A 47,451-nucleotide genomic window follows, 5' to 3' on the forward strand; every position below is an offset into this window, starting at 1 on the left:
AAAATAAATGCCCCTGAAATCAGAGGCAAAATATTCTATCAGAGATTAATCTCAAGCATTAGCAAGCCTGTAAAATACATTAATAGACTAAAATTCAATTATTGCGAAGATGTAATTTCAAAAAACACTAAAGCCTTTATTTAATAAAACTGTTAAAAGTATCGTTTGATTAATATCTTATAGATGTAATAGCCAAGAATACATCCTACAGCATCCGCTACAATATCAAGTGTTTCCATTGATCGGCCTAGATGCATTCCGTCCTGCAGAATTTCTGTCAGGAATGCATAAATAAGGATAATCTGAAAAAAATAGGAAAAACTGATTCTTGGGAACGCTGCCTTGAATGAAAATCCCAGCATTGCAAATATCCCAAGGTGTAAAACCTTGTCAATACCATCAAACATAAAAAAGTATTCATGGTTTTCTACACCGGGACGAAGGAGCATATAAGTAAGAAATGCCCAATAAATGGGCAGTATCTTTATAAATATGTTTGAAATCTTATCCAATGATGGCTTGGTATTCTTCTGCAGAAAGCAATTCTGACTGGTCTGCACCCTCAGCAATTTCTAATTTGATGATCCAACCGTTTCCATAAGGCTCTGTATTCAATAATTCAGGCTGATCCTCCAAAGCAGCATTGAACTCAATCACTTTCCCAGAGATAGGCAAGAATAAATCTGAAACTGTCTTTACAGCTTCTACACTTCCGAAAACATCGCCTCCATTGATATCATCTTCCAGAGTGTCAACATCTACATAAACGATATCTCCCAACTCTCCCTGTGCAAAGTCTGTAATCCCAATAGTAGCGACATTACCTTCGATCTTTACCCATTCGTGATCTTTAGTGTACTTTAATTCTGATGGTGTGTTCATTTTATTTTTTTATTTAATACTTACAAATTTATTCAAAATAGGGATATGCTCAAAGAAAATAGATAATTATTTGATAAGATATACACATCGGAAAAATAAGAGGCACAGGATGACTCATTTCATTCATTTAGGTTTCGATGTTCTGAATAAGGAGCATATTAAATTTATTTGTTTTTTCTTCCACAACATCAGTGCTTAGATGAGATCTGCTTTCAGTATATAATGCCAGACTTGATATTCGGATTCTCATCATCAATATTGATGAATTTTATTTAAAAACTTCTATATTCGTTTATGAATTTTCTTGCACACTCCTATCTTACTTTTAATGACGGACAAATTGTCGGGCAGTTTCTTGAAGATTATATACGGAATAAAGACCGATATTCGTATCCTAAAGATATTCAGGACGGAATTACCTTACATCGCGCGATTGATACCTATACAGATTCTCATCCGGCAATCCATGAAGCGAAAAAAGTTTTCAGTCCGTTGGTAAGACTCTATGCCGGCGCATTTATTGATGTTTCTATGGATTATTTTCTGGCCACAGACCTGAGTATATATTCTCCGAAAGAATGGAAAGAGCATTCGAGAAAAGTGTATCGGGTACTGAACGAACATGAAAGATTCCTCTCTGTCAATTTTAAAAGAATGCTCATCAGAATGGAACATGATGACTGGCTGTACAATTACCGTAACGACCAGGGAATTAAATTCAGTATTCAGAATGTATTGCATAAAGCAAAATATCTGGATCAGGGCATTCCTGTTTTCCAGGCTTTCCTTGATAATAAGAATGTTCTGCAAAAATGTTATGATGATTTTTTTCCGGATCTTTTAGCTCACATAAAATCAGAAAACAAATTGCTGCAGCTCAAAAAATAAACAGTTTAAAACTGCTGATACAGATATCGGTCAGGATATGTTAATTTTTCACTTTTTCTGTTTCCGTTGACAATGATATGAACAAGATTAATCTGATCATCAAATAAATTATAAAGAAAACTTACTGCAGCTTCCACTTTTTTGGGATTGGCTACTTTTTCAGATTCCAGATAGATATTCACTGACTCACTGTCTTCTTCATAACCGACATAATTAATCTTTAAAAATTGATTATCGGTTTTGAGCTTTAAATATTCCGAACTGTAATTTTTCAAAGCTTCATTAAGCTGCCCTTTGTATTTTGCATCATTAAAGTGATAGGACTTTCCATATTTCTTTGCAAGGCCATTTTCCAGGTCATCAAGAAAAAAACGTCCGGTAATTTCAAATGTTTTAGACTTCTCATTATAGTTGATCTCGACAGATCCTACATGATAAGGATGAAATTCTTTAATTTCAGAAAAATTTTGAATTCCGAATAGAGGAAATAGAAAAAACAGAGCGTACAAAAAGTTGAGCTTGAAAAACATGAGACTGGATTAGATGACAAATATAAGAAAAGCGGCAGTTATTCACTGCCGCTTTTCTTATAGTAATTACAACGAGATTATTCTTTAATAATCTTTTTTACGATTTTTGAATTATTATCCAATGTAATTATAAAAAGATAACTTCCAGCTGTAAGATCAGAAATATCTATTTTAGAATCAGCAGAACTGATCTCAACATTTCTGATAAATTTTCCCGAAATATCCTGTATCGTAACTACAGCTTTAGAAGTTTTACCCAAAGAAAAGTAAACAGTACTTTTTGCTGGGTTAGGGTATACAGTGATCCCTTCATTTTTTGCAGTATCATTTACTCCTAAAGTAACCGAATTCGTTTTTACGAAATACCCACCAAATCCTGTAGTCAGGAAACTTACTTCCCAATATTGATAGGTATCGTTCCAAAAGATATCAGACACATTTGGAATAATGACAGAAGGAGCACTTCCGAATGATGCTACAGTACCTGTATTGCCTGCACTTGTTCCTGTATATTTTTCTACAATAAGATTCGTTTTATTTGCCTGATCAGTTCCTGATGTCGGCAGTTTAACTGCGTTCGACATATTGTATGCATCAAACTCCGCTTGTGTAAAGTAAAGCGTTACTCTTCCCGTAGCATTTCCCGCGCTGCTTTCAGGATTTATTTCAAATCTTCTTGATACGTAATTTGACTGGGCGTTATCCACCCAAACTTTAGAGGTTACATTTCCTGATACCGTACCTGACGTCTCTTTTTCTATTCTTGAGATCAGCTGACAGTTGTTCACAAAATAATTATATCCTGCTGTAACCGGAGCCTGTTTTGTTTGATTTGCTGTTGCTAAAGCTTTCACTTCTGCCACATTTTCATAAACTGTTGCTCTCATTTTAAGATCAAATGCAGCCGCAGTCCAATTTATCCCATTTGTCGAAATTTTTGATCTGTTATCTACCGCTATAGATTCATTTTTAATAGAAACCATTCCCCCTACACCATTGATGACAATGTAAAAATCTTTACCTGTTAGAGTCTGAACATTTAAATCTGATAAATTGATATAGTTCCATGTTAATCTCTGAACATCATTCTCCCATGAAGATACTGTTTTGGCAGCAATAATATCTCCGGGATTTCCATTGGCGTCTACCTTTCTCACCTGAATATCAACTGATAGATCATTAGGAATATCAGCAATCCCTGTATGGAAAGAAAAGCCTCCCAATTTACCTGTCAGTGTCGGGGTATAAAGAACAGCTAAGGCCGCATTGTTAAAAGCAGTATTATTTTCTGTATTTGAAATGACATATGGTTCATCATAAGTGACAATCTCAAAATCAGACTTTAAACAATTAACCTCATCCGTAACTGTTTTATAAATATCCAGTTTGCCAAAACCCCATCTTGAATTTGGAATATTTCCTGTTGCTCCGTCTTTTCTTGCGTTTTGGGTTAATTTGCTTTTCACAGCAGAAGCAGTCAGACCAGGGTTTGCCTGCAGCAATAATGCAGCGGCTCCGGCAACTCCCGGTGCCGCCATACTTGTTCCCGCATTTCTTACATAGTAAGGAGTTCCAAAAATAATGCTCGTTGCTGCAGATGCCGCATTTATTGATCTTGAAGAAATAACATTCTGTCCTGATGCGGTTATATCAGGCTTCTGAAAGCCATCAACCCTGGGTCCCTGAGAACTAAACGCTGAAATTGATTCCTGAGGCGTACCAGTAGTTAATGTCTGATTACTAGAACTATACCAACTTGCTCTTCCCATATAGGAGGCTACTGTAATAGCGCTCGATGCATTTCCGGGGGAACCAACAATATATTCATTATTTCCACCAGTCAAAGCAGTTGCGACATCCCTGTTATAAATCCATCCATGAGTAGTTATCTGCTGCACTCCGTCATTGGTGATCTCTAAGGTGTATATCCCCTGAGCATCGATTACAGAACTTGCACTACGGCTCAAAAGCAAAGCAACAAATCTTTTATTATTATCAGAATCTGTATAATTAAACATTCTGGCAGATAATCCGCCCCCAAGAATACTGTGGGTGGTGTTCGAACTAATGTTTTGGGTGAATACCTGACCATCGGGCGCTGTTAATCTTGCTGTAACAGGACTGCTGTTATCCGTATACATGACAAATGAAAAAACGTTTTGAGCAGAAGTATCACTACTTACGGTAAATGTATAAGACTGCGTTTCAGCAGGAGCAATATCAACCGTTCTATGAAGATTAAATTGATAATCGTTACCAGCAGAAATAACTGCCACTCTACCCGGTCCTGAAGCTGTAAAATTATCCACTGCAACCTCATGGCTTGCGGTACCGTCATGTGCAGAAAGCTGCCCGCCAATACTCATATTGACCACAATAGGTTTATTCAAAGCCTCAGCCACATTTTGGAAATATGTCAGGGCATTGATGGTGTTTGTTGTTGAAAAAGATCCGTTTCCACCTTTTACTACTATGATATCAGCTTCAGGTGCAAATCCTTTATGCCTCAGGTCTGAAAATCCAGTTCCGTTCCCTGCTGCCGTTCCGGCAACGTGCGTTCCATGGCCATTGATATCATTTTCGCGGACAAAATTGGCCGGCGAACCATCCAGTTCATCTTCAATCTGTGCTCTTGTATATTCCACTCCCATATTAAATCCGGCAGGTGATGTTTCTGATCCCTGCGGTGTAATGGTCTGATCCCAGATTGAGTAAATCCTGCTCTTTGTCTGATCAGCAGCATCTCTGAAATCCGGATGGCTCCAATCTATACCTGTGTCATAAATTCCAACTAAAACTCCTGTTCCTGAGTAGAAAGTATTGTTAAAGGCACCATCCTGTAAAAGATTCGCTCCTGACTGTGCTCTGCTTACATCATTATGCAACTGATCAAAGTTCGGAGACTTTACGGAAGTTACATAAGGGAGCTGCAGAATTTTTTCAATATTTTCTATCCCTACCAGTGCAGTTGCGAAGTTTGGCAATACGCTCTGGACAAGTATACCATCTGATTTTAATTTTTCTGGTGTTTTCGTATAAATAATACAGGAATACATTACTTCTGGACCCTTTGAAGTAACCACCAGATGCTTATCAAGCTGCATTTCAGGATTGTCAAAATCTTTAATCCTGATGCCTTTTGAGATTTTGTCTTTGTTTTTAATCAGCATTTCAAACCTGTAGTCTAATTTCTGAACCTGTCCTGACATACTGTAGGAAAACAACCCGAGAAAAACAACAGCGAAATTTCGCAAGAAAGCGTTCGCAGCAAAAGGATTACGTACTTTTGCTAAAAAAAGTTTTTTTAAATTCATCTTGTGTAATTTTATAACAGTACAATTATACGATTTTTATTTATTTTAACACTTATTATTACCCTAAAAATAATTTAACCGTAAATAATTCATTAATTTAACATTTTTCATGAACGATTTTATATTTTATCTGAAACTGGGATGGGAACATATTATATCCCTGGATGCTCTTGATCATCAGCTTTTTGTTTTAGCTCTGATCGCCGCATATACTGTAAAAGACTGGAAAAGAATTCTCATTTTAGTCACAGCTTTTACGGTTGGTCATTCGGTTACTTTAGCATTAAGTATCCTGAATGTTGTACGCCTACCTTCAGATTGGGTAGAATTCCTGATACCCCTGACTATAGTTCTGACAGCTGCCGGAAACATATTAATGAAAAACAAAAAGCAGACTCAGAATAAAACCAATTACTATTTAGCCTTATTTTTCGGATTAATTCATGGATTAGGTTTTGCGAATACCGCAAGGATTATGATTGCAAAAAGTCAAAACATAGCTGTTCCTTTACTGGGTTTTAATATTGGTCTGGAAATCGGGCAAGTCGTGATCGTAGCCGGAATACTGGTCTTTCTGTCTGTTTTGCTCAATCTTTTTAAAATCAACAAAAAGGATTGGGTTTTATTTGTTTCATCAGGCGTTTTTGCACTGGCCTTGAAAATGACATTGGAAAGAATGCCTTTTTAAGACCAAAACATTTTTAAATTTTCAACAACTTATCATTATATTTGATCATTCTTAAATTATTCATCCATGCAACTAAAAGTAACAGTACTATCTGTATTTTTATATATAGGTGTCTCTGCCCAGAATATTCAAAACAACCCCGGGAGTAATCACGGAAACCGGTTTGAACAGTTGGGAACCATCCTTCCGACTCCGAATGTTTACCGAACTGCTTCGGGAGCACCCGGAAGTTCTTACTGGCAAAACAGAGCAGATTATGATATCACCGCCTATCTTGATGAGGATAAAAGAAATCTGAAGGGGTCGGAAAAGATTACCTATTACAATCAGTCTCCCGATGATTTAGATTATATCTGGCTTCAATTGGACGAAAATCAGCAGTCAACGGTTAAAAAAGCAGATTATCAATCATCTTCCACATTACCAAAATCTTTAAATGACCAACAGGTAAAGACCAGTGATCTTCCTGCTAAAGACAATGGATATGGCGTTAACCTTGAGAAGGTTACTGATGCAACTGGCAATCCTTTAAAATATACGGTCAATAAAACAATGATGCGTATCGATCTTCCGAAAACTCTGAAAAAGGGAGATCAGATTACTTTTAAGATCGACTGGAACTACAATATCCCCAACCGGATAAAAATGGGTGGCCGCGGCGGCTACGAAAATTTCGCAGAGGATGGAAATGATCTTTACACGATTACCCAATGGTTTCCAAGAATGTGTGTCTACAGTGATTTTCACGGATGGCAGAATCATCAGTTCACAGGAAGGGGTGAATTTGCCCTGGTTTTCGGAAATTATAAAGTTTCGATGAATGTCCCCGCAGATCATGTAGTGGGCGGAACCGGGGAATGTAAAAACTATGAACAGGTTTTATCATCTGAACAATTTTCTAGATATAAAAAATCACAAACTTCAGATGAGCCTGTAGAAATCGTAACGCTTGACGAGGCTAAAAAAGCAGAGAAAAATCACTCAAAACAGAGAAAAACATGGATTTTCGAAGCGAAAGATGTCAGAGATTTTGCATGGACTTCTTCAAGAAAATTTGTCTGGGACGGAATGGGGGTAACAATTCCTGAAAACAGCAATAAAGTAATGGCAATGAGTTTTTATCCTAAAGAAGCTTATGGCCTGTACAGAAAATATTCAACCAAAGCGGTTGCCCATACCATTAAAACCTACTCGGAATTTACAATCCCATATCCCTATCCTGTAGCACAGTCAGTGGAGGCAGCGAATGGAATGGAATATCCGATGATCTGTTTCAACTTCGGAAGAACAGAAAAAGACGGAACATATTCTGAAGGCACTAAAAATGGGATGATCGGTGTGATTATCCATGAAGTCGGGCATAATTTCTTTCCGATGATTATTAATTCAGATGAAAGACAGTGGAGCTGGATGGATGAAGGACTGAATACGTTTACAGAATATCTTACAGAGGAGAAATGGGACAATAAATTCCCTTCAAAGCGTGGACCTGCATGGACGATCGTAGATTACATGAAACTTCCGAAGGATCAACTGGAGCCAATCATGAGTAATTCTGAAAATATTATTCAGTTTGGTCCCAATGCCTATTCAAAGCCAGCAACAGGGCTGAATATTCTGCGTGAAATGATTATGGGAAGAGAACTTTTTGATAAAGCTTTTAAAACCTATTCAAAAAGATGGGCATTCAAACATCCTGAACCGGCAGATTTTTTCAGAACAATGGAAGATGCAAGCGGCGAAGACCTCGATTGGTTCTGGAGAGGATGGTTTTACGGAACAGATCCTGTAGATATCTCCATCGATAAAGTTACCGTGGCAACTCCTGATTTCACATCGGTAAAACCATCTGAAGAAACGAAATATAAAGTTGAAAAGCCTTTACAGAATGAATTTACGGATATCTCAAAAATAAGAAACAGGGAAGATAAAAACATTACTTTCCAGGTAGAAAAAGATAAAAATTTACAGGATTTTTACTACCGTTATGACAGAGGACAGGAAAAAGTGGATGCTAATAAAGAGTATACTTTCAAAACACAAGGGAGCAATGCTGTAGATAAAAAAGATCAGGATCAACTGAAGAATATTACTGCCTATCAAATTGATTTTGTCAACAAAGGCGGTCTGGTCATGCCGATCATACTTGAATTTACATTTGAAGACGGGACGACCCTAAAAGATAAATCTTCTGCTCAGATCTGGAGACTTAATGAAAAAAAGGCTTCAAAAACTTTCTACTTTGATAAAAAATTAAGATCCGTGCAGCTCGATCCAATGCGGGAAACAGCAGATATTGACACTTCCAACAATTTCTGGAGTAATGACGGAACAGCTTCTGAAGTTTCAAAATTCCAGGTATTTAAACAGAAACAGGATGGTCCTGTAAGAGGGGGAGCCAATGGAAAAGTTAATCCAATGCAGGCTGCAGGAAAGAAAAATTAGAATTTAAACAGTAATTGATACAGAAAAGTTTATTGAACGCCGTTTCAATAAACTTTTTTTTAAAATCTAAAGGTTCCTATCCCTAAATATTCTCATGATCTGTAAACAGGCTCTTAATAATCGTAACGTTAAGTAGCAAATTTTAATAAATTCTTTTTAATTGAGATGCGCTTTCAATAAACTCTTATACGTTCTGCCCAGCGGAAGCTTTTCTCCATCTTTAAGGTATACATTCCCGGTATCGTAAGAACTGATATGGTAAGACAATACGATATATGATTTATGAATACGTATAAATCCCAGGTCTTTAAATTTTTCTTCAAAATTGGACATCCGGTCAAGAATCATGTACTTTTTAAACGAGGTTACGAGAATAATATATTCTCCAAAACCCTGAATCCATTTGATATCTTCGAGCAAAACCTTATTCATGATATAATTGGATTTAAACATAATAAAATCCTCCTGCTTTTTATCGTCCGCTGATTTTTTAAACTGTAAAAAGTCTCTTGCCTTGCTGACAGCCTTTTTAAATGTATCAAAATCAACCGGTTTTACAAGATAATGGACAACATCCAGTTCAAAAGCTTTTACCGCATGTTGTGTCTCCAGGGTAAGAAATATACACAAAGGTTTGTAAGGCAGCTGTTGCAGAAGTTCAATACCGCTCATATACGGCATATTAATATCAAGAATAACGAGGTCGACTTTATTTTCACCGAGATACTTCAATGCTTCTTCCGGATTCTGAAATCCTTTTAAGAGATTAACACCTTCAATCTGATCACAGTACTGCTTTATAAGCTGCAGAGCAGGATATTCGTCATCTACACTTACTATTTTCAACTCGGTCATGCTAATTTAATTTTTAAAACGGTTTGGTATTCATCCTTCCCCTGCGCTTCAGAGAGAAAAGCAAATTTTCCCGAGTAGTTTTTTTCTAATATACTCGTTACGGCTTCATTTCCCAATCCTCCGTTATCTCCCTCATCCATAACAGTCTTCTTTCTGGCAACGGTATTAATAATTTCAAAAAGCACCTCCTGCTTTTGTATTTTATACCTGACGTTTATAAAACTTTCAGATTCTATTCCAATTGCAGAATGCTTCAGTGCATTCTCAAAAAGCGTCAGAAAAACAGAGGGCGGAATTTCAATCAGATCCCATGTTTCTTCATCCTGAATATCAAAAGATATGTCGAGCAGATTATTGTATTTCAGCTGATAGAGTCCGGCAAGGGATCTAATGGAGGCAAACTCCTGAGCAATGGTGATCTTTTCTTTATTGGTATCATAAATGACATACTGAAGCAGTTTACTGAGCTGCAATATGGATTCTGATGTATTTTCTGAAGCATGAAAACTTTTTGAATAGATATTGTTCAGGGTGTTCAGTAAAAAGTGAGGATTCAGTTTAGATTTAAGAAGATCCAGATGCAGCTGATCCTTTTCTTCTCCCAGATCTATAAAATCTTTTTCGATCAGAAATTTATCTTTTGTAATCCCAAGAAATGACGAGACCAAAATCACGATCCCCTGTGCAGTATAAACATTGTATAAAAATTTTGTGTTGGAAAGTGTTTCATTAAAATTCATTCTGAAAACAGCGGGTTCCAGTAAAATCCTGAACAGACTTGACAGCAGAAAACAGATCAGTGCATACAAAATAAACTGCGGATACTTATTGGACAGATAAAACTGCGGAACCAGATAATAATATACAAGATAATACAGCCCAATATTGAAAATAACAACAGACGATACACAAAAAATCAGTTCCGGGGTATTAAGAAAGTAGTTTTCGGTGAAAAAAGTGATCAGAATGAAAACAAAAAAGAATAAACCGTGCTGAAACTTCAATAAAAAGCCCCAGCGGTATTTCATCAGCATTCTGAGAATCCTGTCATTAAACAAAACCCTAAAAACCAACAGTATAACAACAATATTAACCAGTAAGAACATGCAAAAACAAAGATTTTCAGTCCTTCAAATATAACATCTTTTTTTTCCTGTCGTGCAGTTCACTGATAAAATCTGCCATTGATTGAAAAATCAGCCGGCGGTTTCTTGTTCTGGATATATTTGAGATAACAGATATTAATCAAATATTACATGAAGATTAAATTAAGCTTAATGATGATTTTACTGCTCGGTTTCTGCACTTCAGCAACTGCACAAAGCCGTGATAATTACAATATGTGGTTCCAGTATCTTATGTCTGCACGATTAACAGACAAAAGTACTTTAACAGCACTTACGCAGTACCGTTCTTTTGATATTGTTTATGATACAAGACTTTTTCTGGTTTCTGCTTATGTAGACTATGAAATAGCCAATGATGTAAAACCCGCAGCAGGATTTATGTTTCTGGTTTTAGATTCTTACAGAGCTGACAATACCAAAAAGGAAAGATATGAGAAACGCCCTTTTCAGCAGGTCAGCTTAGGGGGTAACATCGGCAGGACTGTCGTCTCGCACCGATTCCGTGTAGAAGAACGGTTCATAAGTAATCCTGATGAATTTATTGTAAGGCTCCGCTACCTTATTTCCCTGAGAATTCCTTTTAACAGGAAGGGAGAAAAAGAAAAATTCTACGGGATCCTGAAAAATGAAATCAGAATGAATGTGGTTAAAGAAGATCCTTTCGACAGCAACCGTCTGACCGCAGGATTAGGAATAAAAACAGGGAAGAATTCTGCTTTAGAGGTCGCTTTTATCAATCAGCTTGAAACAGGATCTACCAGCAATTACGGATACATAGGATTCAGAAATACCTTTGACTGGCGAAAAAAAGAACAAAACAGATAACCTAAAATACACTCACTTATGCTTACATTCCTTGGATTTTTAATGATCATCATTTTTATGGTGCTCATTATGAATAAAAAAATGACCCCGCTCACTGCACTGGTTATCGTTCCCGTAGTGATTGCCCTGTTTGCGGGTTTTGGCCCTGAACTCGGAAATATGATGAAAAACGGGGTTAAAGAAATAGCACTTACGGGCGTCATGCTGATTTTTGCCATTCTTTATTTCAGTCTGATGATCGATACCGGACTGTTTGAACCTTTGGTTAAAATCATTTTAAAAGCAGTAGGAGACAATCCTGTTAAAACAACCATTGGTTCCGCCCTTCTTACTACCCTTGTCTCATTAGACGGCGACGGATCATCTACTTACATTATTGTCGTTGCAGCGATGCTGCCACTTTATAAAAAGCAAGGGCTTAATCCTTTAATATTGACCTGCATCATTATGCTTGCGGGCGGAATCATGAACATTCTTCCCTGGGGTGGCCCCACCGCAAGAGTTATGAGTTCTCTGAAATTAAGCCACACTGAAATTTTTGTTCCCATGATCCCGATTATGGTTTTAGGAATTCTGTGGGTGATTTTTGTTGCTTATATATTAGGAATAAAAGAGAAAAAACGTATTGCGAAATACGGTAAATACACTAAATACAGTAATAATGATATTGCCGGTGAATCTGATCCGAAACTTCTCCGCCCGAAACTGATCTGGATCAATCTTGCCCTCACCCTGATCCTTTTAACGGTCATGATCCTTGATATTGTTCCATTGGGTATTGCATTTATGATTGCCTTCTGTATTGCTTCTGTAATTAACTATCCGAAACTGAAAGACCAGCAGAAAATCATGTCGAAACATGCAGGAAATGCTTTATCAGTTGCAGGGATGATCTTCGGAGCAGGAATTTTCACAGGAATCCTTAACGGATCCGGGATTATGCAGGCAATGGGAAACAGCATGATCGATGTAATCCCGAAAAGCTGGGGCAGTTCCCTGAATATCATCACAGCAGTATTCAGTGTTCCCCTGACATTCTTCCTTACCAATGATGCTTATTATTTCGGAATCCTGCCTATTATTACAGCGACAGGACAGCAGCTTGGCATTCCGCCGGACTTATTGGGAAGAGCGAGTCTTGTCGGGCAGGCTTCCCACCTTTTAAGTCCGCTTGTTCCCTCAACTTATTTACTGGTTTCTCTCGCAGGAGTAGAATTTTCAGATCATTTAAAATATACTTTAAAGTGGGCTGTCGGATCATCAATCGTAATGCTGCTGGGAGCACTGTTGCTTGGAGTCATATAGGATCAGGTAACCTGAATATCGATTGACATTTTTTCGAGATTCAAGATTTCCAAATCTGATAAAAGGATATTGAACTGTGAGAAATTTATTCTTTAATACCTTTCTGTTTCTGTAACCTTAATTTTTTTAATGGGTTTCATGTTAAATTAATACCTTTATTCCGATGAAGAAAAAATTGTTTTTGAGATGAATCTATTCCATACAAGAAAGACTTTTACTGGCAGATATTTAAGAAATCTTACGCTGTATGTTTTTGCTGCTATTATCGGCGGGGTACTTTCAGGTTATTATTTCCCTGAGCTGAGCATCAGACTCGGGGTAGTGAGCCGTTATTTTTTCATTGTTCTGGAAACCCTGATCCTTCCTGTAATTTTCATGGCAGTAATCTACGGAATAAGTCACCTGGCAGATATTAAAAATGCAGACCGGATTATCTGGCAGACCGGCCTGTATTTTATCCTGACCACTTCAGCCGCCATTTTACTAGGTTTCGTTTTTGGTTTTGCTGTACAGCCGGGTGCTGATACTGGCATTGACACCAGCACCATAACTACCCCACTCCCGAAAAGCTTTCAGGTTAATGAAGATTCTATCACATCGGTTCTCTACCTCAACCGCTATGGGATTTTTCTTCTTTTATCAATTGTAACAGGGGTTTCCATCAGTCTGTCAAAGAAAAGGAAACGTTTTCTTCAGGTACTGGAAAATGGCATCGGCAGTTTCTATACCGTTATCAGATATGTATATATTTTACTTCCTGTGATTATCTTCTGCAATATTGCTTTTGGCATTTCAGTCTACGGGATCAATACACTTTTACCGCTCAGTAAAGTCATTGCTACGGTTTATCTTGCAGATCTGTTTTTTATTTTTGGTATTCTGGGGCTTGTTTCCTATCTGTTTAAATTTAATCTCTGGAAATTTCTGGTCAATATAAAAGAAGAAATCATTCTGGTAATCACAACATCTTCGTCAAAAACCGCCTTTCCTATTATTTTTGAAAAAATGGAGAATGAAGGATACAACAGAAAAATCTTAAGGTTTATTATTCCGCTAGGGTACAATTTTAACCTGGCAGGAGCCTGTATTTACCTTTCAGTATCATGCTGTTTTCTGATCCAGTTCTACCAGATTTCTTTAAGCATCAATGATTACATCTGGCTATTTATTATTATTTCCATAACGTCCAAAACGGCTTCCGGAGTTCCAGGCTCAGGATTTCTTGCACTTGTATTTACCTTAAACCGTTTCGGAAAAATCCCATTAACAGATATTGCATTACTGTACAGCGTTGACCGTTTTATGAATGAAGCCAGATCTGTAACGAATTTTATCAGCATTGCTGTCTCAGGTGCCGTTATTTCAAAACTCAATCAGCATCACACAAATAACCGTCACTAGCAATATGACCTGCTGACAATTTTATTTTTTGACTATTCGGCTGCTACAGTTTTTTTGCTTAAAAACTATTTTTCTGCCAAAATTTCACATCTTTAAAAAAAATCTGCCAAAAATCTATTAACGGTCTGTTGGCACAGATTTAGAGAATTACAACACAGAAATAATTAAAAATTAAAATATTATGTCAGTAAACTTTAAACCCTTAGCAGACAGAGTGCTTATCGAGCCCATCGCTGCAGAAACCAAAACAGCTTCAGGTATTATCATCCCAGACACTGCAAAAGAAAAACCACAGGAAGGTACAGTAGTCGCAGTAGGTCCGGGTAAAGTAGACGAGCCTACAACTGTGAAAGTAGGTGATAAAGTTCTTTATGGAAAATATTCAGGTTCTGAATTAAAATTAGACGGAAAAGACTTCTTAATTATAAAAGAAGGAGATCTGCTTGGAGTAATCGGATAAGATTCACGATACAACATATCAGATTTCAGATTATTCAAATTAAAAATCAAATTAAAAACACGTGTTACATGTCTAACTTCTGACATCTAACATCCAATATCTAATCAAAATGGCAAAAGAAATAAAATTCGATATCGAGTCAAGAGACGCTTTAAAAAGAGGTGTTGATGCATTGGCAAATGCAGTAAAAGTAACTTTAGGACCAAAAGGAAGAAACGTAGTAATCGAAAAATCTTTCGGTGCACCTCACGTAACCAAAGATGGTGTTACTGTAGCTAAAGAGATCGAACTTGAAGACAGAGTAGAAAATATGGGAGCGCAAATGGTAAAAGAAGTTGCTTCCAAAACCAATGATATCGCAGGAGACGGTACCACTACCGCTACTGTATTGGCACAGGCTATCGTAAGAGAAGGTCTTAAAAATGTAGCTGCAGGTGCTAACCCGATGGATCTGAAAAGAGGGATCGACAAAGCAGTTACTGCTGTTGTTGCCAACCTTAAATCTCAGTCTAAAGAAGTTGGGGATTCTAAAGAAATGGTGAAGCAGGTTGCTTCAGTTTCTGCCAATAATGACGAAACCATCGGATCTCTGATCGCTGAAGCTTTCGGAAAAGTTGGTAAAGAAGGAGTAATCACTGTGGAAGAAGCTAAGGGTATCGATACAACAGTTGATGTTGTAGAAGGTATGCAGTTTGACAGAGGATACCAGTCTCCTTATTTCGTAACCAATCCTGAAAAAATGGTGGCTGAAGTGGAAAGCCCATACATCCTTTTGGTAGAGAAAAAAATCTCTTCAATGAAAGAATTGCTTCCTGTTCTTGAACCTATCGCACAAAGCGGAAAATCTTTACTTATCATTTCTGAAGAAGTTGAAGGTGAAGCTTTAGCTACTTTAGTGGTAAACAAATTGAGAGGTTCTCTTAAAATTGCTGCTGTGAAAGCTCCGGGATTTGGTGACAGAAGAAAAGCAATGTTAGAAGATATTGCTATCTTAACCGGTGGTCAGGTAATTTCTGAAGAACAGGGTTTCACAATGGAAAACGTATCTTTAGATATGTTGGGAACCGCTGAAAAGGTAACGATCGATAAAGACAACACAACTATCGTAAACGGTGGTGGTGACGAAAGCAAAATCAAAGGAAGAGTTGCTCAGATCAAAGCTCAGATGGAAACTACAACTTCTGACTACGACAGAGAAAAATTACAGGAGAGATTGGCTAAACTGGCCGGTGGTGTTGCCGTACTTTATGTAGGTGCAGCTTCTGAAGTTGAAATGAAAGAGAAAAAAGACAGAGTTGACGATGCATTGAACGCTACAAGAGCAGCTGTTGAAGAAGGTATCGTTGCAGGAGGTGGTGTTGCTTTGGTAAGAGCGATCTCAGCTTTAACTGACCTTACAGGAATCAATGCTGACGAAACTACAGGAATCAGAATTGTAAAAAGAGCAATCGAAGAACCATTAAGACAAATCGTTGCCAATGCAGGAGGTGAGGGTTCTGTGATCGTTGCTAAAGTTGCTGAAGGCAGCGGAGACTTCGGATACAATGCTAAAACTGACGAGTATGTTAACATGCTTGAAGCAGGAATCATCGATCCTACAAAAGTAACAAGAGTTGCTTTAGAAAACGCAGCTTCTGTTTCCGGAATGCTTTTAACAACTGAATGTGTAATCACTGAAGTGAAAAAAGACGAGCCAGCTATGCCAATGGGTGGCGGAATGCCGGGAATGATGTAGTAGTCATCACCGATTTAAAAATAGTAACCGTCCTGCTTTTGGCAGGGCGGTTTTTTTATGACACATGGCTTCATATAAGACTTTATGATATAAATTTTAGATTAAGGCTAATTGTCTCACCACCAAAGCAATAAAGTATTGAGTTCTAAAAATTAATTGATCAATAATTATTTTTTAAAATATGTTCTGAATTTCAAGTAAATCTTTTATTTAAATTAAATATACAATCCGCTCCGCAAAGTCGACTTTGTGGCAATGTAAAAAGATCCCATCTCATAACTAAACAAACTCTTTTAGCTCGCACCCACTCCCAGCTCCGCAAAGTCTGCCGACTTTGCGGCAATGTAAAAAGATCCCATCTCATAACGAAACAAACTCTTTTAACTCGCACCCAGTCCACAAAGTCTCCCGACTTTGCGGCAATGTAAAAAGATCCCATCTCATAACTAAACAAACTCTTTTAACTCGCACCCAATCCATAAAGTATCCGACTTTGCGCAATAATCTTTAAATCACACAACAGCAATCTGTGATTTTTTTTGCTTGGAAATTAAGTAAGAAAAAATTTATCTTTGATAAAAAGCACATTATGAAAGAAGGTTACATTATAAGAGATCAGGAAAAAATACATTTCATTACCTGTACAGTTGTAGATTGGATAGACGTATTCTCAAGAAAAAACTATCGTGATATTGTGATAGACTGCTTGAAATACTGCATTCAAAACAAAGGCATGACGGTATACGGATATGTAATAATGAGTAATCACATTCATCTTATCTTACAGTCAAAAGACGGTAAACTTTCAGATTTGATTAGAGATTTTAAAAAGTTTACTTCTAAAAACATCTTAGAATGTATCAGAAACAATCCTGAGAGCCGTAGGGAATGGATGTTGGAAAGATTTGTCAAAGCAACGGAATCACATTCAAGAAATAAAAATTATCAATTTTGGCAATATGGTAATCATGCTGAAGAAATTTATACACTGCACTTTCTTTGGGATAAATTAAACTATATACACCTTAACCCTGTAAGAGCAGGAATTGTAGAAAAAGCCCAGGATTACATCTATTCATCAGCAAGTAATTATGTGAATGGTCAAGGATTAATTGAAATTGAACTGGCACACAACCCCGTCGTTAATGTAACCAAAGCAAATGAATTTTGGAAGTATCGTAATTACGATAAAGATTGATGTTTTACGCAAAGTTTTACAGTTTTACGCAAAGTCGGGAGACTTTGCGTAGCTTGATTTTATATTGAGAAAACCGTGCATGTAATTACAAAATTTCTTCAGTTTTCAGAAAATTCTCCTGCTGCGCAAAGTCTGCGACTTTGAGCAATAACTAAAAAGCACATTATTAATCATGCTGAAGAAATTTATACACTCCCCTTTCTCTGGATTAAGTTAAGCTATATACACCTCAATCCTGTAAGAGCCGGAATTGTAGAAAAAGCTCAGGATTACATCTATTCATCAGCAAGTAATTATGTGAACGGTCAGGGATTAATTGAAATTGAACTGGCAGACAACCCCGTCGTTAATGCAACCAAAGCAAATGAATTTTGGAAGTATCGTAATTACGATAAAGATTGATGTTTTACTACAGTTTTACGCAAAGAATTTACGCAAAGTCAGGAGACTTTGCGTAGCGAACTTTGCGTAGCATACGTTTTTTAAAACCTATTCGAATTGACATACAGAATCCTTGCATTTAAGTGAAAACAAATTCCTAAGTTTACAGGTTATTCCAAAATCAAAAATACTTTCGCAATGGAAAACAAAAAAGACGGGCAAAGTCTGGATAATGGTCCATTTTATCATGGTACAAAAGCTGATCTGAAAATCGGTGACTTTCTCAACGCAGGATTCAAATCGAATTACTATTCTGAAATCATCATGAATCATATCTACTTTACCGCACTTCCCAACGGAGCGGGATTGGCAGCGGCACTGGCAGGAGGAGATGGTCGTGAACGTATTTACATTGTAGAACCCACCGGCAAATTTGAAAATGATCCCAACGTCACGGATAAAAAATTCCCGGGAAATCCTACGCGGTCGTACCGCAGTAAAGAACCCCTGAAAATTGTCGGTGAACTGACAGACTGGATCAGACTTACCGATGATGAACTCCAAAACTGGAAAGAACGAATAGCCAGAATAAAAGAAAATCCCGACGCTGAAATCATCAATTGATTGTATTTAGACATTATATTTAATGGCGCGGACATACTGCCCGTGCCGTTTTTAATCTTAATCCTTTATTTCAAGCCTATACCCTTTACCCCTGATCACCACAATATTGAGATCCTGATCAAATTCCAGTTTTTTTCTGAGTTTTGAGATGAACATATCCAGGCTGCGCCCTACAATCACACCATCATCTTCCCAGATCTCTTTTTGCAGTCGGCTTCTCTCGATGATCTCGTTGGGAGACAGCGCAAAAATGATCAATACACGGCTTTCCGTTGCTGTAAGTTCTACAGTCTTTTCACCAATGATGAGTTTCCTGTTTTTTGTATCAAACAAGACCGAGCCTAAAGTAAGCATATCCGTCTTTTGAGTTTCGGGTACCACCTTTCCCGACTTTACAGATTTAGATCTAAAAAAAATAAAACCGACAAATGCTAAAAACGACAGTCCACCCAAAAGGTATCCACTTTTTGCTGTGCTTAGTGCCGCCGGTTTGAATTTGATATCAATAATGTAACACGCTTTAGGCTGTTGCCTTCCTAAACAGGCTACGATATCATCTTTTTTCTCTTGAGATACCGAATATCCATACGCTACACTGGAGTTGCCACAATTCAGAACATTCACAATATAATCACTTGCAAGCGGATCTTTTGCGAGCACCCGCTTCGTAAGATTTACCAGCGAGTCCGGCTGAAAACTAAGATTATTTTCAAAGCTGATCTGGTATTCATTCTCCGAAATCTTTTTTACAGGAAGCACCCTTGATGTACGGTCGCCCGACTGTAAAAGTAATTCATGCCCTATCTTGCGAAGCAGCACTTCTCTTTTGGCAAAATCAAAATCGTTATTATCTTCCGTACTGAACGCTGCACAAATGATAAAAACGAATGAAAGCAAGATGAATCCAAAAAAGCAGTTGTGTGCTCCTGATAGGAAATTTCGGCTAAGAAACATAGTGTCAAGTTATTATTTACAAAGTTTACAATTTTATTTACAATCCGAATCATAAAAGCAGAAAAATAACAAGGTATTTTCGCTGAGTCAAGTTTGATCACCTTTAACAATAAAAGGTCTCATCAGATTTAGCGCATCAACAGAATCTTAATTTAATTTAAATCCAGAAAACTATGAAAAAAGTAATTTTTGCACTCATGCTACCACTGATTGTAGTGAGCGGACTTGTACTCGCCAATCGTGAAATCAAGAATGGAACAACTAAAAAGCAATTCCAAAAGGTATTGTCTCCTGCTGAAAAAACAGCCGAAATGAAAAAATGGGAAGCAACTCCTGACGGCATCAAATTCAAAGAATGGGAAGTTTCTACCAGAGGTAAAAAAGTGTATGCCGCTGAAGAAAAAATCTGGAAGCACCTTACCGATTACAGTAATATGGAAGGAGTTGTAACTTCTCTTACACTTCCATCTGGCTCTAAATTAGGTTTTGGAGTGATGGTCAAAATTAATGGTGAAGATTACATTGTAAAATTTGATGGGGAAAAGGATCAACTTGAAAAGTTGCGCAGCCTGAAAGTGAATGATAAAATAATCATAAAAAGCCATTACGTATCGCATGCGCCGAAGTATTCATATCCAATAATAGGATGCGAATATCTAGAACGCGACAGTGAAGTAATTTTCAAACGTGTTCCCCGTAAAGATGGCTGTTGATTAAGCCCTATATTTTCAGTAGTTAAATTCTGCTCTGCAAAGTCGCTTTACGCAAAGTCAGGAGACTTTGCGTAGCGGTTTTTTAAAGACTTCAGTATAAAACTACTCTTCCTAACTTATTCTAAAACAAAAATTAACTCTGCCCACAGGATTTCTCTTGCTCTTTTTATCGGATGTATGTATTATTGTAAAAAAAATAATCATGCACATTCAGGTTTCTCAGGATTTCAGAAAAAAGACCAAAGAGGCAGTTTCTTCTATTGTGATCTTCATTTTTGTATACCTGCTTATTTTTCTTTTCACTATTGCACTGGCACTTGCATGTATCGGTGCAGGGATCTGGCTCATTGCAGTAAAACCTATGTTTATTACGCTGATGCTGGGTATCGGCCTGGCAGGAACAGGAATTTTTGTTTTCTTTTTTATCATTAAATTTTTATTCAAAAAACACATCAATGACAGAAGTTACCTTACTGAGATCAGACGGTCAGATGAGCCTGAACTCTTTAAGATGATCGACGGTATCGTACAGGAAGCAGGAACCAATTTTCCGAAGAAAGTCTACTTATCGTATGATGTGAATGCAAGCGTTTTTTACGATTCCAGTTTCTGGAGTATGTTTTTTCCGATCCAGAAAAACCTGACGATCGGAGTCGGACTGATCAATACCTCAACAAAACAGGAACTCAAAGCTGTGCTTTCACATGAATTCGGTCATTTTTCACAACGCTCCATGAAAGTTGGAAGCTATGTGTATAATGTGAATCAGATCATTTTTAATCTGGTGAATGATGATGCCTCTTACAGGAATTCTATTGAAAAGTTTGCCAGCTTCAGCGGATATTTTTCAATTTTTGCCATGCTTGCTTTTTTCTTTACTTCAAAAATACAGTGGGTTCTTGCCAAGATGTATTCTTATGTCAACATCCGTCACATGGCACTCTCCCGGGAGATGGAGTTTCATGCAGATGAGGTTGCCGCCAATATTGCAGGTTCACTTTCACTGGAAGAATCTCTGTTAAGAATGGAACTCGCCAACAATTCATATCATCAGGTTCTTGATTTCTATGATGCAAGAATCTCAAAAAACCAGTCGAGTAAAAATATCTACCGGGAGCAGTTTTTTGTGATGAATTTCCTTGCGCAGCAAAGCGAACTGGATACCAAATACGGCCTTCCCCATGTGAAGATTTCAGAATCCGGGCTGTTTAACAAATCCAAACTGGTGATCGAAAATCAATGGGCATCGCACCCTTCTACAGAAGACCGTATTGCAAAACTCAGACAGCTGAATATCCTAAAGGACAATGATGATCAGCCCGCTAAAAACCTCTTTAAAGATTTTGAAAAAACAGAAGAAAAACTGACTTCCAAACTTTTTTCAACCGTCAAGTACAAAAACGAAAGAAAAGATTTAGAATTTGAGTCATTCAGAAACGAATTTGAAACCCAGTACCGAAAAGATTCGTTCGATACAATGTTTAATAATTATTATGACAATAAAAATCCTGAACCGGGCGTTCAGGAAAATCCGCAATCTGAAGAGATTCAGTTTGAAAATCTTTTTAACAAAGAAAAAACAGAACTCGTCTATACCTTAATTGCTTTTGAAAGTGATAAAAAAACGATTGAAGCCATTGCAAATAAAGAATTTATCTTAAAAACATTCGATTACGACGGAAGAAAATATAAAGCTGCAGATGCGCAGAGACTCATCCCGGAAATTGAAAAATCAATCACAGAGATCAAGGATCAGATTACTGAAAACGATGCTAAGATCTATACTTATTTTCTCAGGATTGCAGAAAATCTGGGAAAAAAATCAAATTTCACCAGTACATACCAGTCTTTTTCCGACTATGACGGGCAATACGAAGAAAAATACAAACTATACCTGGATCTTACTGCAGCAACTGCCTTTATCAGCACGCAGACTCCCTTTGAGCAGATCACGCAAAATTTTATTACCCTCAAACCTCTTGAAGAAAAATTAAAACAGGAACTGACTTTTCACCTTCAGAATTCTTTGCTTACAGAGGAATTGAGTGAGGAAGATATAAAAGATTTTAATTATTATATCAGAGAAGAGCACATCTATTTCAGCAATAAAGAATATTTTGAAATCAATCTACAGATGATGATGAAAGCCATCAACAGTTTACCATATTTCCTCAACAGAAAGTATTTTTTAAAGAAAAAAGAAATACTTTCCCTGATGAAAGATCTGGAAAACAGCCATCGCATGGAGAAAGTTTTTTAAGTTCAGTTTACAAAGTTTTACGCAAAGTTTTACGCAAAGTCTCCTGACTTTGCGTAGCTTCAGTTAAAAATTGATGTTGAGATTCTTTCAGAATAACAAACGTTGTGGTTATTTTATTCTTATTGACAGTGTTACTACAATATCGCCCCGCTATGCAAAGTCTCCCGACTTTGCATAATTACTCGACTTTGCATAATAATCCTTAAAACACAGAACAGCAATCTGTGATTTTTTTTTGCATGGAAATCTTACCTGTAAGATTTAATTGAAATATTAAGTCTGTACTGTTTTTCACAGAGCGGTTTTTTCCCTATTTTTACTCATGAAAAAGAACTTACAATGAAGAAAATAGAGATGAAAATTGATGAAGCATTCAGAAATACTTTTCTGCTTCCGAGAGAGAAAGCGGTGACGGATTTTCTGGCGGATGTTTTAAGTTCAAAATACAGATTCAGGGAAGATGACCTCAAAATTGAAGTACTGAGCGTATTTTACGACTCCTCAAGTCCTCTGAGAGCTTTAATTGTTCTTCCCGGTTATGAATTTTATTCTACAGAGAAAAATACTCAGATGGCAGAACTCCATCTGAAAGATCATTCTTTTGAAGATTATTCATCGTATGATGTACAGGAATTGTGTAAAAAGATCCTTGACGAGAATGACATCGACTACTCTTCTTACCTCAACGCACATAATCAGCTCGATTACAGTCATTACTGGGAAAACCAGTTTGGTCTCGAAAGTGATTTCATCATGCAGTGCTGGAGAAATGCGAAAGAAAAAACACAGTCAAAAATTCATGGGTTTTTAGAATCATCAGACTCAGCCGGTGGACTTATTGACCTGGACAGTGGTTACGATCTTCCCTTTGAGATCGATGCTGCCGAATACCTGCAGTCTCACGGTTTTATAATCAGGAAAGAGATTTAACTGATGAGCAGAGATCTGCCTTTTTTATGATCATGTGGCAAAATTTAAACCTTAGAAGTTGAGTACCGAAATAATCGGTGATTCACCCAGTACACTATTTCTTTTTCAAAAACCTTCATTTTTAATCCCTAAGTTTTAATTATATTTGTTTTTATAATTCACAAATATGCAGAACAAGAAAATACATCAAGGCAAAAACATTAAACGTTTCCGCGAAATGTTGGGCATTAAGCAGGAAGCTTTAGCATTTGACCTTGGTGATGACTGGAACCAAAAGAAAGTTTCGCTGCTTGAGCAGAAAGAAATTGTTGACGAAAATATATTAGAAAAGATTTCCGAAATTTTAAACGTTCCTAGAGAAGCGCTCGAAAATATGAATGAAGAACAGGCAGTCAATATTATTGCTAATACTTTTAATAACAGCGCATTTTTGAATGGTATGAACATTAACAGCACCATCCATCCTGTAGATAAACTTTTTCAATTGCACGAAGAAAAAATTGCATTATATGAAAGAATGCTGAAGGAAAAAGATGAGATGATGGCGGAATTAAAAAGAATCAGCGGACTTTCAAAAGAATAAAGAAACTTTATTGGGTGTTCCGTATCCGTAAGCATAAAGACCACAAGAATACTCAGTTATTTTATCTCTTTGCGGAACTGTAAAAAGTTTAAATCAAAATAATATTTTTAAAAATCTATATCGGCACGAGCATTCTGTTCGTGCCTTTTAATTTTAGAAGTTTGCGGAGCTTTTATCAGATGAATCTTCCTCAGTATCGCATCCTTTCGTACAAAGACATCAATCATTTCCGGTTTTACTTATCGAATAAATAATATAACCGATTTACTTTTTGATTATCTTTATCACAAAAAAGTAAAATATGAAAACAACTTTATTCTTTTTAATGGCTTCATCAGCCTTGTTTTATGCTCAAACTACGATTACGAAAGCATTTAATGATCCGATAGCCGGTGAAAATGTCAACAATGTGAATGTTAACGGAACCGTTGACAACTCTGCAACCGGAAACAATGTGGTCTTCTCCAACGGAAGTCTGACCCAAGGCACGGCTTCAGCAGCAGTCTACTCTACACCCAGCGCAAACGAAATAAGCACATTTCCCGGCACCACCATCAAAATGGTTAACGGGAGCAACACCGTTTATTACAAAGCGACAGCTGCCAAACTCGAAATCACAGGACTGGTCACTCCGGATGCTACGCTTAATTTTTCCACAAACAACGGAACTTTTATCACTTATCCTGCAGCCTACGGATATTCACACAACGATACAGCATCAGGAACATTCACATCCACAGCAGTATCCGGAACTTTCAGTGGAGACATCGTGATCAGCGGAGATGCATACGGTACGCTTATCATCGGTTCAAAAACCTATACGAATGTTCTTCGCATTAAATCTGTACAGACTTTCAATTTAATCGCCGGTTTCTTTCCAATCGGAACAATTACCAATACAGCGTATACCTATTACAACAGCACCAATAAGTTTCCCTTATTGAGTACGACCAATGCCACCATCAATGCATTGGGCAATACACAGACCACCACCGGAGCACAGGCACTCAACACCGCATTTTTAGCAGTATCTGATCTTGTCAGAAAAGAAACTCTTAAAATCTATCCTAATCCTGCACAGGACTTTATAGAGATGAAAGGTGATCTGTCAGATTACTCCAAAGCAAGTATCTACAGCCTTGACGGAAAACTGATCAAAAACTCAGATTTAAAATCAGGAAAAATTCAGGTTTCTGACTTACCACCTTCGGCTTACTTTATTGAATTTTCAGGAAACAAATCCCAACCTGAGAGTATAAAATTCATCAAAAAGTAATTATTAATAATTATTTTATAATAAATTCAACCGTTCTAAGATTCCAGAACGGTTTTTGATTTAAAAAAACCGTAATTTTATCTTCATTTAAAGTTCATCTTTAAAGATTATTTTTATCATCACCTAAATCAAAATAATATACTATGAAAAAAATTTTTATTCTTGCATCATCCTTTGTAATTTCAAGCCTTACTGCACAGGAGGTAATGATAACCGAAGTCAGTACCGTTCCGGAAGATAAAATGAATATTATCAAAACCAATATCACCGGCTATGCATTCAGGAACATCAACCTTTCCTATGAGAGGTCAATCAACCGCTGGTTTGCGGTGAATGTAGGTTTCGGAACTGTAGCAGAAGGAAAAGTTCCTTTTATGAATGCTTTTCTAAGCGACGAGGATGAAAAAGATTTTCAGAATCTGAGAATCAAAGCGACCAATTTCACCATTGAACCCCGATTTTATATCGGTGAAGGATACGGGAAAGGATTTTATTTTGCGCCTTATTACCGGTACTCAAAAGTTTCTACAAATACTTTTGACTATACCTATGATTACAACGGATTAGGAACTACGATCCCAATTCCCCTTAAGGGTTTAGGGGATGCTAAGGGCAACAGCGGTGGATTAATGGTCGGAGCACAGTTTTTTCTCAATAAACAGCACAGTTTTGTCCTTGATTTTTGGATCGCAGGAGCCCATTACGGTTCAGGAAAGGGTGATTTTACCTTATCAAGCGACTTTATCCTGACCCCTGAAATGCAGGCACAGCTAAAACAGGAAATTGAAAATCTGGACATTCCTTTTGTAGATTACACCGTAGAAACCAACGCCAACGGAGCGAGAATAAAAGTCGATGGACCATGGGCAGGTTTCCGCAGTGGTTTTTCACTCGGATACAGATTTTAGCAACCTTTATAAAACCGTTCATTACAATTGAACGGTTTTTTTTATCTTTAATCCGGATAACAAATGTATTGGATTAAAAATTTTATATGAAGATTCTCATCATCGAAGACCATCATGATCTTGCCGTCAATATAACGGATTACCTTAAAAAAGAAGATTTCATTTGTGAAGCCGCATCCACCGCAAAGGAAGCCTTAGATAAAATTGAGCTTTTCGAATACGACTGCATCCTTCTGGATCTTATGCTTCCTGACGGAAACGGTCTTGATATCCTGAGACATATCAAAAATTATTCTCCGTTTGCCAGTGTGATTATTGTTTCTGCAAAAAATTCCCTGGATACTAAACTTACAGGATTAGATGACGGGGCAGATGATTATATTACTAAACCTTTTTCCCTTCCGGAACTTCATTCAAGAATAAAAGCCGTCATCCGCAGAAAAACCCCGGAAACCAATCATATCCTGAGTTTTAATGAGATCACCATCAATCTGGATTCTAAAGAATGCAGAATAAACGACCAAATACTGAATCTCACCAGGAAAGAACTGAATTTACTGATCTACTTCATCAGCAATCAAAACAGAATGCTGTCTAAGCAGGCAATCGCCAGCCATCTTTGGGGAGACTATACTTACAGCATTGATAATATAGATTTTGTTTATCAGCATCTGAAAAACCTCAGAAAGAAAATAGTGGATTCCGGAGGGAAAGATTATCTTCAGACTGTTTACGGATTGGGTTACAAATGGATAGACCGGTAGACCTATGAATTTAAGTTTTCGTTTTGCCAGGGCATTTACCGTGATCATATTTTTTGTTCTTATCACGGGATTCACCATTTTGTATATTGCTTTTGAAAGAGCAACCGTACGTTCTGCCATTCTCAAACTTGAGGATCTCAATACCTACATCACCCGTCAGATCGGGAAAAATCCTGATTACGATTATCAGACCTCCCTTCACCGTCAGACACAGATCAGAATTCTTCCGCCCGGAACCATAATCGGGAAAGAAAAAATTATTGAAGAAAACTATATCTGGAACAGAAGCATACAGTCTTACATCAACAGAATTTCCGTTACCACCTATCCCGTGATTCACGGTAAGAATTATTCTGTTACAAGTGTAAGATACATCACCATCATCGAAAACCGTTTCCTAGTCAGTATTATCATGGTGGTTGCCTGGATCATGGTATTCCTTATCATTCTTACCATTATCGTCAGTGTTCTTGTATCAAAGAAAATTCTCGATCCTTTTTATCACGCCATGGATGAGATCAAAAAATTCAGCCTAAAGGACAACAGCCCCATGAACCTGATGAAAACAAAAACTGAAGAATTCAGATCACTGAACAGGTTCCTTATAAAAATGTCTGAAAGTTCTAAAAAAGACTATAATATCCTGGAAGAGCTTTCGGAAAATACCTCACATGAACTGCAAACGCCTTTGGCTTCTATTAAATTAAAAATAGAACTGTTAATGGACAGCGAACTTTCAGAGGAACAGCTTGTCACGCTTTCTTCCATGAATGATGAACTGGACAGGCTTTCATCGATCAATCAATCCCTGATCATTCTTGCAAAACTCGAACATTTCGAAAAGAATGATTCCCTGCTGATCAATTTTTCAGAACTGCTGGAAGAGAGGCTTTACTATTTTGAAGATCTCTTTGAAATTCAGAAACTTGCCCTGGTCAAAGAAATCCAGAAAGATGTCTATGTGCATCTTGATGAAAATCTTGCCGTTATTGTAATCAATAACCTCATCAACAATTCTAAAAGGCACAATATTGAAAACGGAAAAATTTTTGTAAAACTCACGGAAACTTATTTTCAGATTTCAAATACCGGAAATCAACCCAGTATTTCTACAGAGGAATTGTTCAAAAGATTCCGGCGCGGAAATCCCAATCAGAATTCCATCGGGATCGGTCTGGCACTCGTAAAGAAAATTCTGGAGATTTTTGACCATACAATTTCCTACCAATTTGAGCAGAATTTACACATTGTAAGAGTTGATTTTAAAAAATAAATAACTGAAATTCAAAAACATAGCAACAAAAACTCAAATCCTTTAAAAACTTCAGAATTTCTTCAGAATTTATCTCTTGTTTAGGCACAAATAAAAACGCCTATGAGAAAATTACTATCAATTTTATGTATAACAGTCGTACAGTTGGCTTATTGTCAGGACACTGTGATGACAGATAAAAAAATCAAAGAAACCCCTGAAGAAAAAAAGTCTATGGCAATCGGTGAACTTAAAATCAACCTTAATCAGACAGGAGACCAATGGATTAAATTTGGGATTTCAAGCCAAATCTGGCTTCGCAGCATAGACCACAATCCCGGAACGGCCGTTAATGGTATTCCGCAGCATCAGACCTATGACGCAGGAATCCGAAGAATGAGGCTGGTAATCCAAAGTCAGGTTACTCCTTTTTATTCTGTTTTCCTGCAGATGGGAGTCAATAATCAAAATTTTATTTCTGGGGGAGGGTCCGGAACCGGCAGTAATGGCGCAGGAAAAAAAGCTCCCTTCTTTTTTCATGATGCCTACAATGAGCTGACCATTATTCCCAGAAATGATTCCGAGACAGGAAAGCCCAATAAAAACAATGTCTATATCGGGGCAGGACTTCACTCATGGAATGGGGTAAGCCGTATGACTAACACCAGTACAACAAAAATGCTTGCCGGGGATATTCCTGTCTTTAATTTTCCGATGATTGAAATTGCCGACCAGTTTTCAAGACAGTTTGGTGTTTTCGTTCATGGTGAGTTTGACAGATTAAATTACCGGTTCAGCGTTAACAAACCTTTTGCAACCAGTTTAAAACCAATAGTTGGAGGACCTGCTGTTGATAATAACCAGGAAGGTAAATTATCCTACGCAGGATACGCTTACTACCAGTTTTTCACCAAGGAAACTACAGTCACTTCCTTTTTGGCAGGAAACAACCTTGCCTCCAAAAAAGTACTGAACGTGGGAGCCGGTTTTTACAGTAACGGATCTGCCACCCAGTCTCAGCCTTCAGAAAATGTTTTTGAATCTCATGATGCTCATATTTTCGGAGCAGATGTCTTTTCCGAGATCCCTTTGGGTAACAAAACCAAAGAGATGGGACTTACCCTTTATTCTGTTTTTTACAATTATAACTACGGGCCCGATTATTTAAGAATAAGCGGAATAATGAATCCAGGAACTCCCGATTCTGGTTTTACCGGACAAAAAGCTTTAGAAGGAGCAGGAAACAACAGGGTTTTGATGGGAACAGGGAATATCTGGTTTTCCCAGATTGGCTTTGTACTTCCGAAGTTCAGCAGTAAATTTAAAGTACAGCCTTTTTTTAATTATGCGCTCAAAGATATGAAAGCACTGAATCAAAACGGAAGTTATTATGATATCGGAACCAATCTTTATCTATACGGTAAAAATGCAAAAATTGTTGCTCAATATAGTAGCAGACCTCTGTATAACGTTGCCTCTAAAAGAATTTTTGACAGAAAAAGAGAATTTTTACTGTCTTTACAAATTGCACTTTAAAAAATTTAATATATTGTTCATATGAATGCTAACACTACTCAAATTACCACTGCCCAAAGAATAAAAGCTATTGTAGGCGGCTCAATAGGAAATCTTGTAGAATGGTATGACTGGTATGCCTATGCTGCCTTTGCCATTTATTTTTCCAATTCGTTTTTTCCCGAATCTGATCTGAATGCCCAGCTGATGAATACAGCAGGAATATTTTTCGTAGGATTTCTGATGCGCCCCATCGGAGGCTGGATGTTCGGAAGTATTGCCGATAAAATCGGAAGGAAAAAAGCGATGACACTTTCTGTACTGCTGATGTCATTCGGATCATTATTAATCGCACTGACCCCTACTTATGACACCATCGGAATTTTAGCACCCGCACTTCTTCTTGTCGCAAGATTATTACAGGGGTTGAGTGTGGGCGGAGAATACGGTGTATCTGCAACCTACCTCAGCGAAATGGCAACTGAAGACCGGAGGGGTTTTTATTCGAGTTTCCAGTATGTAACCTTAATTGGCGGACAACTGATCGCTTTAGGTATTCAGCTTATTCTGCAAAAACTGATATTAACGGAAACACAGTTAGAAAACTGGGGCTGGAGAATTCCTTTCGTGATCGGAGCCATTCTTTCGGTAATTGCCCTCTACCTGAGATCAAATCTTCATGAAACAGAAGCTTTTGAAAATAAAAAAGATATCACTGACAAGAAAAAAGGTACCATAAAAGAGCTTCTGAAGCATCCTAAAGCTCTTCTAACCGTTGTCGGACTTACCTTGGGCGGAACATTAGCATTTTACACATATACCACCTATATGCAGAAATTTCTGATCAATACGGTACACCTTACTAAGGAGCAGTCGACCCTGATTTCATTTCTCTCTTTATTTATATTTGCCTGTCTGCAACCGGTTTTCGGAGGACTTTCTGACAAGATAGGAAGACGCCCGCTGCTTTTGGGTTTTGGAATATTAGGAACAGTCTGTACCGTTCCGCTGCTTACTGCATTAAGTCACACAACTTCAATGTGGACCGCTTTTTTCCTGATTATGGCTGCATTGATCATTGTAAGTGGATACACTTCTATCAACGCCATTGTAAAAGCAGAACTTTTCCCGTCTGAAGTACGTGCATTAGGAGTAGGTTTACCTTATGGTCTGACAGTGGCCATATTCGGAGGAAGTGCTGAATACGTAGCTTTGTGGCTTAAAAAAATGGGATCTGAACACTACTTCTACTGGTACATTACAGGATGTATCCTCTTCTCTCTGCTGGTATACGTACAAATGAAAGATACCAAAGAAAATTCTACCTTAGATAAAGATTAAATAATCTGGTCATACAAATATGCGGCTCAACAAATTGAGTCGCATATATTATTTCTCAGCTGTAAGCCTGTCTGAATTTTTCAATAAGATGATCAAGCGTATGACGCTGTACGTATACGGTTCTCACATCATCATATCGTGGAGAGGTATAAAAGACCTCGTGGAAATCCATACTTCCGTTTCCTACTTTCACGACTTTCTGTACATCAATGTTCAATTTTTTCAATTCATCTTTTAAGACCTGAAATTCGTCTTGAATATTATTCATCTTTATATTTTGGTTTTAAGTTAAAAATTACTAACAATTAATAGAGTAACCCCCATTAATTTCAATGGATTTACAAATTTTTAATAAATTTAGGAATTTACTTTGACTTAGCCATAGGGTTGTCTCTATTTTTTATGTTTATGTTAAATAACAAAAACTATACCTAAGTGTGTAGTTATTAAATTAAAGTGAATCAAATATGAACGCAATGTTAACAAAAAGTATTGAGTTAGCAGAATATCTATTGATTTTCTGAATAGCTATGGGTAAAGCAATTTTCAGAGAATTACGTTTCCTGTATAAGATTATATGAGATCAATTTAAATATTACCATTCAACAACAGATAAATTATTAATGCAATATGTAATTTAACTCTCAACCAAAATCTGTATCAAAGAAACAAATATCATCATGAAAACAACACATTTCCTCCTGACAATCTCTTTGCTTAGCTGTTCAGCTTTAGTTTCTGCCCAAAAGACTGCACATCATAATCCAAAGAATACTGCTGACTGCAATATGGATGGAAAGAAATTTTACAAAGAAAATTTACCGCAGTTTATACAGTTTGGGATCATGTCAAAAAATCATGAAGTCTTTAAAAAAAAGTATGGAGCCACTGTCGTTTATCAGAACTGCGTGATCAGTAAATACCTTTCTGAAAAAGCCAGGGAAAACAACAGACTGGTAGCAAAAAACCTTACAGAAAAATATGGCAATGAATGGAGAAAAGATCTTGGATTTATTCCTTACGGATTATAATTTTTCTTCTACCTCAATTTCATGTCTCAACTGTGCTTTATATAAGGTAGAATAATATCCGTTTTTATCTAAAAGTTCCAGGTGTTTTCCTTCTTCAACGATCTTGCCATGTTCCATGACAATAATTTTATCTGCTTTCTCAATCGTTGAAAGCCTGTGGGCAATGATAATTGAAGTCCGGTTTTTAGTTATTTTTTCAGTAGCTCTCTGGATGAGTTTTTCGCTCTCATGATCAATTGACGACGTCGCTTCATCCAGAATAAGAATTTTAGGATCCGATAAATACGCCCGAAGGAAAGACAACAGCTGTCTCTGTCCCAATGAAATTGACGAACCTCTTTCACTTACCACATACTCATAGCCGCCTGGAAGACTTTCAATGAAGTCATCAACCTCAATTTCTTTTGCACCTGCTTTTATTTTTTCTATAGTAATACTTTCGTCTCCGAATGCAAGATTTTCATAGATGCTTCCGTGAAAAAGAAAAACGTCCTGCAACACCACTCCGATATGACTTCTCAGGTTATAGAGTTCATATTGTTTCAGTTCCACATCATCAATAAAAATTTCTCCCGAATTGATATCATACAATCTTGTGATCAGGCTGATGATCGTAGATTTTCCGGCTCCTGTTGCACCAACAATCGCCACAGTTTCTCCCGGATTTACCTTAAAGTCAATTCCTTTTAAGACTTCCTGTTTTTCATCATAGGCAAAATGAACATTTTTAAACTCAATCTTTCCGTCAAACTGCTCTTTTGCCACCTTACCGTCATTCGGCATTGCATAATCTTCATCCATAATCCCCAAAACTCTCTCGGCACCTACGATACCACGCTGAATATTATTAAAACGGTCTGCAATCTGCCGTAAAGGACGGATCAGCATCGAGATAAACTGGATAAATGCGATAACAACACCTGCACTGATTGTAATATAACCGCCATAAAACAACACGAAGCCAATAAAAAGTGAAGAAATAAGTTCAACGACCGGAAAAAAGAGTGAGAAAATAAAGACTGTTCTTAGCAGAGCACTTTTCAGGGTAATATTGATATCATCAAACTTTTTAAATTCAGCCTGCTGCCTGTTAAAAACCTGAATGATCGGCATTCCCGCCAGCCTTTCCTGTACAAATGAGTTCTGATTGGAAGTCCATGTCCTTTCATCCCCAAAAGCTTTTTTTAATCTTTTCTGGAAGAATCTTGTGATCACCACCATTAAAGGTAGAATTGCCAGTGAAATGTAACTCAGGTGTACATCAACCTGAAACATCATAAATAAGACAAATACAATTCTCAGCACATCACCGAAAACCATCAGGAAACCATCAGTATAGACCGTTGCGATGGTTTCAACATCACCCACTGCCCGTGTGACCAACTGTCCGATAGGAGTTTTGTCGAAAAAAGCAGTCATGAAATAAATAAGCTTGTTGTAAAGGCGTTCCCTGATATCCCTGATGACATTCTGTGAAATATAATTGGAGAAATACACCAGGAAAAAGTTTAAAACCGTTTCTGCAAAAACCAGCCCGACCAAAGCATAAATATGCTTCATCATTAAAGCTTTATCTTTCAGTTTTGTGATATCGTTATCTACGATCTGCATCGTAAGATAAGGTCTGTAGGTGGAAACGATAGACAGTATGATAGAAATAATCAGGGTAAAAATAAACCAGGAACGAAACTTCATACCGATGAAGAAAAGTCTCTTTACTATTGCCCAGGTATCTTGTTTTTTCATTATAGAAATCGAAGTAAAGAATTAATTTGAAAAATTCTATGCAAAAATAAGACTTTAAAATTTTACAGCCTTCAGAACTCCATCAAATAGTCATATAAAATATATTATTCCTCTTATATACAGAATAAATAGATTAGGTACTGCTTACTTACAAAAAATAAATCACTTTTCTTTCACCCCGATTTCATCAATTTCAACTGATGGTTTTTGTATATTTTCTTTGATAAATTTATTCTCCAGAAGTTTATACACTGCGTATACTCCGGCAATGGCAAATAACCAGCTCACCACATTAACCATGGAAAAACCTGTATAATTACTGGTATTCAAAGATCCCCGGTTGGTAATCCCTTCATACATTCCATAAGAGAAAAGAAATATAATCTGTAATCCTATATATATTGCAACAGCCAGAAGCCCTAACTGCCATTTGACTTTACCAAATCTTTCAGCTAATCCGGCGTAGTACCGATAAGCACCTATTACAATAAAAATTGACATCATATAATTAGTGATCAGTTTTACATTTTTTATTCAAATTCATATCCTACATCCACCAGAAAAAGTCCGTGAGCAGGTGCAGAAGTCCCTGCAGAATTCCGGTTCTTTTCTTCTATGACCCTTCGCATCTCTTCAGGCTGCATTTTTCCTGACCCCACATCCACCATTGTGCCTACGATTGCACGAACCATATTTCTCAGGAAACGGTTGGCAGAAACAGTAAATTTCAGCTCTGTTCCGGTCTGCTCCCATTCCGCTCTGTAGATTTTGCAGATATTGGTTTTATTATCCGTATGCAGTTTTGAAAAACTGGTAAAGTCTTCATATTCAAAAAGAATTTTGCATGCCTCGTTCATTTTACTGACATCGATTTTTCTCCGCCACAACTGCCACGCTGAGTCCTGCGTAAAAGGATTTTTCTCCATGGAAATATAATATTCATAGGTTCTGAAAGTGGCATCAAAACGGGCATGAAAATCATCTTTCACACTGAAGATCCTCTTAATGGAAATATCTGCAGAAAGAAAACTGTTAAGCTGATGGACCAGGTGATCAGTAATTATTTTTCCGGTCTCAAAATGGGCAAACATTTTCTGTGCGTGTACACCGGTATCTGTTCTTCCTGCTCCTACGGTTTTTATTTTTTCCCTTAAAATAACAGACAGCGCCTTTTCAATATCTTCCTGCACAGAAATATCATGAGGCTGTACCTGATAGCCGTAATAATTTTTACCGTTATATGAAAATTCTATAAAATATCTCAATGCAGAATAATTAGATCGTTTATATTAACCAAAAAAAATCTGTTCCCGATTCTTAAATAAAGTAAAGGCACCGGCAAATTTTATGCAGCGGAAACAATTTTGCAAAAATAATTTAATTTAACAATAGCAGCGGTTTTATTTTTAAAATAAATGTTGATAAATGTTGATAAATCATTGATCTATTCTATAAAGTGGTCTGTAAAATTCTTATTTTTGCAAAGTATGAAAAGATGGTATCTCTATCCTTTTTCCTTAGGTTATCATATGGTTACGGGCATCCGGAATACCTTTTATGATCTGGGAATATTAAAATCTACGAAATTCAAAACTCCGATCATCAATGTCGGCAATCTGTCCGTGGGCGGAAGCGGAAAATCACCGATGGTGATGTACCTTGCTAAATCCTTATCCAAATATTACCGCACAGGGGTGCTCTCACGAGGTTACGGAAGACTGACGAAAGGATATGAAGTGACAAATTACGACAGCAACTACAAAACAGTGGGCGATGAAGCGATGCAGTTATTTGAGCGTTTCAAAAACCGTTTTGTCATTGCCGTTTCTGAAGACCGTGTTCCCGGAGCCAGAAAAGTAATTGATGATATGGACCTTGATGTTCTGATTCTTGATGATGCCATGCAGCACAGAGCTATCAAAGCAGGATTCAATATCCTCATGACCGATTTTAACGATCCTTACTTTAAGGATCATCTTTTACCGGCAGGAGACCTGAGAGAATCAAGAGCCGGATCTGCCAGGGCAGATATCATTATGGTCAGCAAATGCCCTGATGAACTCACTGAGGAAAAAAAACAGTATTATATCTCAAGAATAAAACCTTCACAACATCAGAAAGTATTTTTCTCTTCCATCGGATATGATGAAAACGTCTATGCAAGGGATAAAATGCTGCCCGATAACAATCTGAATTATTATGACATTCTTCTGATCACCGGAATTGCGAATCCCAAACCACTGCTTAACCATCTTTCTAAATTTTCTCAGAAAGTGAAACACCTTAAATTTAGGGATCATCACAATTTTTCTGAAGCAGATATTAAAAATATTATGGCAGAATATAAAAAACTGGGCGAGTACAAACTGATTCTCACCACAGAAAAAGATTATGTACGGCTCAAAACCTTTGATTATCTGCGTGATTATGTCTACTACTGGCCGATCAATGTTGTGATAGATAAGAAAGAAGAATTTCAGCAGATGATCCTTAACTACGTGAATCAAAAAAAATAAAAAAATCCCTTAAAATCCGCAGCAACCGTTGCGGATTTTTTTGAAAATAGAATTTCTCAATCTCTCAAATTTGTGTTAAAATCACCTGATTCCACCATAAGATTATGTTTCAATGTTTAGATTTGTAAAAAAATTTAGAATGAAGCAGCTCATGACTTTTTTGATGTTAGGTATTTTTACCTTCGGATGTTCTCAGAAAACACCTGAAGTTTTAAAAACAAAATTTTCAAAAGAAGCGTTACAGCAGAAACTGGAAGATGAAAACGGTAAAAACATCAGTGTTCAGGAAATCCTGAATCAGCATAAAGGAAAAATTTTGGTGATCGATTTTTGGGCAGGATGGTGCAGAGACTGTCTCAAAGCACTTCCTAAAGCTGAAGAACTTGAAAAAAACAATCCTGATATTGATTTTGTCTTCTTTTCACTGGAAAGGTCAAAAGATAAATTTGACAGCAGCCTGGAAAGGTTCAATATGAAGGACAAAGAAAACTATTGGTTTTCGTCAGGATGGAAAAATGATTTCAACAATTATGTTGACCTCAACTGGATTCCGAGATATATGGTAATTGACCAAAAATCTAAAATTGCAAAGTATTATGCAATTTCACCTGAAGATCCTGAAATCCAGGCGACGATTGATAAGCTTTCAAAGTAATCTTTTCCGGATGCAGAATTATTATTGGACTGGATTTACATTTATAGCATGATAGTAATACATTTCGATCAGTCAGTTACCTACGCTTAAAGTGGTATAGCATAAAAGTGCCGGGCGTTTAAAACTTTAGAGCCCGGAACTTAATCAGAATTAATTGAATCCATATCTTTGTGATATGGATTTCTCTTTTCCCCAACGCAAAATTATTCATGTGGATATGGACGCATTCTATGCTTCCGTAGAACAGCATGATGATCCATCCCTGCGAGGAAAAGCAATTGCGGTCGGTGGCGGACACCGCGGTGTCGTATCAGCAGCAAGCTATGAAGCAAGAAAATTCGGTGTGCGTTCTGCAATGCCGAGTAAAACGGCAAAAGAGAAATGCCCTCATCTGATTTTTGTCCCTCCGCGATTTCCACGTTACAAAGAAATTTCAAAAATGATCAGGGAAATTTTCTATGAATATACCGATCTGGTCGAACCCCTATCATTAGATGAAGCCTATCTTGATGTAACCGAAAATAAAAAAGGAATAGAATCTGCCAATCAGATTGCGAAGGAAATCCGGCAGAAAATATTAGAAAAAACTGGACTGACCGCATCGGCAGGAATTTCCGTCAATAAGTTTCTGGCCAAAGTCGCATCCGATATCAATAAGCCTAACGGTCAGAAAACCATTCATCCTGAAAAAATCGAACAATTTCTTGAAGACCTTCCGGTAGAGAAATTTTACGGCGTCGGAAAAGTAACCGCCAACAAAATGTTTACGTTAGGTATTTTTAAAGGTAAAGATCTCAAAAAAAGATCACAGGAAGATTTAACGAGGCTTTTCGGTAAGTCAGGGAAATATTATTACGATGTTGTTCGGGGCATTCATCATTCTGAGGTAAAACCTCACAGAATTCAGAAAAGCGTTGCTGTAGAAAGAACGTTTTTTGAAGATCTTTCAGACGAACAGCAGATTGACGAAAAACTGCAGAGCCTGAGCGAGGAACTTGATCAGAGGTTAAAGAAAAACAATATCATGGGAAAATCCCTGACCTTAAAAATCAAATACAACGATTTTTCATTATTTACAAGAAGCATCACCAAAGAAGAATATTTCAATTCACCCGAGCAATATTTTAAAATTTCAAAAAAACTCTGGGAGCTCCGTCCTTATGATAAAGCGGTACGATTATTGGGTCTGTCGTTATCACATCTCAACACCGAAGAAAAAAAGCAGGTTTCTGTCCAGCTTAAAATACGGTTTGAGGAATTCGAAGATTAGCCGATAATTTTCATTAAATTGATACTACCAAATACAATAGACTATGAACCAGACAATGATTCAATTTTTCCACTGGTACAGTGACGGAGACGGAGTGCTGTGGAAACATGCCGAAAAAGAGGCAAAACATTTATCAGAACTAGGAATTACTTCAGTGTGGTTTCCACCGGCCTATAAAGGAACTAACGGAGGAAATTCCGTAGGATACGATGCCTACGATCTTTATGACCTTGGTGAATTTGACCAGAAAAACTCCAAAAAGACCAAATACGGCTCGAAAGACGAATATCTGAATTCTATCAAAGCCCTGAAACAGGAAAATATCCAGGTGATTGTAGACATCGTATTGGGCCACAAGGCAGGCGGTGATGAACTTGAAACTTTTAAAGCTGCAAAAGTTGACGAGAACAACCGTGAAAAGATCATCTCAGATTTTGCAGACATTCAGTCTTATACAAAGTTTACATTTCCCGGAAGAGGAAAAAAATATTCAGATTTTGAATGGAATTTCACGTGTTTCAGCGGTGTTGATTATGCAGAAGGGAAAGATTCACACATCTATAAAATCCAGTCTGAATACGGAAATGACTGGGAAGAAATGATCGATGACGAAAAAGGAAATTATGACTACCTCATGTTCAATGATGTAGAACACAGAAATCCTCACGTGCGTGAAGAGCTCAACAACTGGGCAAAATGGTACTTTGACGAAACCGATTTTGATGGCGTTCGATTGGATGCCTTAAAGCATATTTCATTTGATTTTTATAAAGAGTGGCTGACCATGCTGCGCTCCAATTCCGGTAAAAACATTTTTGCCGTAGGAGAATACTGGGCACCGGGACAGCTCAATCTGCTGCAGAAATACATCGACGCAACCGAAGGATGCATGAGCCTGTTTGACAGTTCGCTTCATAATAATTTTCACACCGCATCTAACGAAGGAGATTCTTATGACCTGCGGAGAATTTTTGACCAGACCCTGACTGAAGTTGATCCTCTGCATTCTGTAAGTCTTGTGGATAATCATGACACCCAACCGCTGCAGGATCTTGAAGCTCCGGTTGAAACATGGTTCAAACCCCTGGCATATGCACTGATCCTGCTTCGTGAAAAAGGATATCCCTGTGTATTTTACCCTGACTTGTATGGCGCCAGTTACAAAGATACCGATGGTGAAGGTAATGAGCATGAAATATTCTTAGATAAGGTAGACGGGATCGAAGAACTTCTGAAAGCCAGAAAAGAAAATGCTTATGGTGTTCAGAGAGATTATTTTGAAGATGCCAACTGTCTTGGCTGGATCCGTGAAGGCGATGACGAACATACAGGTTGCGCAGTGGTTTTGAGCAATAAAGACGCTTATGAAAAACCGATGGAAATGGGTGAACGATATATTGGTCAGACTTTCTACGACTCATTGGGGAGATTTGAAGAAAAAGTGACCATTGATGAAAACGGCTGGGGAAATTTCCCTGTACCGGCAGGAAATGTGAGTGTTTGGCTTCCCGAATAATGTAATGAATACATACACATAACAATTTTTTACACGATACCTGTTAACTGTGTCGTATTCGTACAAAAAATCATTTATTTTTATTTCAATAAAAACTAAATCTTTCTGAGAACTAAAATATCAGGTCTTTCAGAACCATCAGATATAATTCCGCTTTGGGCAAATTCTGCCCAAAGCTTTCTTAATTTTTTCCCATTTTCTTCTATATAGCTCCACGGAATATCTTTTAATATCCCTGCACTTTTCCATGCAGATTCATTTCCAAAGATGAATGGAAGATCAATCGCATGCGCCCCCATGAAATGATTGTCGTTTAAACGGGGATGAATTCTGAAAAGATACACATTACCACCCGCCTCTGCATAATTTCCGGCAAATTCGGCGGCCGGTTTTCCATAAATGATTTCCGTTGTCGTTCTTATCGCTTTATTAATAATTTTTCCGGGCAGATATTTATTTAACCCATCAGAAGCTTTCAGGTAGAAAGAGGTTTCTTCATCGTTCAGTCCGATTAAAACATCGATATTCCCGGCATTCTGTTTCCATTTTTGTTCTGCTTCCTCCTCCGTGCACAAAGGCGGGAATCCATATTGGGTTCCAAAAGGCATCGCTGCTTTTAAACCATATTTTATAAAGGACGGAAGATATTTTTTATAATTTTCAACAATTTCCAACATCTCGGATTGTTTGCTGAAATACCGGGTATTGAATAAAAATTCGGCGGACATTTTCCTTCTGTTTTTTCTTAGCCCCAAAGGAGCACTGTGAATGATCAATCTCCTGAATAAATTTTCAACACCGTCAGAAACCATCAGATGAGCGATTGCATCGCCGCCGGAAGACTGACCGAAAAGCGTAATATTTTCTTCATCTCCACCGAAAGCGGAGATATTTGTTTTTATCCATTTAAGAGCTTCAATGATATCAAACAGCCCAAGGTTAGCCGGCCTCTCCTCATTTCCTCCCAAAAAACCGAAAATTCCCAGGCGATAGGAAACAGTGACTACAATCACCTGCTGTTCTTTTACCCAATCCGAAGGGTTTGCCGTAGGAAGGTCTCCGCAACCAATCTCATAAGATCCTCCATGAATCCAGACGATAACCGACAGTTTTTCATTTTCCCGAACATTTCCAGGACGAAAAACAGAAAGAAACTGAGGAGATTCATCGACCTCAAAATCATCAAGACGGGTCTTTCCTATCATTCTTTCCAGAAGCGGACTGATATTCTGAGGACATACCGGAGTTTTTTCAGGAAAAATAATTTCAGAAGCTGAGGGATCAACTGCAACAGGCTTTCTGAATCTTTCCGAATATGCATAACGGATGTTTTTTGCTTTGAGCAATCCATCCTTTCTGAATGCTAAGATTTGTCCAAAAGGCGTCTGAAAAGTATGCGTTTCAAAATTCTGCTTTGATTTCATCGGTGAAAATGAATTTAATAATTAAACAATCTGAATAGATAAAGTAGAGACTTTTATGATGACGAATAACAGCGATAATTACTTTATTATTTAAGATTTTATTCAATTATAATTCCATACAAATAAAACAGATTAACTTTTGGCAGGTTTTATACTTTACAGTTAAGAGCAGTCAGTGCGTGTAGGTTTTTGAAAAAAAAACCGTATCAAGAACTTTTTGAATTAATTAAGAAGTTTTGTTTTAAGTTCACTGGTTCTCGATACAAATTCTTTCAGAATTTTACTCGAACTGACGGAGTTGTTATAGTAGTACAACTTCTGTTCTATTAGAAAAATTAAACCGTAAACTTATTTACGAATTATAGAGGGTTCTGAACTTCTACTTTACAGTTAAGAAATGTCAGTTCGAGTAGGTTTTTGAAGAAAACCGTATCGAGAACTTTTTGAATTTTTAAAGAAATTTTGTTTTAAGTTCATTGGTTCTCAATATAAATTCTTTCAGAATTTTACTCGAACTGACGGATTTGTTATTATAGAACAACTTCAGTCCTATTAGAAAAACTAAGCCGTAAACTTATTGATGAAATAAAAAAATTTTAAACTTACTGTACCGCTAAGATCAACCGATTTGAAATATACAATTGAAGTTTCTCTGCTGTTTAACCACCCCCGTCTCCATCTCCTGAAAGAATCCATCCCGCCGATAGAGGGAAATTAGATTACAGTAAAGTTCTCTACCTGTAATTTTGGTAACTGAATCCGTAATTGATATAAGCAGTATTTTTGAAAAAGTCCCGATTTTTGCATAGAGAAGAGTAATTTAAAATTAAAAAAATGGACACCTATACAGTAAAAGCGTACGGCACCGAATCGAAAGAAGCCGACTTGCAGGAAATGAGTATTGAAAGAAGAGAAGCAACACCACAAGATGTCGAAATAGAGATTCTTTTTTGCGGCGTTTGTCACTCAGATCTTCACACAGCAAGAAATGATTGGGGAGGAACAAAATATCCTGCAGTGCCTGGACACGAAATTGTAGGAAGAATTACAAAAGTTGGTAGTGATGTTTCCAAATTCAAAGTAGGCGATCTAGCCGGTGTAGGATGTATCGTCGATTCTTGCGGAACCTGTGAAAGCTGCAAACAGGATCTTGAACAATACTGTCAGACAGGATTTGTAGGGACTTATAACGGTAAAGATGAACATTTGGGAGGTCACACTTTTGGCGGCTATTCTCAGAAAGTGGTTGTTGATGCTGATCATGTTTTGAAAATTCCTGAAAATCTGGATCTGGCTGCTGTTGCTCCCCTTCTTTGTGCCGGAATTACAACATGGTCACCACTAAGACACTGGAACGCCGGTCCGGATTCCAAAGTGGCTGTTGTAGGTTTAGGCGGATTGGGACATATGGCTATCAAACTTGCCAAAGGTTTGGGAGCAGAGGTAACTTTATTCTCAAGAACTCCAGGTAAAAGTGATGACGCTAGACAACTGGGCGCAGACCACGTGGTCATCTCTACGGATGAAGAGCAGATGAAAGCGGTAAGCGGAAAATTTGACCTGATTATTGACACAGTACCTTATGACCATGATGTAAACCCTTACATTGCTACTTTAAATGTTAACGGAACTCATGTTTTGGTTGGTTTTATAGGTAAAATGGAGGAATCCCTGTTTACACCACCAATGATTATGGGAAGAAAATCTGTTGCAGGATCAGTGATCGGAGGAATTGCAGAAACCCAGGAAATGCTTGATTTCTGCGGTGAACATAATATCGTTTCTGAAATTGAAATGATCAAAATGCAGGAGATCAACGATGCTTACGAAAGAATGCTTAAAAGTGATGTAAGATATCGTTTTGTCATTGATATGCAGTCTCTATCTTAGACTTCATTCAAAAAATTACTGAAAATACTCTTCTTTCTGAAGGGTATTTTTTTGTGATATCATTCCTCTTTTCATACTTAAAAAGTATAAAAAAGGTTCCCAAAGGTATTCCGCTTAAAAGTGAACAAAAATTGTTTACTGATCAAAAATTGTCTGATCAATAATCACTTTCAAGTATTTTTGAGTTAATCCGCTGATGGCAGAAATACCCATTTTTATTTTTGAGATTAATGATACTTTTTCTCCATATCCTTGAACGCCCATTCTGCCATTGAATGGATCACCGGGATCAATCCTTTTCCCGCTGTACTCAGATTGTAGGTAACGTGCGGTGGAACAACAGGTTGGGCTGTTCTTACAATCAGTCCGTCACCTTCCAGCTGTTTCAGATGCTGGATCAGCATTTTTTCCGTAACCGCAGGAATGCATCGCCTGAGCTCGCTGTATCTTTTGTCCCCGGTAGAAAGATGATATAAAATTATAGGTTTCCAGAATCCGCCTATTTTTTCCATAACATAGGTAACAGGACACTGATCGAGTGCATATTTTTTGTTCTGCTGAATCGTAGACTTTTCTTTAATGGCTGTCATAATACATACTTTAGGGTAAGTACTTGTATAAAAGTAAGTACAAATATAACTTTGTTCCCGGAAATAAAAAAATAATTAAGGTCAAATCGCAGCTTTGATTTACTGAAAAAAATTCTGATCAAATCAGGCTGCCAGATGATCTTTATCTTTTAACAATAAAATTTACATATGAAAATTATCATCACAGGATCATTGGGAAATGTAGCAAAACCACTGGTTCAACAATTAATTGCAGAAGGCCATGATGTTACGGTTATCAGCAGCAGTGAATCCAAGAAAAGTGAAATTGAGAGCTTAGGAGCACAGGCTGCGATAGGGTCGATTACGGATTTAAATTTCTTAATAACTACGTTCAGAGATGCTGATGCAGCATTTTTGATGACACCCCCAAATATGGGCGGAGTGAACATTGTTGAGAACACAGTCAATGCAGGAAAAAATTATGCTGACGCTGTTCAGCAGACCGGAGTAAAAAGGATTGTCATGTTAAGCAGTATCGGTGCAGAATCGCCTGTCGATAACGGACCGATCAAAGGGCTTCATTTTATCGAAAAACTGTACCATAATCTGGAAAATACCTCAGTTACTTTTTTGAGAGCAGGATATTTTTACCTAAATTTCTTCAATGACATTCCACTGATTAAAAACGCAGGAATTACAGGAGCCAATTATCCTTCCGAGGTTAAAGTTCCGTTGGTACATCCTGCAGATATTGCAAAAGCAGCGGCCAGCGAACTGGTTAAGGATTCTGCGGGCAAAAACGTAAGGTACATCGTGAGTGATGTGCGTCCTGCATCCGATTTCGCTGCTGTTTTAGGTCATGCTATCGGAAAGCCGGAACTTCCATGGGTTGAGTTCAGCGATGAAGATTCCCTTAACGGAATGCTTCAGACAGGTCTACCACAGGAAATGGCTGAGCTATATACGGAAATGGGGTTAGGAATCAGAACAGGCGTTGTTCAGAAAGATTTTAAGGATCACGGATCTGCAGTAAACGGTTCAGTAAAACTGGAGGAGTTTGCAAAGGAATTTTCCACTCAATTTAATTCTTAATTTTTTAATGACTTTCAATTCGAATGTGTTTAAAAAAAATTTCGGCGCACCTACGGTGCGCCGAAATTTTAATTGTAACCGTTCTGTAAGTTTTAAATATCAATTCAATCTACAGTTAATTTTTTTTCGTTAAAATCTTTTGTAAAACTTTAAGTTTTCCATCGACAGGCTGTTCGATTTTCAACCCTAATATTTCAGCAACTAAAGGATATACGTTGACATTGGAAAACTCATCAATAACTGCATTATTTTTAAATTCCTGACCCCAGGCAAAAAACGCAGCTTTCATTTCAGGAACTAATTTGGGATCATAGCCGTGTTTTCCTACAGATGTTTTCTGATTCTTTTCTAAAAATATTTTTGGAGCCTTAGGGATCAGGAGAATCTGCCCTATCCTGCTATATCGGTCATCTCTGGTGGCAAAATGCAGATATTTCGGCAGTTTTTTATCAAGATATACTTCATAGTCGCCTGTTTTTCCAGCTTTCAGTTGTTTGAAAACAGCTTTAACTTCATCAGGATTTTTCACATACACTCGCAATAAAGTCTGAGCATTATAAAAGTCAAATCTTTTTTTATCAAAAAGAATTTCAGGAATCCCTAAGGGACTTCCACTGTCTACCTGTATCATTCCGTGGTCAGAAACAAAAATATAATTCACATTCTTCAAACCTAAATCCTTGACTTTCTGCACTAAATTTCCAATTGCTTTATCAATTGTATGAACAGCAGTTTCCGTTTCTCCGGCTTCCGGACCAAAATGATGCCCTGCCCCATCGACTTCCGGAAAGTACAGCGTAATAAAATGCGGTCTCTGATTTTCAGGTAATTTCAGCCAACTGATAACTTTATCTACTTTTTCTGAAGGTTTAAATTTTTCGTGATAGGGATAATAATAGGTTGGCCTTTTCCCCCCTGCATCACTTGCTGAGCCCACCCACTGTAGTGAAGCGCTGACCATTCCCTGTTTTTCAGCCAACGCCCAAAGTGGAGTTCCCCCATACCAGCTTCCGTCTTCGGCATTTTCCTTTTTGCTCATGGCGTAGCTTTTCTGCAGTTTATAGTCGTAAAAGAAATTGTCAACCAAACCATGATGGGCCGGATACAATCCGGTAATCAGACTCCAGTGATTGGGAAAGGTAATGCTTGGATAACTGGGAATCATTGCTTTAGCCTCTACGCCTTCTCCTGAAAGATTTAAAAGATTCACTGCATTATATTTTTGAGCATAATCGTATCTGAATCCGTCAGTAGAGATTAAAATTACATAAGGCTTATTGATTGATTCCTGACTGTTATATCGATTGGGAACAATGACCTGGGCAGTGTCTGTTTTTACCTGTGAAAAAACGGTCAGTACTGCTAATAAAAATATAATGGAAAAACTTTTTTTCATCCTGTAAAAATTTCTGCAAATTTAAGATGAATGAAAGCAATAACCGAATTAGGCAGATTAAAAGTATATTAAAAGATTTGTACAATAATCCCAACAGTCACTGTCATTGATTTCATCTGATCTTTGGTTTCAGGAGGAGCCTTAACCGTAAATTTTTCGATAAAGTTAGATTCGTCGTAAATAAGGTAAAATGATATCAGTGACAGGCTATATATAAAAACCTTACTCTATAAATTGATTCGTTATTTTCTAACGCAAAGTTTTATTTAAATAACACATCATTAAAGGAGCAAAGAAATGAAATCAATGAAATTGATTATTATAAAGCCTGCTTCATCAGCGGCTACGCCGCCACTCTTTGCTTCTTAAAAATTAGCAGGTTGCATAATATAACTTTGCGTTTAAAAATTAGATTCTGCAATTTTATGATAAACCTGAATTTTCTAAGTTTAGATTCCTCCGGAAAGACAAACTGCGCGCTGATAGTTGAGTCTGTTCTGTGGATATTGAAAGTAAATTACAGGTTTTTATTCAATAATTCCGGCAGCCTTTTTGTCATTGATTTTATCGAATCTTCGATTTCCGGAGGAATCTCAACAGCGAATTTTTAATAATGTTAAACTCGTCGGAAATTAATTAATGATAAGTGATGCGTAAAAAACTTTACTCTATAAATTGATTCTCTGCTTTTCAACGCAAAGTTTATTTAAATAACGCATCATTAAAGGAGCAAAGAAAGGAAATCAATGAAATTGATTTTTATAAAGCTAGCTTCATCAGCGGCTTTGCCGCCATCCTTTGCTCCTTAAAAATTAGCAGGTTGCATGATAAAACTTTGCGTTTAAAAATTAAATTCTGCTATTTTATGATAAACCTGAATTTTCTGGGCTTAGATTCCTGCGGAAAGACAAACTGTGTGCTGAGAGTTGAGTGTGTTTACTATTTAAATTGATTTGTTATTTTCAAACGCAAAGTTTTATTTAAATAATGCATCATTAAAGGAGCAAAGAAATGAAATCAATAAAATTGATTCTTATAAAGCTAGCTTCATCAGCGGCTTTGCCGCCACTCTTTGCTCCTTAAAATTGAGCAGCTTGCATAAATAAAACTTTGCGTTTAAAAAACAGTCCAACAAGTTTCGCACATCACATACATCAAATATCAATTGATTGTAACAAAAACTTTTTTAAACACGTCAGGTTTTGTCGCC

At 37.3% G+C, this 47,451-nt stretch carries 41 protein-coding genes; 27 read left to right on the forward strand and 14 right to left on the reverse strand.

The features are described from left to right. Positions 1–152: 152 nt before the first annotated feature. Together AC2A07_RS18300 and gcvH are read right to left on the reverse strand one after the other, a co-directional pair. Positions 153–512: a VanZ family protein gene (locus AC2A07_RS18300; RefSeq protein ID WP_484051570.1), complete on the reverse strand. Its 360-nt coding sequence runs from the start codon at positions 510–512 to the stop codon at positions 153–155. Continuing rightward, the gene (gcvH, locus tag AC2A07_RS18305) at positions 505–882 is read right to left on the reverse strand and encodes a glycine cleavage system protein GcvH (RefSeq protein ID WP_314498949.1); all 378 of its coding nucleotides are present in this window, start codon (positions 880–882) and stop codon (positions 505–507) included. Before gcvH ends, AC2A07_RS18300 begins: the two co-directional genes overlap by 8 nt. A gap of 294 nt (positions 883–1,176) precedes the next feature. Here gcvH and AC2A07_RS18310 point away from each other — a divergent pair, with 294 nt between their 5' ends. Continuing rightward, positions 1,177–1,770, forward strand: a complete 594-nt coding sequence (locus tag AC2A07_RS18310; RefSeq protein ID WP_484051571.1) for an acyl carrier protein phosphodiesterase — start codon at positions 1,177–1,179, stop codon at positions 1,768–1,770. Positions 1,771–1,775: 5 nt separating this feature from the next. Here the strand turns inward: AC2A07_RS18310 and AC2A07_RS18315 are convergent, their stop codons facing one another. Both AC2A07_RS18315 and AC2A07_RS18320 read right to left on the reverse strand, forming a co-directional pair. Next, positions 1,776–2,300 (reverse strand): DUF6702 family protein, encoded by a 525-nt coding sequence (locus AC2A07_RS18315; RefSeq protein ID WP_484051572.1) that lies wholly within the window; start codon positions 2,298–2,300, stop codon positions 1,776–1,778. A gap of 77 nt (positions 2,301–2,377) precedes the next feature. After that, positions 2,378–5,614, reverse strand: coding sequence for a S8/S53 family peptidase (locus AC2A07_RS18320; protein ID WP_484051573.1), 3,237 nt, complete (start codon positions 5,612–5,614; stop codon positions 2,378–2,380). A 109-nt stretch (positions 5,615–5,723) separates the two neighbouring features. Here AC2A07_RS18320 and AC2A07_RS18325 point away from each other — a divergent pair, with 109 nt between their 5' ends. Beyond that, complete coding sequence (locus AC2A07_RS18325) at positions 5,724–6,302, forward strand: HupE/UreJ family protein (protein ID WP_484051574.1); 579 nt, start codon at positions 5,724–5,726, stop codon at positions 6,300–6,302. Positions 6,303–6,368: 66 nt separating this feature from the next. After that, positions 6,369–8,747 (forward strand): M1 family metallopeptidase, encoded by a 2,379-nt coding sequence (locus AC2A07_RS18330; RefSeq protein WP_484051575.1) that lies wholly within the window; start codon positions 6,369–6,371, stop codon positions 8,745–8,747. A gap of 156 nt (positions 8,748–8,903) precedes the next feature. On the opposite strand, the gene AC2A07_RS18335 is transcribed toward AC2A07_RS18330, so the two are convergent. Then, positions 8,904–9,602 carry a LytR/AlgR family response regulator transcription factor gene (locus AC2A07_RS18335; RefSeq protein ID WP_484051576.1) on the reverse strand — a complete coding sequence of 233 codons (699 nt, stop codon included), beginning with the start codon at positions 9,600–9,602 and terminating at the stop codon, positions 8,904–8,906. Further along, positions 9,599–10,708 carry a histidine kinase gene (locus AC2A07_RS18340; protein WP_314498969.1) on the reverse strand — a complete coding sequence of 370 codons (1,110 nt, stop codon included), beginning with the start codon at positions 10,706–10,708 and terminating at the stop codon, positions 9,599–9,601. Before AC2A07_RS18340 ends, AC2A07_RS18335 begins: the two co-directional genes overlap by 4 nt. Before the next feature lie 150 nt (positions 10,709–10,858). Between AC2A07_RS18340 and AC2A07_RS18345 the strand changes: the two genes are divergently transcribed. The 7 genes from AC2A07_RS18345 to arr all read left to right on the forward strand — a co-directional run bounded on the left by AC2A07_RS18345 (position 10,859) and on the right by arr (position 18,658). Next, on the forward strand, positions 10,859–11,554 hold the full coding sequence (locus AC2A07_RS18345) for a DUF2490 domain-containing protein (RefSeq protein WP_484051577.1): 696 nt from the start codon (positions 10,859–10,861) through the stop codon (positions 11,552–11,554). Positions 11,555–11,572: 18 nt separating this feature from the next. Beyond that, a complete protein-coding gene (locus AC2A07_RS18350) occupies positions 11,573–12,859 on the forward strand; it encodes a CitMHS family transporter (protein WP_484051578.1) in 1,287 nt (428 codons plus the stop codon). A gap of 186 nt (positions 12,860–13,045) precedes the next feature. Further along, complete coding sequence (locus AC2A07_RS18355; protein WP_484051579.1) at positions 13,046–14,260, forward strand: dicarboxylate/amino acid:cation symporter; 1,215 nt, start codon at positions 13,046–13,048, stop codon at positions 14,258–14,260. A 181-nt stretch (positions 14,261–14,441) separates the two neighbouring features. Further along, positions 14,442–14,720, forward strand: a complete 279-nt coding sequence (locus AC2A07_RS18360; protein ID WP_314498976.1) for a co-chaperone GroES — start codon at positions 14,442–14,444, stop codon at positions 14,718–14,720. 109 nt (positions 14,721–14,829) lie between these two features. Next, on the forward strand, positions 14,830–16,455 hold the full coding sequence (gene groL / locus AC2A07_RS18365) for a chaperonin GroEL (protein ID WP_314498979.1): 1,626 nt from the start codon (positions 14,830–14,832) through the stop codon (positions 16,453–16,455). Positions 16,456–17,044: 589 nt separating this feature from the next. Beyond that, positions 17,045–17,653, forward strand: a complete 609-nt coding sequence (locus tag AC2A07_RS18370; protein ID WP_484051580.1) for an REP-associated tyrosine transposase — start codon at positions 17,045–17,047, stop codon at positions 17,651–17,653. Between the two features lie 579 nt (positions 17,654–18,232). Then, a complete protein-coding gene (arr, locus tag AC2A07_RS18375) occupies positions 18,233–18,658 on the forward strand; it encodes an NAD(+)--rifampin ADP-ribosyltransferase (protein WP_484051581.1) in 426 nt (141 codons plus the stop codon). A 57-nt stretch (positions 18,659–18,715) separates the two neighbouring features. Here arr and AC2A07_RS18380 read toward each other — a convergent pair whose 3' ends face one another. Beyond that, the gene (locus AC2A07_RS18380) at positions 18,716–19,612 is read right to left on the reverse strand and encodes a winged helix-turn-helix domain-containing protein (protein ID WP_484051582.1); all 897 of its coding nucleotides are present in this window, start codon (positions 19,610–19,612) and stop codon (positions 18,716–18,718) included. A gap of 173 nt (positions 19,613–19,785) precedes the next feature. On the opposite strand from AC2A07_RS18380, the gene AC2A07_RS18385 reads away from it, so the two are divergent. The 10 genes from AC2A07_RS18385 to AC2A07_RS18430 all read left to right on the forward strand — a co-directional run bounded on the left by AC2A07_RS18385 (position 19,786) and on the right by AC2A07_RS18430 (position 31,154). Beyond that, complete coding sequence (locus tag AC2A07_RS18385; protein ID WP_484051583.1) at positions 19,786–20,325, forward strand: hypothetical protein; 540 nt, start codon at positions 19,786–19,788, stop codon at positions 20,323–20,325. A 202-nt stretch (positions 20,326–20,527) separates the two neighbouring features. Further along, positions 20,528–22,585 carry a M48 family metallopeptidase gene (locus AC2A07_RS18390; RefSeq protein ID WP_484051584.1) on the forward strand — a complete coding sequence of 686 codons (2,058 nt, stop codon included), beginning with the start codon at positions 20,528–20,530 and terminating at the stop codon, positions 22,583–22,585. 339 nt (positions 22,586–22,924) lie between these two features. Continuing rightward, a complete protein-coding gene (locus AC2A07_RS18395) occupies positions 22,925–23,515 on the forward strand; it encodes a hypothetical protein (RefSeq protein WP_484051585.1) in 591 nt (196 codons plus the stop codon). 166 nt (positions 23,516–23,681) lie between these two features. Further along, entirely contained in the window at positions 23,682–24,098 is a 417-nt protein-coding gene (locus AC2A07_RS18400; protein WP_314498998.1) for a helix-turn-helix transcriptional regulator, read from the forward strand. A 301-nt stretch (positions 24,099–24,399) separates the two neighbouring features. After that, the gene (locus AC2A07_RS18405) at positions 24,400–25,374 is read left to right on the forward strand and encodes a T9SS type A sorting domain-containing protein (protein ID WP_484051586.1); all 975 of its coding nucleotides are present in this window, start codon (positions 24,400–24,402) and stop codon (positions 25,372–25,374) included. A gap of 143 nt (positions 25,375–25,517) precedes the next feature. Continuing rightward, positions 25,518–26,282, forward strand: coding sequence for a DUF3575 domain-containing protein (locus AC2A07_RS18410; protein ID WP_484051587.1), 765 nt, complete (start codon positions 25,518–25,520; stop codon positions 26,280–26,282). An 86-nt stretch (positions 26,283–26,368) separates the two neighbouring features. After that, positions 26,369–27,046 carry a response regulator transcription factor gene (locus AC2A07_RS18415; RefSeq protein WP_484051588.1) on the forward strand — a complete coding sequence of 226 codons (678 nt, stop codon included), beginning with the start codon at positions 26,369–26,371 and terminating at the stop codon, positions 27,044–27,046. Positions 27,047–27,050: 4 nt separating this feature from the next. Beyond that, positions 27,051–28,319 (forward strand): histidine kinase dimerization/phospho-acceptor domain-containing protein, encoded by a 1,269-nt coding sequence (locus tag AC2A07_RS18420; RefSeq protein ID WP_314499007.1) that lies wholly within the window; start codon positions 27,051–27,053, stop codon positions 28,317–28,319. Positions 28,320–28,421: 102 nt separating this feature from the next. Next, positions 28,422–29,834: a porin gene (locus AC2A07_RS18425; RefSeq protein WP_484051589.1), complete on the forward strand. Its 1,413-nt coding sequence runs from the start codon at positions 28,422–28,424 to the stop codon at positions 29,832–29,834. 21 nt (positions 29,835–29,855) lie between these two features. Continuing rightward, positions 29,856–31,154, forward strand: a complete 1,299-nt coding sequence (locus AC2A07_RS18430) for an MFS transporter (RefSeq protein WP_484051590.1) — start codon at positions 29,856–29,858, stop codon at positions 31,152–31,154. Positions 31,155–31,209: 55 nt separating this feature from the next. Here AC2A07_RS18430 and AC2A07_RS18435 read toward each other — a convergent pair whose 3' ends face one another. Continuing rightward, positions 31,210–31,422 carry a hypothetical protein gene (locus AC2A07_RS18435; RefSeq protein ID WP_314499015.1) on the reverse strand — a complete coding sequence of 71 codons (213 nt, stop codon included), beginning with the start codon at positions 31,420–31,422 and terminating at the stop codon, positions 31,210–31,212. 412 nt (positions 31,423–31,834) lie between these two features. On the opposite strand from AC2A07_RS18435, the gene AC2A07_RS18440 reads away from it, so the two are divergent. Beyond that, positions 31,835–32,185 carry an FEKKY domain-containing protein gene (locus AC2A07_RS18440; protein ID WP_484051591.1) on the forward strand — a complete coding sequence of 117 codons (351 nt, stop codon included), beginning with the start codon at positions 31,835–31,837 and terminating at the stop codon, positions 32,183–32,185. Here AC2A07_RS18440 and AC2A07_RS18445 read toward each other — a convergent pair. The 3 genes from AC2A07_RS18445 to truA form a co-directional block, all read right to left on the reverse strand. After that, positions 32,180–33,931 carry an ABC transporter ATP-binding protein gene (locus AC2A07_RS18445; protein WP_484051592.1) on the reverse strand — a complete coding sequence of 584 codons (1,752 nt, stop codon included), beginning with the start codon at positions 33,929–33,931 and terminating at the stop codon, positions 32,180–32,182. The two genes, AC2A07_RS18440 and AC2A07_RS18445, sit on opposite strands and share 6 nt — an antisense overlap. A 162-nt stretch (positions 33,932–34,093) precedes the next feature. Beyond that, positions 34,094–34,435, reverse strand: a complete 342-nt coding sequence (locus AC2A07_RS18450; RefSeq protein ID WP_484051593.1) for a hypothetical protein — start codon at positions 34,433–34,435, stop codon at positions 34,094–34,096. Positions 34,436–34,461: 26 nt separating this feature from the next. Then, a complete protein-coding gene (truA, locus tag AC2A07_RS18455) occupies positions 34,462–35,196 on the reverse strand; it encodes a tRNA pseudouridine(38-40) synthase TruA (protein ID WP_484051594.1) in 735 nt (244 codons plus the stop codon). Positions 35,197–35,418: 222 nt separating this feature from the next. Between truA and lpxK the strand changes: the two genes are divergently transcribed. From lpxK to AC2A07_RS18475, 4 genes are all read left to right on the forward strand, one after another. Further along, on the forward strand, positions 35,419–36,447 hold the full coding sequence (gene lpxK, locus AC2A07_RS18460; RefSeq protein ID WP_484051595.1) for a tetraacyldisaccharide 4'-kinase: 1,029 nt from the start codon (positions 35,419–35,421) through the stop codon (positions 36,445–36,447). A 139-nt stretch (positions 36,448–36,586) separates the two neighbouring features. After that, positions 36,587–37,102, forward strand: coding sequence for a TlpA family protein disulfide reductase (locus AC2A07_RS18465; protein ID WP_484051596.1), 516 nt, complete (start codon positions 36,587–36,589; stop codon positions 37,100–37,102). A gap of 175 nt (positions 37,103–37,277) precedes the next feature. Continuing rightward, complete coding sequence (dinB, locus tag AC2A07_RS18470; RefSeq protein ID WP_484051597.1) at positions 37,278–38,372, forward strand: DNA polymerase IV; 1,095 nt, start codon at positions 37,278–37,280, stop codon at positions 38,370–38,372. A 43-nt stretch (positions 38,373–38,415) separates the two neighbouring features. Further along, entirely contained in the window at positions 38,416–39,888 is a 1,473-nt protein-coding gene (locus tag AC2A07_RS18475; RefSeq protein ID WP_484051598.1) for an alpha-amylase, read from the forward strand. 95 nt (positions 39,889–39,983) lie between these two features. Here the strand turns inward: AC2A07_RS18475 and AC2A07_RS18480 are convergent, their stop codons facing one another. Beyond that, positions 39,984–41,312, reverse strand: a complete 1,329-nt coding sequence (locus AC2A07_RS18480) for a carboxylesterase family protein (protein WP_484051599.1) — start codon at positions 41,310–41,312, stop codon at positions 39,984–39,986. An 834-nt stretch (positions 41,313–42,146) separates the two neighbouring features. Here AC2A07_RS18480 and AC2A07_RS18485 point away from each other — a divergent pair. Then, positions 42,147–43,202: an NAD(P)-dependent alcohol dehydrogenase gene (locus AC2A07_RS18485; RefSeq protein ID WP_484051600.1), complete on the forward strand. Its 1,056-nt coding sequence runs from the start codon at positions 42,147–42,149 to the stop codon at positions 43,200–43,202. Between the two features lie 227 nt (positions 43,203–43,429). Here AC2A07_RS18485 and AC2A07_RS18490 read toward each other — a convergent pair whose 3' ends face one another. Further along, positions 43,430–43,792: a winged helix-turn-helix transcriptional regulator gene (locus AC2A07_RS18490; protein WP_484051601.1), complete on the reverse strand. Its 363-nt coding sequence runs from the start codon at positions 43,790–43,792 to the stop codon at positions 43,430–43,432. 168 nt (positions 43,793–43,960) lie between these two features. Between AC2A07_RS18490 and AC2A07_RS18495 the strand changes: the two genes are divergently transcribed. After that, positions 43,961–44,845, forward strand: coding sequence for an NAD(P)H-binding protein (locus AC2A07_RS18495; protein ID WP_484051602.1), 885 nt, complete (start codon positions 43,961–43,963; stop codon positions 44,843–44,845). Between the two features lie 115 nt (positions 44,846–44,960). On the opposite strand, the gene AC2A07_RS18500 is transcribed toward AC2A07_RS18495, so the two are convergent. After that, on the reverse strand, positions 44,961–46,241 hold the full coding sequence (locus tag AC2A07_RS18500; RefSeq protein ID WP_484051603.1) for an alkaline phosphatase family protein: 1,281 nt from the start codon (positions 46,239–46,241) through the stop codon (positions 44,961–44,963). Between the last annotated feature and the right edge of the window lie 1,210 nt (positions 46,242–47,451).

This window comes from Chryseobacterium sp. HNCC26DJ238 (assembly GCF_057180465.1).

Bases quoted from the DNA above. Each gene is read 5' to 3' on its own strand.
- gcvH (WP_314498949.1), bottom strand. From the start codon at position 882: ATGAACACACCATCAGAATTAAAGTACACTAAAGATCACGAATGGGTA.
- AC2A07_RS18310 (WP_484051571.1), top strand. From the start codon at position 1,177: ATGAATTTTCTTGCACACTCCTATCTTACTTTTAATGACGGACAAATT.
- AC2A07_RS18315 (WP_484051572.1), bottom strand. From the start codon at position 2,300: ATGTTTTTCAAGCTCAACTTTTTGTACGCTCTGTTTTTTCTATTTCCT.
- AC2A07_RS18320 (WP_484051573.1), bottom strand. From the start codon at position 5,614: ATGAATTTAAAAAAACTTTTTTTAGCAAAAGTACGTAATCCTTTTGCT.
- AC2A07_RS18325 (WP_484051574.1), top strand. From the start codon at position 5,724: ATGAACGATTTTATATTTTATCTGAAACTGGGATGGGAACATATTATA.
- AC2A07_RS18330 (WP_484051575.1), top strand. From the start codon at position 6,369: ATGCAACTAAAAGTAACAGTACTATCTGTATTTTTATATATAGGTGTC.
- AC2A07_RS18335 (WP_484051576.1), bottom strand. From the start codon at position 9,602: ATGACCGAGTTGAAAATAGTAAGTGTAGATGACGAATATCCTGCTCTG.
- AC2A07_RS18340 (WP_314498969.1), bottom strand. From the start codon at position 10,708: ATGTTCTTACTGGTTAATATTGTTGTTATACTGTTGGTTTTTAGGGTT.
- AC2A07_RS18345 (WP_484051577.1), top strand. From the start codon at position 10,859: ATGAAGATTAAATTAAGCTTAATGATGATTTTACTGCTCGGTTTCTGC.
- AC2A07_RS18350 (WP_484051578.1), top strand. From the start codon at position 11,573: ATGCTTACATTCCTTGGATTTTTAATGATCATCATTTTTATGGTGCTC.
- AC2A07_RS18355 (WP_484051579.1), top strand. From the start codon at position 13,046: ATGAATCTATTCCATACAAGAAAGACTTTTACTGGCAGATATTTAAGA.
- AC2A07_RS18360 (WP_314498976.1), top strand. From the start codon at position 14,442: ATGTCAGTAAACTTTAAACCCTTAGCAGACAGAGTGCTTATCGAGCCC.
- groL (WP_314498979.1), top strand. From the start codon at position 14,830: ATGGCAAAAGAAATAAAATTCGATATCGAGTCAAGAGACGCTTTAAAA.
- AC2A07_RS18370 (WP_484051580.1), top strand. From the start codon at position 17,045: ATGAAAGAAGGTTACATTATAAGAGATCAGGAAAAAATACATTTCATT.
- arr (WP_484051581.1), top strand. From the start codon at position 18,233: ATGGAAAACAAAAAAGACGGGCAAAGTCTGGATAATGGTCCATTTTAT.
- AC2A07_RS18380 (WP_484051582.1), bottom strand. From the start codon at position 19,612: ATGTTTCTTAGCCGAAATTTCCTATCAGGAGCACACAACTGCTTTTTT.
- AC2A07_RS18385 (WP_484051583.1), top strand. From the start codon at position 19,786: ATGAAAAAAGTAATTTTTGCACTCATGCTACCACTGATTGTAGTGAGC.
- AC2A07_RS18390 (WP_484051584.1), top strand. From the start codon at position 20,528: ATGCACATTCAGGTTTCTCAGGATTTCAGAAAAAAGACCAAAGAGGCA.
- AC2A07_RS18395 (WP_484051585.1), top strand. From the start codon at position 22,925: ATGAAGAAAATAGAGATGAAAATTGATGAAGCATTCAGAAATACTTTT.
- AC2A07_RS18400 (WP_314498998.1), top strand. From the start codon at position 23,682: ATGCAGAACAAGAAAATACATCAAGGCAAAAACATTAAACGTTTCCGC.
- AC2A07_RS18405 (WP_484051586.1), top strand. From the start codon at position 24,400: ATGAAAACAACTTTATTCTTTTTAATGGCTTCATCAGCCTTGTTTTAT.
- AC2A07_RS18410 (WP_484051587.1), top strand. From the start codon at position 25,518: ATGAAAAAAATTTTTATTCTTGCATCATCCTTTGTAATTTCAAGCCTT.
- AC2A07_RS18415 (WP_484051588.1), top strand. From the start codon at position 26,369: ATGAAGATTCTCATCATCGAAGACCATCATGATCTTGCCGTCAATATA.
- AC2A07_RS18420 (WP_314499007.1), top strand. From the start codon at position 27,051: ATGAATTTAAGTTTTCGTTTTGCCAGGGCATTTACCGTGATCATATTT.
- AC2A07_RS18425 (WP_484051589.1), top strand. From the start codon at position 28,422: ATGAGAAAATTACTATCAATTTTATGTATAACAGTCGTACAGTTGGCT.
- AC2A07_RS18430 (WP_484051590.1), top strand. From the start codon at position 29,856: ATGAATGCTAACACTACTCAAATTACCACTGCCCAAAGAATAAAAGCT.
- AC2A07_RS18435 (WP_314499015.1), bottom strand. From the start codon at position 31,422: ATGAATAATATTCAAGACGAATTTCAGGTCTTAAAAGATGAATTGAAA.
- AC2A07_RS18440 (WP_484051591.1), top strand. From the start codon at position 31,835: ATGAAAACAACACATTTCCTCCTGACAATCTCTTTGCTTAGCTGTTCA.
- AC2A07_RS18445 (WP_484051592.1), bottom strand. From the start codon at position 33,931: ATGAAAAAACAAGATACCTGGGCAATAGTAAAGAGACTTTTCTTCATC.
- AC2A07_RS18450 (WP_484051593.1), bottom strand. From the start codon at position 34,435: ATGATGTCAATTTTTATTGTAATAGGTGCTTATCGGTACTACGCCGGA.
- lpxK (WP_484051595.1), top strand. From the start codon at position 35,419: ATGAAAAGATGGTATCTCTATCCTTTTTCCTTAGGTTATCATATGGTT.
- AC2A07_RS18465 (WP_484051596.1), top strand. From the start codon at position 36,587: ATGAAGCAGCTCATGACTTTTTTGATGTTAGGTATTTTTACCTTCGGA.
- dinB (WP_484051597.1), top strand. From the start codon at position 37,278: ATGGATTTCTCTTTTCCCCAACGCAAAATTATTCATGTGGATATGGAC.
- AC2A07_RS18475 (WP_484051598.1), top strand. From the start codon at position 38,416: ATGAACCAGACAATGATTCAATTTTTCCACTGGTACAGTGACGGAGAC.
- AC2A07_RS18480 (WP_484051599.1), bottom strand. From the start codon at position 41,312: ATGAAATCAAAGCAGAATTTTGAAACGCATACTTTTCAGACGCCTTTT.
- AC2A07_RS18485 (WP_484051600.1), top strand. From the start codon at position 42,147: ATGGACACCTATACAGTAAAAGCGTACGGCACCGAATCGAAAGAAGCC.
- AC2A07_RS18490 (WP_484051601.1), bottom strand. From the start codon at position 43,792: ATGACAGCCATTAAAGAAAAGTCTACGATTCAGCAGAACAAAAAATAT.
- AC2A07_RS18495 (WP_484051602.1), top strand. From the start codon at position 43,961: ATGAAAATTATCATCACAGGATCATTGGGAAATGTAGCAAAACCACTG.
- AC2A07_RS18500 (WP_484051603.1), bottom strand. From the start codon at position 46,241: ATGAAAAAAAGTTTTTCCATTATATTTTTATTAGCAGTACTGACCGTT.